54 protein-coding genes and 1 pseudogene (1 of these 55 running past the window's edge) are annotated in these 56,389 nt (G+C 63.4%); 36 read left to right on the top strand and 19 right to left on the bottom strand.

The window, feature by feature from the left end; genetic code table 11:
• Together ACE04A_RS30140 and ACE04A_RS15985 are read right to left on the bottom strand one after the other, a co-directional pair.
• Positions 1-154, bottom strand: a pseudogene (locus tag ACE04A_RS30140) (hypothetical protein); the annotation flags it as partial.
• 406 nt (positions 155-560) lie between these two features.
• Positions 561-1,547 carry a Bug family tripartite tricarboxylate transporter substrate binding protein gene (locus ACE04A_RS15985; protein WP_448718730.1) on the bottom strand — a complete coding sequence of 329 codons (987 nt, stop codon included), beginning with the start codon at positions 1,545-1,547 and terminating at the stop codon, positions 561-563.
• A 556-nt stretch (positions 1,548-2,103) separates the two neighbouring features.
• On the opposite strand from ACE04A_RS15985, the gene ACE04A_RS15990 reads away from it, so the two are divergent.
• From ACE04A_RS15990 to ACE04A_RS16065, 16 genes are all read left to right on the top strand, one after another.
• A complete protein-coding gene (locus ACE04A_RS15990) occupies positions 2,104-5,019 on the top strand; it encodes a monovalent cation/H+ antiporter subunit A (protein ID WP_448718731.1) in 2,916 nt (971 codons plus the stop codon).
• Positions 5,019-5,363 carry a Na+/H+ antiporter subunit C gene (locus tag ACE04A_RS15995; RefSeq protein ID WP_100855948.1) on the top strand — a complete coding sequence of 115 codons (345 nt, stop codon included), beginning with the start codon at positions 5,019-5,021 and terminating at the stop codon, positions 5,361-5,363. Before ACE04A_RS15990 ends, ACE04A_RS15995 begins: the two co-directional genes overlap by 1 nt.
• A complete protein-coding gene (locus ACE04A_RS16000; RefSeq protein WP_259248008.1) occupies positions 5,360-6,991 on the top strand; it encodes a monovalent cation/H+ antiporter subunit D in 1,632 nt (543 codons plus the stop codon). The genes ACE04A_RS15995 and ACE04A_RS16000 overlap by 4 nt, the downstream gene beginning before the upstream one ends.
• The gene (locus ACE04A_RS16005; protein WP_259248006.1) at positions 6,991-7,473 is read left to right on the top strand and encodes a Na+/H+ antiporter subunit E; all 483 of its coding nucleotides are present in this window, start codon (positions 6,991-6,993) and stop codon (positions 7,471-7,473) included. Before ACE04A_RS16000 ends, ACE04A_RS16005 begins: the two co-directional genes overlap by 1 nt.
• 2 nt (positions 7,474-7,475) lie before the next feature.
• Positions 7,476-7,757, top strand: a complete 282-nt coding sequence (locus tag ACE04A_RS16010) for a K+/H+ antiporter subunit F (protein ID WP_100857766.1) — start codon at positions 7,476-7,478, stop codon at positions 7,755-7,757.
• Complete coding sequence (mnhG, locus tag ACE04A_RS16015; protein ID WP_259248004.1) at positions 7,754-8,095, top strand: monovalent cation/H(+) antiporter subunit G; 342 nt, start codon at positions 7,754-7,756, stop codon at positions 8,093-8,095. The genes ACE04A_RS16010 and mnhG overlap by 4 nt, the downstream gene beginning before the upstream one ends.
• 259 nt (positions 8,096-8,354) lie before the next feature.
• Positions 8,355-8,849 (top strand): hypothetical protein, encoded by a 495-nt coding sequence (locus tag ACE04A_RS16020; protein ID WP_438860067.1) that lies wholly within the window; start codon positions 8,355-8,357, stop codon positions 8,847-8,849.
• A gap of 159 nt (positions 8,850-9,008) precedes the next feature.
• Positions 9,009-9,857, top strand: a complete 849-nt coding sequence (locus tag ACE04A_RS16025; RefSeq protein WP_230695035.1) for an HAD family hydrolase — start codon at positions 9,009-9,011, stop codon at positions 9,855-9,857.
• A 10-nt stretch (positions 9,858-9,867) separates the two neighbouring features.
• Positions 9,868-10,359 carry a tRNA adenosine(34) deaminase TadA gene (tadA, locus tag ACE04A_RS16030; protein WP_259249264.1) on the top strand — a complete coding sequence of 164 codons (492 nt, stop codon included), beginning with the start codon at positions 9,868-9,870 and terminating at the stop codon, positions 10,357-10,359.
• The gene (locus ACE04A_RS16035) at positions 10,356-11,492 is read left to right on the top strand and encodes an LD-carboxypeptidase (protein WP_448718732.1); all 1,137 of its coding nucleotides are present in this window, start codon (positions 10,356-10,358) and stop codon (positions 11,490-11,492) included. Before tadA ends, ACE04A_RS16035 begins: the two co-directional genes overlap by 4 nt.
• Before the next feature lie 118 nt (positions 11,493-11,610).
• Complete coding sequence (locus ACE04A_RS16040) at positions 11,611-13,215, top strand: ABC-F family ATPase (RefSeq protein ID WP_167401026.1); 1,605 nt, start codon at positions 11,611-11,613, stop codon at positions 13,213-13,215.
• Positions 13,216-13,437: 222 nt separating this feature from the next.
• Entirely contained in the window at positions 13,438-14,208 is a 771-nt protein-coding gene (locus ACE04A_RS16045) for an ABC transporter ATP-binding protein (protein WP_100855940.1), read from the top strand.
• A gap of 73 nt (positions 14,209-14,281) precedes the next feature.
• Positions 14,282-15,280, top strand: coding sequence for an ABC transporter substrate-binding protein (locus ACE04A_RS16050; protein ID WP_259247977.1), 999 nt, complete (start codon positions 14,282-14,284; stop codon positions 15,278-15,280).
• A complete protein-coding gene (locus tag ACE04A_RS16055; RefSeq protein WP_259247975.1) occupies positions 15,277-16,050 on the top strand; it encodes an ABC transporter permease in 774 nt (257 codons plus the stop codon). The genes ACE04A_RS16050 and ACE04A_RS16055 overlap by 4 nt, the downstream gene beginning before the upstream one ends.
• Positions 16,051-16,054: 4 nt before the next feature.
• Positions 16,055-16,888, top strand: coding sequence for a transporter substrate-binding domain-containing protein (locus ACE04A_RS16060; RefSeq protein WP_448718734.1), 834 nt, complete (start codon positions 16,055-16,057; stop codon positions 16,886-16,888).
• A gap of 34 nt (positions 16,889-16,922) precedes the next feature.
• Positions 16,923-17,510, top strand: coding sequence for an IMPACT family protein (locus tag ACE04A_RS16065; RefSeq protein WP_259247970.1), 588 nt, complete (start codon positions 16,923-16,925; stop codon positions 17,508-17,510).
• A 71-nt stretch (positions 17,511-17,581) separates the two neighbouring features.
• On the opposite strand, the gene trxA is transcribed toward ACE04A_RS16065, so the two are convergent.
• From trxA to movA, 5 genes are all read right to left on the bottom strand, one after another.
• A complete protein-coding gene (gene trxA, locus ACE04A_RS16070) occupies positions 17,582-17,956 on the bottom strand; it encodes a thioredoxin (protein ID WP_050446945.1) in 375 nt (124 codons plus the stop codon).
• Between the two features lie 173 nt (positions 17,957-18,129).
• The gene (locus tag ACE04A_RS16075; RefSeq protein WP_448718735.1) at positions 18,130-19,152 is read right to left on the bottom strand and encodes an LLM class flavin-dependent oxidoreductase; all 1,023 of its coding nucleotides are present in this window, start codon (positions 19,150-19,152) and stop codon (positions 18,130-18,132) included.
• 803 nt (positions 19,153-19,955) lie between these two features.
• On the bottom strand, positions 19,956-20,741 hold the full coding sequence (locus tag ACE04A_RS16080; RefSeq protein WP_448718736.1) for a multinuclear nonheme iron-dependent oxidase: 786 nt from the start codon (positions 20,739-20,741) through the stop codon (positions 19,956-19,958).
• Positions 20,738-21,820, bottom strand: coding sequence for a multinuclear nonheme iron-dependent oxidase (locus ACE04A_RS16085; RefSeq protein ID WP_448718737.1), 1,083 nt, complete (start codon positions 21,818-21,820; stop codon positions 20,738-20,740). The genes ACE04A_RS16080 and ACE04A_RS16085 overlap by 4 nt, the downstream gene beginning before the upstream one ends.
• 67 nt (positions 21,821-21,887) lie before the next feature.
• The gene (gene movA / locus ACE04A_RS16090; protein WP_427971435.1) at positions 21,888-21,956 is read right to left on the bottom strand and encodes a methanobactin-like peptide MovA; all 69 of its coding nucleotides are present in this window, start codon (positions 21,954-21,956) and stop codon (positions 21,888-21,890) included.
• A gap of 258 nt (positions 21,957-22,214) precedes the next feature.
• Here movA and ACE04A_RS16095 point away from each other — a divergent pair, with 258 nt between their 5' ends.
• Entirely contained in the window at positions 22,215-23,474 is a 1,260-nt protein-coding gene (locus ACE04A_RS16095; RefSeq protein WP_448718738.1) for a hypothetical protein, read from the top strand.
• A gap of 54 nt (positions 23,475-23,528) precedes the next feature.
• Here the strand turns inward: ACE04A_RS16095 and ACE04A_RS16100 are convergent, their stop codons facing one another.
• On the bottom strand, positions 23,529-24,821 hold the full coding sequence (locus ACE04A_RS16100; protein WP_268077736.1) for an NCS2 family permease: 1,293 nt from the start codon (positions 24,819-24,821) through the stop codon (positions 23,529-23,531).
• Positions 24,822-24,932: 111 nt separating this feature from the next.
• On the opposite strand from ACE04A_RS16100, the gene tsaD reads away from it, so the two are divergent.
• On the top strand, positions 24,933-25,964 hold the full coding sequence (tsaD, locus tag ACE04A_RS16105) for a tRNA (adenosine(37)-N6)-threonylcarbamoyltransferase complex transferase subunit TsaD (RefSeq protein WP_438858352.1): 1,032 nt from the start codon (positions 24,933-24,935) through the stop codon (positions 25,962-25,964).
• Between the two features lie 40 nt (positions 25,965-26,004).
• On the opposite strand, the gene plsY is transcribed toward tsaD, so the two are convergent.
• Positions 26,005-26,646, bottom strand: coding sequence for a glycerol-3-phosphate 1-O-acyltransferase PlsY (plsY, locus tag ACE04A_RS16110; protein WP_100855935.1), 642 nt, complete (start codon positions 26,644-26,646; stop codon positions 26,005-26,007).
• A gap of 192 nt (positions 26,647-26,838) precedes the next feature.
• Here plsY and surE point away from each other — a divergent pair, with 192 nt between their 5' ends.
• The 10 genes from surE to rlmD all read left to right on the top strand — a co-directional run bounded on the left by surE (position 26,839) and on the right by rlmD (position 36,432).
• A complete protein-coding gene (gene surE, locus ACE04A_RS16115) occupies positions 26,839-27,597 on the top strand; it encodes a 5'/3'-nucleotidase SurE (RefSeq protein ID WP_100855934.1) in 759 nt (252 codons plus the stop codon).
• Positions 27,582-28,406: a protein-L-isoaspartate(D-aspartate) O-methyltransferase gene (locus ACE04A_RS16120; protein ID WP_448718739.1), complete on the top strand. Its 825-nt coding sequence runs from the start codon at positions 27,582-27,584 to the stop codon at positions 28,404-28,406. The genes surE and ACE04A_RS16120 overlap by 16 nt, the downstream gene beginning before the upstream one ends.
• Positions 28,407-28,423: 17 nt before the next feature.
• Positions 28,424-29,278: a peptidoglycan DD-metalloendopeptidase family protein gene (locus ACE04A_RS16125; protein ID WP_485820298.1), complete on the top strand. Its 855-nt coding sequence runs from the start codon at positions 28,424-28,426 to the stop codon at positions 29,276-29,278.
• The gene (locus tag ACE04A_RS16130; RefSeq protein ID WP_259247925.1) at positions 29,275-30,054 is read left to right on the top strand and encodes a 3'-5' exonuclease; all 780 of its coding nucleotides are present in this window, start codon (positions 29,275-29,277) and stop codon (positions 30,052-30,054) included. Before ACE04A_RS16125 ends, ACE04A_RS16130 begins: the two co-directional genes overlap by 4 nt.
• A 176-nt stretch (positions 30,055-30,230) precedes the next feature.
• Complete coding sequence (locus tag ACE04A_RS16135; RefSeq protein ID WP_259247923.1) at positions 30,231-30,854, top strand: hypothetical protein; 624 nt, start codon at positions 30,231-30,233, stop codon at positions 30,852-30,854.
• Between the two features lie 395 nt (positions 30,855-31,249).
• Positions 31,250-32,002 (top strand): TorF family putative porin, encoded by a 753-nt coding sequence (locus tag ACE04A_RS16140; protein WP_391432892.1) that lies wholly within the window; start codon positions 31,250-31,252, stop codon positions 32,000-32,002.
• A gap of 268 nt (positions 32,003-32,270) precedes the next feature.
• Positions 32,271-32,618: an Imm51 family immunity protein gene (locus ACE04A_RS16145; protein WP_230695040.1), complete on the top strand. Its 348-nt coding sequence runs from the start codon at positions 32,271-32,273 to the stop codon at positions 32,616-32,618.
• Positions 32,619-32,628: 10 nt separating this feature from the next.
• Positions 32,629-33,525, top strand: coding sequence for a LysR substrate-binding domain-containing protein (locus ACE04A_RS16150; protein WP_438858358.1), 897 nt, complete (start codon positions 32,629-32,631; stop codon positions 33,523-33,525).
• A 96-nt stretch (positions 33,526-33,621) separates the two neighbouring features.
• A complete protein-coding gene (locus tag ACE04A_RS16155; RefSeq protein WP_448718740.1) occupies positions 33,622-34,803 on the top strand; it encodes an MFS transporter in 1,182 nt (393 codons plus the stop codon).
• 117 nt (positions 34,804-34,920) lie between these two features.
• Positions 34,921-36,432, top strand: coding sequence for a 23S rRNA (uracil(1939)-C(5))-methyltransferase RlmD (gene rlmD, locus ACE04A_RS16160; RefSeq protein ID WP_259247909.1), 1,512 nt, complete (start codon positions 34,921-34,923; stop codon positions 36,430-36,432).
• 67 nt (positions 36,433-36,499) lie between these two features.
• On the opposite strand, the gene cueR is transcribed toward rlmD, so the two are convergent.
• Complete coding sequence (gene cueR / locus ACE04A_RS16165; RefSeq protein ID WP_100855927.1) at positions 36,500-36,892, bottom strand: Cu(I)-responsive transcriptional regulator; 393 nt, start codon at positions 36,890-36,892, stop codon at positions 36,500-36,502.
• A 16-nt stretch (positions 36,893-36,908) separates the two neighbouring features.
• Positions 36,909-39,188, bottom strand: a complete 2,280-nt coding sequence (locus tag ACE04A_RS16170) for a heavy metal translocating P-type ATPase (RefSeq protein ID WP_485820299.1) — start codon at positions 39,186-39,188, stop codon at positions 36,909-36,911.
• 165 nt (positions 39,189-39,353) lie between these two features.
• Between ACE04A_RS16170 and ACE04A_RS16175 the strand changes: the two genes are divergently transcribed.
• From ACE04A_RS16175 to ACE04A_RS16185, 3 genes are all read left to right on the top strand, one after another.
• Positions 39,354-39,554: a heavy-metal-associated domain-containing protein gene (locus tag ACE04A_RS16175; RefSeq protein WP_050446927.1), complete on the top strand. Its 201-nt coding sequence runs from the start codon at positions 39,354-39,356 to the stop codon at positions 39,552-39,554.
• A gap of 175 nt (positions 39,555-39,729) precedes the next feature.
• The gene (locus ACE04A_RS16180; RefSeq protein WP_100855924.1) at positions 39,730-40,458 is read left to right on the top strand and encodes a glutathione peroxidase; all 729 of its coding nucleotides are present in this window, start codon (positions 39,730-39,732) and stop codon (positions 40,456-40,458) included.
• Positions 40,459-40,690: 232 nt separating this feature from the next.
• Positions 40,691-42,127 (top strand): dihydrolipoyl dehydrogenase, encoded by a 1,437-nt coding sequence (locus ACE04A_RS16185; protein ID WP_485820300.1) that lies wholly within the window; start codon positions 40,691-40,693, stop codon positions 42,125-42,127.
• Between the two features lie 138 nt (positions 42,128-42,265).
• Here the strand turns inward: ACE04A_RS16185 and ACE04A_RS16190 are convergent, their stop codons facing one another.
• Together ACE04A_RS16190 and ugpQ are read right to left on the bottom strand one after the other, a co-directional pair.
• Positions 42,266-43,156, bottom strand: coding sequence for a 23S rRNA (adenine(2030)-N(6))-methyltransferase RlmJ (locus ACE04A_RS16190; protein ID WP_100855921.1), 891 nt, complete (start codon positions 43,154-43,156; stop codon positions 42,266-42,268).
• 13 nt (positions 43,157-43,169) lie between these two features.
• Positions 43,170-43,919 carry a glycerophosphodiester phosphodiesterase gene (ugpQ, locus tag ACE04A_RS16195; protein WP_448718744.1) on the bottom strand — a complete coding sequence of 250 codons (750 nt, stop codon included), beginning with the start codon at positions 43,917-43,919 and terminating at the stop codon, positions 43,170-43,172.
• Positions 43,920-44,260: 341 nt separating this feature from the next.
• Between ugpQ and ACE04A_RS16200 the strand changes: the two genes are divergently transcribed.
• The gene (locus ACE04A_RS16200) at positions 44,261-46,225 is read left to right on the top strand and encodes a SurA N-terminal domain-containing protein (RefSeq protein ID WP_448718745.1); all 1,965 of its coding nucleotides are present in this window, start codon (positions 44,261-44,263) and stop codon (positions 46,223-46,225) included.
• Between the two features lie 18 nt (positions 46,226-46,243).
• Here the strand turns inward: ACE04A_RS16200 and ACE04A_RS16205 are convergent, their stop codons facing one another.
• Entirely contained in the window at positions 46,244-46,894 is a 651-nt protein-coding gene (locus ACE04A_RS16205) for an arylesterase (RefSeq protein WP_259247883.1), read from the bottom strand.
• Between ACE04A_RS16205 and ACE04A_RS16210 the strand changes: the two genes are divergently transcribed.
• Positions 46,893-47,570: an ABC transporter ATP-binding protein gene (locus tag ACE04A_RS16210; protein ID WP_485820301.1), complete on the top strand. Its 678-nt coding sequence runs from the start codon at positions 46,893-46,895 to the stop codon at positions 47,568-47,570. The two genes, ACE04A_RS16205 and ACE04A_RS16210, sit on opposite strands and share 2 nt — an antisense overlap.
• Before the next feature lie 33 nt (positions 47,571-47,603).
• Here the strand turns inward: ACE04A_RS16210 and ACE04A_RS16215 are convergent, their stop codons facing one another.
• From ACE04A_RS16215 to ACE04A_RS16225, 3 genes are read right to left on the bottom strand one after another with little or no spacing between them, the layout of a single operon-like run.
• Positions 47,604-48,587 carry an ABC transporter substrate-binding protein gene (locus ACE04A_RS16215; protein WP_279996138.1) on the bottom strand — a complete coding sequence of 328 codons (984 nt, stop codon included), beginning with the start codon at positions 48,585-48,587 and terminating at the stop codon, positions 47,604-47,606.
• A 23-nt stretch (positions 48,588-48,610) separates the two neighbouring features.
• Positions 48,611-50,257 carry an ABC transporter permease gene (locus tag ACE04A_RS16220; RefSeq protein ID WP_448718746.1) on the bottom strand — a complete coding sequence of 549 codons (1,647 nt, stop codon included), beginning with the start codon at positions 50,255-50,257 and terminating at the stop codon, positions 48,611-48,613.
• 13 nt (positions 50,258-50,270) lie between these two features.
• Entirely contained in the window at positions 50,271-51,347 is a 1,077-nt protein-coding gene (locus tag ACE04A_RS16225; protein WP_448718747.1) for an ABC transporter ATP-binding protein, read from the bottom strand.
• 241 nt (positions 51,348-51,588) lie between these two features.
• On the opposite strand from ACE04A_RS16225, the gene ACE04A_RS16230 reads away from it, so the two are divergent.
• Positions 51,589-52,497 (top strand): LysR substrate-binding domain-containing protein, encoded by a 909-nt coding sequence (locus ACE04A_RS16230; protein ID WP_448718748.1) that lies wholly within the window; start codon positions 51,589-51,591, stop codon positions 52,495-52,497.
• Between the two features lie 12 nt (positions 52,498-52,509).
• On the top strand, positions 52,510-53,235 hold the full coding sequence (gene serB, locus ACE04A_RS16235) for a phosphoserine phosphatase SerB (RefSeq protein ID WP_438858975.1): 726 nt from the start codon (positions 52,510-52,512) through the stop codon (positions 53,233-53,235).
• A 594-nt stretch (positions 53,236-53,829) separates the two neighbouring features.
• On the opposite strand, the gene fabV is transcribed toward serB, so the two are convergent.
• On the bottom strand, positions 53,830-55,020 hold the full coding sequence (gene fabV / locus ACE04A_RS16240) for an enoyl-ACP reductase FabV (protein WP_485820302.1): 1,191 nt from the start codon (positions 55,018-55,020) through the stop codon (positions 53,830-53,832).
• A gap of 176 nt (positions 55,021-55,196) precedes the next feature.
• On the bottom strand, positions 55,197-56,156 hold the full coding sequence (locus tag ACE04A_RS16245; RefSeq protein WP_279996144.1) for a DMT family transporter: 960 nt from the start codon (positions 56,154-56,156) through the stop codon (positions 55,197-55,199).
• A 67-nt stretch (positions 56,157-56,223) separates the two neighbouring features.
• Here ACE04A_RS16245 and ACE04A_RS16250 point away from each other — a divergent pair, with 67 nt between their 5' ends.
• Positions 56,224-56,389, top strand: partial view of a LysR family transcriptional regulator gene (locus ACE04A_RS16250; protein ID WP_485820303.1) — the start only. The gene runs 740 nt beyond the window's last position; the window shows 166 of its 906 coding nt (coding positions 1-166); its start codon is at positions 56,224-56,226; the stop codon falls past the right edge of the window.

Raw genomic sequence — 56,389 nt, forward strand, 5'->3', positions numbered from 1 at the left:
CCAGCAGCCAGTTGGCGTCGCCGACGCGGCCGTCGGCGACCAGGGCGTCAAGCACGGCTTGGTAATCCCCCTGGCCGTTGTGGTCGCGGATGAACCATTTGTAGCCGCCCGCGCAGGGGTTCTTGGCTTTGACGAATTTCTTGGTAAGTTGCATGGCGCTGGAATGAAGATCAGTGCGTGGCCAAGCCGCCGGCCATCCGGCAAGCAGCGTAGATTCCAAAGGGGGATCGACGGACGTACCCGGCCACGCGGCAGGGCGTTCGCCAGCCAGGCGCCGCGGACAAGCACGGATGTGCTCAGGCCGCCGGCAGCAGGCCGGAATCAGAAATTGGGGAAGCGGGAAAGCCGGGCGATCAGCCGGGCTTGGAGCGCGCGTAAGCGGAACGCGCGGCGACTTCCTGCGAGCTCAACAAGGTCGAGCGCAGGGCGCAGAGAACGCAAGCAGCGGGGAGGAGGGGAGAAAAATGGGATCGCACGGGGGCAGATGCTAACACCCGGGCATCACTAGTCAAGTCGGCAAGCTGTCCCCGTTTCGGGGACAGCCATGCGCGGCGACGTGATCAGTTCGTCGACACGATATTGCGTTCCTTGGCGATGCGTTGGCGCAGCTCCAGTTCGCGCTTGATCTGTTCGGCGTACTGGGCGGGCGTGTTGCCGTCCACCAGCGAGCCGCCGTCGGCCAGGCGCTGGACAACCTTCGGGTCTTTCAGCGTCTTGACGGCCGCCTCGTACACGCGGTCAATCACCGCTTTCGGCGTGCCGGCCGGGGCCACCAGCCCGTACCAGGCCATGTTGTCCATCTCCGGCAAGCCGGCTTCCTTGAACGTCGGCACATCCGGCAGGGTGGGCAGGCGCTTGGGGGCGGCCACGGCCAGGGCGCGCAGCTTGCCGGCCTGAATGTGCGGCATGGACGACGGCAGGTTGTCGAACTGGGCGTTGACCTGGCCCGCGATCACATCATTGAGCGCCGGGCCCGAGCCACGATAGGGCACGTGCACCATGTCGGTCTTGGTCAGGGACTTGAAGAGTTCGCCGTCCAGGTGGCCGATGCCGCCCGCGCCGGACGAGGCATAGGCGTACTTGCCCGGGTTCGCCTTCAGCAAGGCGATGAATTCCGCCAGGTTCTTGGCCGGCACCGACGGGTTCACGGTCAGCACGTTCGGCACGTTCACCAGGTTGGTGATGGGCACGAAGTCCTTGAGCGGGTCGTAAGGGTTCTTGGGGTTGGTGGCCGGGTTGGTGGCCATGGTGCTGACGGTGGCGACGCCCAGCGTGTAACCGTCGGGGGTGGCGCGCGCAACGGCGTCCGCGCCGATGGACCCGCCGCCGCCGCCCCGGTTTTCCACCACGACGGCTTGGCCCAGCTCGCGGCCCAGCCCTTCGGACACGATGCGGGCAACGATGTCGGTGGTGCCGCCGGCGGCAAACGGAACGATCAGGCGGATGGGTTTGTTGGGGTAGGGGGCGGCGGCCTGGGCCGCGGAACTAAAGCAGACGCCTGCGATGGCGGCGGCCAGAATGGCCTTGGCATGTGACAGCACGGTCAAGAGTCTTCTCCATATTGTTGTTCCGAGCCGACCGGCTTCTTGGGCCGGCGTCGGTAAAGCGCGCTTTGCCTCGGGTACGGGCTTGGTCGCGGCTTCGTGGGCGCAATTCCACACAGGAATCCCCCTAGGGTCAACTCGGGATTTCTCCCTGCTAGTCATGAAAATATTTTTCGGGTGTTGGGTGTTGCGCGAAATTGACGTCAGATAGGCAAAAAACTCATGTATGACAACCACATGAACTTGTCGAGATCGCCTTTCAATGCGCAATCATTGCGCAGTCATCTTGCCGTCATCAGCTCGTTACGCGCATAAATTGCTGCATAACTTACAAGAATCTGATATTTTTCGGATGAGATTCTTGGCCGGTCTTGCAAGACAGCTATTGCGTTTGTTTCAATCTGCGGCGTTCAATGGGGCGGTAGTTACGTCCCCGCGGGGCAACGTGTAGTGCAGCGACGTACCGGGCCAGGGTTCCGTCCGTTATTCAATCCCCGGTCTGTTTCGTCTTTCGCTGCCATGTGCTGGCGGGAGGGGGCCCGGACATTCTCGGAACGCCATGTCGCTGATCCTGATCCTCGCTCTGCCGTTTGCCGGCAGCCTGTGCGCCGCGCTGCTGCCTTCCAACGCCCGCAATGCCGAGGCGTGGTTGGCAGGCCTTATCGCCCTGGTCTGTGTGGCTCTGATCGCCAGCTTGTACCCGGAAGTCGCCAACGGCGGCGTGATTCGGTTCGATATGCCCTGGGCGCCCGCCCTGGGCCTGCAATTCACCCTGCGGATGGACGGCTACGCCTGGCTGTTCGCGCTGATTGTTTCCGGCATGGCTGCGCTGGTTGTCCTGTACGCGCGCTATTACATGTCGCCGGAAGACCCGGTGCCGCGCTTCTTCTCGTTTTTCCTGGCCTTCATGGCCGCCATGCTGGGCGTGGTGCTCTCGGGCAACCTGATCCAACTGGTCATGTTCTGGGAAATGACCAGCCTGGCGTCCTTCATGCTGATCGCCTACTGGCATCACCGCCTGGATGCCCGTCGCGGCGCGCGCATGGCCTTGACGGTAACCGGCGCGGGCGGGCTGTGCCTGCTGGCCGGGGTGCTCATCCTGGGCCACATCGTGGGCAGTTACGACATGGACCGCGTGCTGGCCGCCGGCGATCTGGTCCGCGCCGACCCCTGGTATCCCGCCGTGCTCGTGCTGGTGGCGCTGGGCGCGCTGACCAAGAGCGCCCAGTTCCCGTTCCACTTCTGGTTGCCCAACGCCATGGCGGCGCCCACGCCGGTGTCCGCCTACCTGCATTCGGCCACCATGGTGAAGGCCGGCGTGTTTCTGCTGGCGCGCTTCTGGCCGGTGCTGGCCGGTACTGACCAGTGGTTCTGGATCATCGGCGGGGCAGGGCTGATCACACTGGTGCTGGGCGCCTATGCCGCCATCTTCCAGCAGGACATGAAAGGCGTGCTGGCGTATTCCACCATCAGCCACCTGGGCCTGATCACGCTGCTGCTGGGCCTGAACAGCGAATTGGCGCTGGTGGCCGCTATCTTCCACATGATCAACCACGCCACGTTCAAGGCGTCGTTGTTCATGGCGGCGGGGGTGGTCGACCACGAAACCGGCACGCGCGACCTGAGCCGCTTGTCCGGGCTATATAAAGCCATGCCGATCACCGCCACGCTAGCCATGGTGGCGGCGGCGTCGATGGCGGGCGTGCCGCTGTTGAACGGCTTTTTGTCCAAGGAAATGTTCTTCGCCGAGACCACCTTCGTCAGCGGCGACCGCTACACGCAGATCGGCTTGCCGCTGTTGGCGACCATTGCCGGCGCGTTTAGCGTGGCGTATTCCTTGCGTTTCATCCTGCAGGTGTTCTTTGGTCCCCCGGCTACCGACCTGCCGCGCGCGCCGCATGAGCCGCCGCGCTGGATGCTGTTTCCCAGCGCCTTGCTGGTGTTGATGTGCCTGCTGGTGGGCGTCGCGCCGGGCCTGACGGTCGGCCCGTTCCTGGCGACCGCCGCGCAAAGCATCCTGGGCGACAACATGCCCGAATACAGCCTGGCCGTCTGGCATGGCGTGAATCTGCCCCTGGTGATGAGCATGGTGGCCACCACGGCGGGCGTGCTGCTTTACCTGGTTCTGCGTGCCCACCAGCGCGCCAACCCGGGCCGCGTTCCCTTTATTTACCGCTTGGACGGCCGGCGCACGTTTGAAGCTTTGCTGGACGGCTCCAGCGTGGCGGCGGCCTGGCTGCTGCGTTGGGTGGGGTCGTCGCGGCTGCAAGTGCAGATGCTGCTGATCCTGCTGGGCACCTTGTTCGTGGCCTGGCTGCCCCTGCGCGGGGGCGGTTGGCTGGAAGGCACGGGCCGCATGACCCCGCTGGACCCGGCCTTTGCCCTGTTGTGGCTGGTGGGCGGCGTCTGCGCGGTGGCGGCAGCCTACCAGGCCAAATATCACCGTTTGGCGTCCCTGGCGCTGGCTGGCGGCGCGGGGCTCATCACCTGCCTGACGTTCGTCTGGTTTTCGGCCCCCGATCTGGCGTTGACCCAACTGTCCGTGGAAGTCGTCACCGTGGTGCTGTTGCTGCTGGGCTTGCGCTGGCTGCCGCGCCGTATCGAACAAGACGACGAAGAAACACTGAAAGCAACGTTGCTGGCCCGTGGCCGCCGCTTTCGCGATCTGTTGATGGCCACGGCCGCCGGCACCGGCATGGCGGCGCTGGCCTACGCGGTGCTGATGCGCCCGCAAGGCGACACGATTTCATCCTATTTTGTTGACCGCGCGTTGCCGGACGGCGGCGGCACCAACGTGGTGAACGTCATCCTGGTGGACTTCCGGGGCTTTGATACGTTCGGCGAAATCACGGTGCTGGGCATCGTGGCGCTGACGGTCTACGCGCTGCTGCGCCGCTTCCGTCCCGCCACTGAAAGCGCCGACCTGCCACGTCAGCAAAAAGAACAGGACGGCGGCGTACCCGCCGCGCCCGACATCAAATCACTGGTGCCCAGCGGTTCGATGATGGTGCCGACGGTGCTGGTGCGCCTGATGCTGCCCACCGCCGCGCTGATCTCGGTGTACTTCCTGCTGCGCGGCCACAACCAGCCCGGCGGCGGTTTCGTGGGCGGCCTTATTTTCGCCACCGCCGTCATCCTTCAGTACATGGTGGGCGGTGTTTACTGGGTGGAATCGCGCAGCCGCTTGAACCCGCAGAACTGGATCGGCATCGGTCTGCTGGCGGCGGGCATCGCCGCTGTGTCCGCATGGCTCGCCTATAAGCCCTTGCTGGCCGCGCTGGCCTGGGACGTGGCGTTGCCGCTGATCGGCCATGTGCACCTGTCCAGCGTGCTGCTGTTCGATCTGGGTGTGTACATGCTGGTCGTGGGGTCCACCGTGCTGGTGCTGGTGGCGCTGGCTCACCAATCGCTGCGCGCGCAACGCAAGGCAGCCGCCGACATGCAAGCGGCCGCCGTACAAACAGGGGAAGCCTGATGGAATTGATTTATGCCGTCGCGATTGGCGTGCTGGCGGGCTCCGGCGTCTGGCTGCTGCTGCGGCCTCGCACCTTCCAGTTCATCATGGGCCTGTCGCTGGTGTCCTATGCGGTCAACCTCTTCATCTTCGGCATGGGCCGGCTGACGTCGGGCCGTCCGCCCGTGATAGCCCCGGACATGGCGCACGACCCGTCCTGGTATGCCGACCCGCTGCCGCAGGCGCTGGTGCTGACCGCCATTGTGATCGGCTTCGCCACCACGGCGCTGTTCCTGGTGGTGCTGCTGGCTTCGCGCGGGCTGACGGGTACCGACCACGTTGATGGACGGGAGTCCCAATCTTGAATTTTTGGCTGCAACACCTTCCTGTATTGCCCATCATCGTGCCGCTGCTTGCGGGCGCGGCGATGCTGCTGTTGGCCGATACCAGCCGTTATGCGCGCGGCACCATTTCCGTCATCGCCACGCTGGGCCAACTGGCTGCCGCGGTCGCCTTGCTGGTGGTGGCGGGCGGCGGCGTGCCCGGCGTCTGGCCCCAGGGCGTGGGCGTGTATCTGGTAGGCGACTGGCCCGCGCCCTTCGGCATTGTGCTGGTCGTGGACCGATTGGCCGCCGTCATGCTGACCTTGACCGCCGTGCTGGGCCTGGCCACGCTGACCTATGCGCTGGCCCGCTGGGACCGCGCTGGCGTGCACTTCCATTCACTCTTCCAGTTCCTGCTGATGGGCCTGAACGGCGCCTTCCTGACTGGCGACCTTTTCAATCTGTTCGTGTTTTTTGAAGTGTTGCTGGCGGCGTCCTATGGCCTGCTGCTGCATGGCTCGGGCGTGGCGCGCGTCAGCGCCGGCCTGCAATACATTGCCGTCAACCTGGTCGCCTCGTTCCTGCTGCTGATCAGTATTGCGCTGATCTACGGCGTGACCGGCACCCTGAACATGGCCGACCTGGCCCTGCGCGCGGGTCACCTGACCGGCGCCGAACGCATGCTGTTCGAAGCGGGCGCGGCCATTCTGGGCGTGGCGTTTTTGGTGAAGGCCGGCGCCTGGCCCCTGAATTTCTGGCTGGTCAAGGGTTATGGCTCGGCCGGCGCGCCCATCGCCGCCATGTTCTCCATCATGACCAAAGTGGGCATCTATGCCTTGTTGCGCATTGGCTCGCTGCTGCTGCCCACGGGTGCGCCCGCAGCCTTCAGCCTGGATTGGATGTTCGCGGCCGGGCTTGCCACGCTGCTGTTCGGCGCGTTCGGCCTGTTGGCCACGCAGCAGTTGGAGAAGATAGTCGGCTACTGCGTGATCGTGTCGGCCGGCACCTTGTTGACGGCGCTGGGCATGCCCGGCGTTACGCTGACCGGCCCCGCGCTGTTCTATCTGATCAGCTCGGTGCTGACGACCGGCGCGTTCTTCCTGCTGGCTGAATTGATCGAACGCACCCGCAGCTTCGGCGCCAACGTGTTGGCCGTGACGCTGGACGCGTTTGACCTGGATGATCCGGCGTCGGTGAATCGATCCGACGACGTGGTCGGCGTCGCCATTCCCGCTGCCATGGCCTTTCTGGGCCTGGCCTTTATCTGCTGCGCGTTGCTGGTCACGGGTTTGCCGCCGCTGTCGGGTTTCGTGGCCAAGTTCTCGCTGCTGTCGGCCGCCGTGTCGGCCGCCACCGAGTCCGCGCCGCCCATGGATGCGTGGATTCTGGTGGCCGCCGTGTTGGTGTCCGGCCTGGCTGGCCTGATCGGGCTGGGCCGCACGGGTATCCGCGTGTTCTGGGCCAGCGACGACCGCAGCACGCCGCGCCTGCGTGTAATCGAAGCGGGGCCGGTTGCGGTGCTGCTGCTGCTGTGCGTGGGGCTGGCGGCCGGGGCAGGGCCGGTGTCGGCCTACCTGGACGACGCGGCGCGCTCACTGGACCAGCCCAAGTCCTATATTGAAGCCGTGATGTCCGCGCAGACCGTGCGCGGCGCGAAGGGAGGAAGCTGATGCGCCGCGTTTACTTCCTGTTCCTGCCGGTGTTCCTGTTTGTCTTGTGGCTGGTGCTGAATGAAAGCCTGTCGGCCGGCCAGATTGCGCTGGGCGCGGTCCTGGCGCTGTGGTTCACCTGGGCCGCATCGCGCTTGCGTCCGCTGCACGCGCGGCCGCGGCATCTGTGGAAAGCTGTGCCGCTGTTCCTGCATGTCGCGTTGGACATCTTCAGGTCCAACATCGCGGTGGCCAAGCTGATCCTCAACCCGCGCCGCAATGATTTTTCGCCCGGTTTCATCCACATACCGTTGACCATGCGTGACCCGCACGGCCTGGCGATGCTGGCCTGCATCGTCACGTACACGCCTGGCACCGTCTGGGTGGACCTGACGCCGGAACACAGTTTGAAGCTGCACGTGCTCGACCTCCAGAATGAGCAACACTGGGTCGATCTGGTGCAGCAGCGCTACGAGCGCCCCTTGATGGAGATATTTGAATGACGATGAACACCGCACTGTATTGGGCGGCGTCCTTTGCCATGGTGTGTTTTGCCCTGGGCATGGTGTTTGCCGCCGTCCGCCTGCTGCGCGGCCCCACCGCGCAAGACCGCGTGCTGGCGCTGGACACGCTGTATATCAACGGCATGTTGATGATGCTGGTCTTCGGCATCCGGTCGGGCTCGTCGCTGTACTTCGACATTGCCTTGCTGATCGCGCTGTTCGGCTTTGTGGGGTCCACGGCCATGGCGCGCTTCCTTCTGCGCGGCGAGGTGATCGAGCCATGATGGACGCCACCATTCCGCTTTGGGCTGGTATTCCCGCCTGCATCCTGCTGGTGCTGGGCGGCTTGCTGGCATTGACCGGGTCCGCCGGCCTGCTGCGCTTTCGCAGCTTTTATTCCCGCATCCACGCGCCTACGCTAGGCAACACACTGGGCTGCGCCTGCGTGTTGCTGTCGTCCATCCTGGTGTTTTCGGCGTGGTCGGCGCGGCCGGTGTTTCATGAAGTGATCATCACCTTGCTGTTGGTTATTTCGTCGCCCGTCACCGCCATGCTGCTGATGCGGGCGGCCACGTATCGCAACCGCCTGACCAAGGCAGACGCGGACCTGGACGCACGCTAAGGCTCGTAACAAGCGACACGGCATGTGAACGTAAGCAGCCGTGGCGCAGCGCGGCATTTCACACAGACAGGGGCAACCGCCCCTGTTTTTCCGCCTGCGCGGTGTTCCTCGTACGTTTGGCGCTTGATACGTAACCTTACGAATTCACGTTGCTCGTCATGTGCCTGGCGTCTCATCGTGGGATAGTGGTTACAAGCAGGCGGCGGAACCGCTGTCAGGTCCGCGCCGCCTACGGTTCAATTCTTAAAAGGAGCTGGCCATGAACGTACGACCCATGCATACCAAACGCCTTGCGGCATCCCTCTGCGCCGCGGGCTTGATGCTGGCGGCGGGAGCGGTCCACGCGGCTGATGCGATTGGCCGCGCCGCCATCCAGTCCCAGTACGAACAGGACGTGGCGAATTGCAAGAGCGGCAAGTCCAACCAGGACCGCGCCACTTGCATGCAGGAAGCCGGCGCTGCACGCCAGGAAGCCAACCGTCAGAATTTGAAGGAAGGCTCCCCCGACCAGCACCAGCAGAATATGGTCGACCGCTGCAACCGCCTGCCGGCCACGTCGCGCCAGGATTGCCTGACGCAGATGACCTCGCCCACGAACGTGCGCGGCAGCGTGCAGGGCGGTGGGGTGTTGCGTGAAACGGTGATCCAGGTGCCAGCGGGCACGGTGCCGCCCAGCACCACCATGCCGCCGGCCACGCCGGCCCCGGGCATGGCTCCCCCGCCTGCCACGACTGGCGCCCCGATGCGCCAATAACCGGCCTGGCATAGAAGGGCCAGGACAACGGCGCCGCCGCCCGCGAGGGTTGCGGCGCCGTTTTTGCGACGGGTGACGGCGCAGCGGCCGTCACATTCAGGCAAAATGGCGGCTGTTGCGCGTTTGCGCGCTTGTCACACCACCCATGCACGCATCCCCATGTCCGACGTCATCGCCCTGATTTTCGATTTCGACGACACGCTGGCCTCGGACAGCACGTCCGGTTTCCTGGAAAGCATCGGCGTGGATACGGCCTCGTTCTGGAAAGACGAAGTCGACCCGCTGCTGTCCCAGCAAGACTGGGACCCCGTTCCCGCGTATCTGTACAAGATGATCCAACTGTCGCAGGCGGGCACGAACGGGCTGATCACCCAGCAGCGCCTGAAAGACTGGGGCGCGCGCCTGGAGCTGCATGACGGCGTGCCGACCCTGTTCCAGCGGTTGCGCGCCGCCGTGCGGGCCGAACAGCCGCAAGTCCAGCTTGAGTTCTACCTGATATCCAGCGGCATCGGCGACGTGGTGCGGTCCACCCCCATTGCGCATGAATTCACCGAAATCTGGGCCTCGGAATTTGTGTATGGCGACGACGGCGGCATTGCGTTTCCGCGCCGCATCGTCAGCTTTACCGACAAAACCCGCTATCTGTTCCACATCCAGAAAGGCATCATCGGGCGCGACTTCCGCAACAAGCCCTTCGAGGTCAACCGCAAGGTGCCCGAAGACCGCTTGCGCGTGCCGTTCGACCAGATGGTGTTCGTGGGCGACGGCTACACCGACATCCCGTGTTTTTCCTTGATCCGCCGCGCAGGCGGTTTCGCCTTTGGCGTCTGGGACCCCAAGCACCGCGACAAACGCAGCCGCGCCTGGGGCTTCATCGAAGAAGGGCGGGTGTCGAACCTGAACCAGGCCCGCTACGACGAACAGGCCGAACTGTACCAATGGCTGGAAGAGGCCGTGACCAGCCTGGCCGGCCGTATCGCGCTGAAATCGCGGGTGTACCGTGGTTGAGGCCAGTCCCGTGGCTGCCGTTGCGCCCTGGACCGCCGAAGACGAACGTTACATCGGGTTGGCGCTTGAAGAAGCCCAGGCCGCCTACGCCATTGGCGAGGTGCCGGTGGGCGCGCTGGTCGTTTCCGCGCAGGGCGAGATCCTGGGGCGCGGCTACAACCGCACCATCATCGACCACGACCCCACCGCCCATGCCGAAATCGTCGCCTTGCGCAGCGCGGCGCGGCACCTTGAAAACTATCGCCTGCCCGGCATTACCGTGTACGTCACGCTGGAACCCTGCGTGATGTGCATCGGCGCCATGCTGCACGCGCGGCTGGCCCGCGTGGTGTTCGGCGCCTACGACCCCAAGACCGGTGCCTGTGGCAGCGTGCTGGACGTGGGTTCCGTGCCCAAACTCAATCATCACACTTCAGTCACCGGCGGCGTGCTGGCGGAACCTTGCGGCGATCTGCTGCGCCGGTTCTTCCGTGAACGCCGCACCAAGGAATCCATCGCATGAGCACCCGCAAACCCGCCAAATCCGCCTCCAACAAGGCGGCTCGGCCAGCCAGCAAGGCGGCCCCACCGGCGGCTAATAAAGCGGCTAATAAAGCGGCTAAAAAGGCGGCTAATAAAAAGGCGGCCACTACGGCGGCCGCTACGGCAAGCGCCGCCCACGACCATGATCACGGGCTCGCCTGCGGCGAAGACTGCGGCCACGACCACAGCCACCATCACGCCGAAGGGCAGGTCATGCCGGACGCCCGCGGCATTTATCTGATCTCGCCGTCGTCGGCCGTGCGCGACCCCGCCACCGTTGAACTGGCCCTCGAACGTTTGCAGCAGCAGGGCTTCAAGACCGCCCTGGACCGCACCGCTTTTGCCGAGCACCAACGCTTTGCCGGCACCGACACCCAGCGCGCCGCCAGCCTGGCGCGCGCCATCAAGCAAAAGCTGCCCATCGTCATGGTGACGCGCGGCGGCTATGGCATGGGCCGGCTGCTGGACCAGATCGATTGGAAGGCCATGGCCGACAGCGGCAAGCGCTTCGTGGGCATGAGCGACTTCACCGCGTTCAATCTGGCGCTACTGGCGAAGACGGGCGCGGTCAGCTACACCGGCGCGACCGCCGTGGCGGACTTCGGCGGCAAAAAGGTCGACGACCTGACCGAAGCGCTGTTCGGCGAAGTCATGCGCGGCGAACTTGAAATCCTGAGTTTCGAGACGCAAGACGCCGACCCGGTCGACGCCCGCGGCATCCTGTGGGGCGGCAACCTGGCCATGGTGGCGTCCCTGATCGGCACGCCCTACATGCCCAAGGTGCGCGGCGGCATCCTGTTCCTGGAAGACGTGGCCGAACATCCGTACCGCGTTGAACGCATGCTGATCCAACTGTGGCAGGCCGGCATCCTGGCCAAGCAGAAGGCCATTGTCCTGGGCCGTTTCACCGACTACAAGCTGGCCCCGCACGACAAGGGTTACGACCTGCACGAAGTCGTGGCGTGGTTGCGCAAGACGGTCAAGGTGCCGGTCATCACCGGCTTGCCCTATGGCCATGTGGCAACGAAAGCCACGCTGCCCATCGGGCAAAAAGTGGGCATCGCTACCGAGAAGGGGCTGGCCCACCTGGTGCTGGACGAGCACCACCACTGATCGGGTACGCACGGCGCCTAAGCCTGAGGCGCGTGGAGCGCAGGCGGGAAAAACCCATTTGCTACACTACTGGGTTTCCTCGCATGCGTCTTCGGGCGCCTTCAGACTCAAAAATACCGTGATATCCACAGCCAATCTCACCATCCAGTTCGGTCCCAAGCCCCTTTTCGAGAACGTCAGCGTCAAGTTCGGGGAAGGCAACCGGTACGGGCTGATCGGGGCCAATGGGTCCGGTAAGTCTACGTTCATGAAGATCATCGGCGGCGACCTCGAAGCCTCCGGTGGCAACGTTTCCCTGGAACCGGGCGTGCGCCTGGGCAAGCTGCGCCAGGACCAGTTCGCGTTTGAAGACCTGCGCGTGCTGGACGTCGTCATGATGGGCCACACCGAAATGTGGGCCGCCATGTCCGAACGCGACGCCATCTACGCCAACCCGGAAGCCACCGAAGACGACTACATGCGCGCGGCTGACCTGGAAGCCAAGTTCGCCGAGTACGACGGCTACACCGCCGAAGCGCGCGCCGGCGAACTGCTGCTGGGTCTGGAAATCGCCGTGGACCAGCACAACCTGCCCATGCGCGAAGTGGCCCCGGGCTGGAAGCTGCGCGTGCTGCTGGCGCAGGCGCTGTTCTCGAACCCCGACGTCCTGCTGCTGGACGAGCCCACCAACAACCTGGATATCAACACCATCCGCTGGTTGGAAAACGTGCTCAACAGCTACCAGAGCACGATGATCATCATCAGCCACGATCGCCACTTCCTGAACCAGGTGTGCACGCACATGGCCGACGTGGACTACGGTGAAATCCGCGTCTACGCGGGCAACTACGACGACTACATGCTGGCCTCCACCCAGGCCCGCGAACGCCTGGTGTCCAACAACGCCAAGGCCAAGGAACGCGTTGCCGAACTGCAAGACTTCGTGCGCCGCTTTGCCGCCAACAAGTCGAAGTCGCGCCAAGCCACGTCGCGCCTGAAGCAGATCGACCGCATCAAGGCCGACCAGGTCGTGGTCAAGCCGTCGTCGCGCCAGAACCCGTACATCCGCTTTGAACAGAACAAGGTCATGCACCGCCTGGCGGTCACGGTTGAAAACCTGACCAAGGCTTACGACGCGCCCGTCATCACCAAGTTCTCGGCCATGGTCGATGCCGGCGAAAAGATCGCCATCATCGGCGCCAACGGCGTGGGCAAGACCACCTTGCTGCGCCTGCTGGCCACCGAATTGCAGCCGGATTCGGGCTCGGTGAAATGGTCCGACAACGCCGACCTGGGCTACATGGCCCAGGACGTGTCCGACCAATTCCTGCAAACCGACATCAACCTGCTGGACTGGATGGGCGACCACCGCCAGCCGGGCGATGACGACCAATCGATCCGTTCGGTGCTGGGCCGCCTGCTGTTCTCGGCGGACGACCTGCCCAAGGCGCCCAAGGTGCTGTCGGGCGGTGAAAAGAACCGCATGACCTTCGGCCGCCTGATGCTGGGCCGGCACAACGTCATGCTGCTTGACGAGCCCACCAACCACCTGGATATGGAATCGATCGAGTCGCTTCAGTTCGCCTTGGAAAAGTACGAAGGCACGCTGGTGTTCGTATCGCACGACCGCGAATTCGTGTCCGGCCTGGCCACCCGCGTGATCGAAATCCTGCCGTCTGGCGAGATCATCGACTACCGCGGCGGCTACGAAGACTATCTGGAATCGCGCGGCATCGAAGCCTGACGCTCCATCGGTAGCTAATGGTCAAGCACGGCGCGTCCTTCGGGGCGCGCCGTGTTGCTTTCGGCTTGGCCTACAGCTGACGGGGCAGGGGACGGGGCTTGGGTCTTCCACCGGGTCTTATATAACTGCTGGCTGTAAAGACATTCAATATCGATCGTTTGAATTCATATAACGAATTGTTAGATTTGAGCCTCGTCTTCACGCGCGCCCAAGATTCGTCCTATGAACCTGAACTTCGATCACGTCCACAAGCACTTCGGCGACCTGCCCGTCGTCGATGGTTTCACCAGCGAAATCAAGGCTGGCGAGCTCGTCGCCTTGGTCGGCCCGTCGGGCTGCGGCAAGTCCACGCTGCTGCATTTGGCGGCCGGGCTGGAAATGCCCACCCAAGGCAGCGTCCTGGCCGACGGCAAGCCGGTGGCGGGCCCGCACCCCAGCCGCACGCTGGTGTTTCAGGAACATGCGCTGTACCCCTGGCTGACGCTGGAAGACAACGTGGCGCTGGCGCTGGAATTCCAGAATGTCGCCAAGAAGCGCGCGCGCGAGTCGGCGCGCGAATGGCTGGCGCGTGTCAGCCTGGCCGGCTTTGAACACTACTATCCGCATCAGGTGTCGGGCGGCATGCGGCAACGCGCCGCGCTGGCGCGCGCGTTCATCGCGCAGCCCCAGACGATGCTGATGGACGAGCCCTTCGGCGCGCTCGACGCGCTGACCCGCCTGAGCCTGCAAGACGTGCTGCGCCAACTGATCGCCCAGGAAAAGCCCACGGTGCTGCTCGTGACGCACGATGTGGACGAGGCCCTGTTCCTGGCCGACCGCATCGTCGTCTTCAGCCCGCGTCCGGCACGCGTGCTGCGTGAATTCAACCTGGCGCATCGCGCGAAGACACACGATCTCTCGGATCTGGCCGCTGAAAAGCGCGAGATCCTGCGCCTGTTGGGCATCGCGGTAGACGGCTCGCAAGCCCACGCCGACATGGCCCTGGCCGCCTGACCCGATTTCTCTTATTCGCAATTTGTGGCGGCGTCCGCGCCTTGCCAACCTTGTATCCCCTGGAGTTCCTCTGATGAAATTCAAGCAATGGCTTTCCCTGCCGCTGGCGGCCGCGCTGCTGGCCGCGGCGCCGGCAATGGCCGCCGAAAAGTTCCGCGTGGGCTATCTGCGGGTGATGGACGACGCGCAAGCGATCGTGGCGCAAGAAGGCGGCTATTACCAAAAGGCCGGCCTGGATTCTGAACTTATCGAATTCAAGTCCGGCACCGACCTGATCAAGGCGATTGTCGGCGGTCAGTTGGACATCGGCGTGCTGGGCTTCACCAACGCTGTGGCGTGGGCGTCCAAGGGCGCGGACCTGAAAGTGGTGGGCGGCGCTCAACAGGGCTATCACTCGCTGGTCGTGCGTGACGATTCCGGCATCCAGGACATCGCCGGCCTGAAGGGCAAGACGCTGGCCTCGCAAGCCGAAGGCAGCACCGCGGACGTGGTGTTGAAGGGCGTGGTGCTCAAGCAGGGCAAGCTGACTCCTGACGACGTCAACGTCATGGGCGTGAGCCCGGCCGTTGCCGTGCAGTCACTGGTGGGCAAGCGCGTGGACGCGGCCTTCCTGTTCGAGCCCTATGACCGCATCGCGCAGTTGGTGGCGCCGGTCAAGCAGATCTACGAAGTGGGCCAGGCCTGGCCGTTCCCGTGCATGGTCGTGATCACCTCGGGTGAAACCCTGGCCAAGCGCAAGGACGATGTCTGGAAGGCGCTGGACGCGCAAAACCAGGCCATCACGCTGCTGCAGAAAGAACCCGCGCAGGCATCCAAATTGATCGCCTCCTACTTCATCGCCGAGCCCACCTTGAAGACGCTCAAGCGTGGCGAGCTGCCGCGTGAAACGGTGATTGCCGAAGCCATCAGCACGCAGGTATTCACGCCCAAGCTGACGGAAAAGGACACGGCGCGCATGCAGGAAATTGCTGACATCCTGCAAGCCCAAGGTTCGCTGAAGACCCGCGACGGCAAGCCGTACGACGTGTCCAGCATCGTTGATCTGTCCTGGCAAGAGGCGCGCAAACTTTGAGCTCGTCTACCCGTGTGACCGGCGCCCGCAAGCATCTTGCGGGCGTTTTGGGTGTCCTTTTCATTCTTCTGTTGTGGCAATCGGCGGCGTTCGTTCTGCCTGATTTCCTGATGCCGGGCGTGCCGGCGGTGGTCGAACGCCTGTTCGAAGACCTGGGCAAGCAGTCGTTCCATCAAAGCCTGATGGGTACCTTGGGCCGCTTGGGCGCGGGCTATGGCCTGGCGTTGGTGGCGGGCATCAGCTTCGGGCTGGTGGCGGCGGTGCTGTTCTTCTTTCGCGAAGTGCTGCGCAGCGCCATCGTCATCCTGCAATCGATTCCGTCCATTGCCTGGGTACCGCTGTTCCTGATCGTGATGGGCTTTGGCAATACGCCCATCATCGTCGTGGTGGCGCTGTCGGCGTTCTTCCCGGCCGCGCTCAGCGTCATGAACGCCACCGAATCCGTGCAGCGCGTGCATGTGTCGGCGGCGCGCGTCATGGGCGCCACGCGATGGGGCCTGGTCAAGCGCGTGTACCTGCCCGCTGTCATGCCCGAACTGATCACGGGCGCACAGCTTGCCTTCGGCAACGCCTGGCGCGCGCTGATCTCCGCCGAGATGCTGATCGGCTTCGGCAAAGGGCTGGGCCGGTCGCTGGCGTATTCGGGCGAGATCGCGGACATGACGGGCGTGATGACCAACATCCTCGTCATCGCCGTGCTGGCCGCCTTGATCGACCAGTTCGTGCTTGAAAACCTGAAGCATCGCTTGTTGCGCTACCAGTACGTGTAATCCCATGGCCACGACCCGGCGGTTGTCCCGCATCACTCATCTCTTCGTCGCGACGGCATGCCTGCTGCTTGCCGGCGCGGGCACCGCGCACGCGCAGCAACCCGCGGGCTTTGCCGCCGCGAAGGCGCGCGGCGAATTGGTGGTGGGCGTGCCGTATCTGGCGCCGCTGCCTGTTGCGGGGGCAAAGATTCGTACCCCCCACGGGCTGGACGCCAACATGGCCGAAAAACTCGGTCTGAGCCTGGGCTTGCCGGTGCATTTGCAGCAGGTGCCGGCGGACGAGGCCGGGGCACGCTTGGCAGCGGGTGACGTCGATGTGGTGCTGGCCGATCGCGCCAGCGCTCAGCCGGCCACGGTGGCGGTGGAGCCCACCGGCTACCGTACGCGCCCCAAAGCCGTGATCCGCAGTGACACCCCCCTGCGCAAGCCGGCCGATGTGCGCGGGCGCAGCGTCTGCATGGCAGAGGCCGCAAGCGACACCCGCGCGCTGGCCGAAAGCTGGGGCGCCGTGGTGCGCACCTACCGCGTGCCGTCCGATGCGCTGGTCGCGGTGCGCGAAGGCGCTTGCGATGTCGGCTTGGTAGACGACGCCGTCTGGGAGCCGCTGGTGCGCTTTCCCGAATGGAAGAAGTTCTCCGCAACGCTTGAACCGGACGGCGCGCCGCGCGAGCGCGTATGGCTGTTGCCGGCCGCTGACACCGCCGGCCGCGCGTGGCTGGCAAGCGAAATGAAGGCATGGAAGCAGTCTGGCGCCTGGAAGGCAATGAGCACGAAATGGGCGCGCGACGTGGCCTTCGACGTCTACCTGGACCAGGAAGTGCCCGACTGCCACGGCTAAGGGCGGGTGCAGCCCAGCACTTACAATGCCGGGCATGACGCACACGTTGACCGCTCCTTGCTCGTATCAGGAAGACATCAAGAAAAGCCGCTTTGTCGCGCATGCCGCCCCGGTTGCCACCGTGGAAGAGGCGATGCGATTCTTCGCCGAGCGAGGTGACCCCGAAGCCACCCACAACTGCTGGGCGTACCGCATCGGGCAGGAATACCGATTCAACGACGATGGCGAGCCCGGCGGCACGGCGGGGCGTCCGATCCTGCAAGCGATCGAAGGCCAGGACATGGACCGCGTGGCCGTGCTGGTGGTGCGCTGGTATGGCGGCATCAAATTGGGCGCGGGCGGCTTGGTGCGGGCGTATGGTGGCTGCGCGGCGAATTGCCTGCGGCTGGGCGAGCGCAGCGAAATCGTGGACTTGGCCACCGTCCGCTGCACCTGCGGTTTTGCGGACCTGGCGTTGCTGAAGTCGCGGCTGGCGCAGGCGGGCGCGGTGGTCCAGCAGGAAGACTTCAACGAAGAGGGCGTGGCGCTATGCTTCGTGGCCCCGCGCACCGTGGTGAGTGACCTGGAAGTCACCGTCGCCAACATCACACGCGGACGCTCGGCCTGGGAACTGGTGTCTTAAGACGTCCGCCGTGTAGGCGACCCGCATTGGAAAAGGGCCCGGTTTGAACTGAACCGGGCCCTTTTGTTTGCTTACGCGTTCTGGCTGTCTTGCGCCGCTGCGATTTCCTGGTGGACCTTTTCCATGTCCACTTCCTTGATCTTGGCAAGCAGCTCATTCAACTGCCCGCCCGACAGCGCGCCGGGTTGCGAGAACAGCAGGACCTTCTCACGGAAGACCATCAGCGTGGGAATCGAACGAATTCCCAGCGCGCCGGCCAATTCCTGCTCGACGTCGGTGTTCACCTTGGCAAACGTGACGTCGGTGTGCTCGGTCGCGGCTTGCTCAAAAACGGGAGCAAAGCCACGGCACGGGCCGCACCACGGAGCCCAGAAGTCAACGATCAGGGTACCGTCAGGCGTAATGGCTTCCTGGAAGCTTTCTTTGGTGAGTTCAACAATACTCATTTTGGATCCTTGCCGCGGAGCGCGGCGCAAAAAGGCGGTATCGGGGACCCGGGGTGTGCCAGCCCCGGCCTGATTAGGCGACGCTTCATGTGCCACGCGCTCTGGGGCAATAGTAGAGCGGGCAATGGCCACGTCGCAATGGTTGGCGCTGTGGAGAGCGCAGTCAGCGGTGCTTAGACCGCGGTTTTTGTAGAGACACCCGCGTCGTTCTTCAAGGACGCAACAATCTCAAAAGAGCGCAGGCGATCGGCGATGTCGAAAAAGTCGGACACGATCATGACTTCATCGGCCTCGGTTTCGGCCACCAGGGCTTCCAGCCGCCGCTTCACGGTGTCGGGCCCGCCGACGATCGAAGCGCTCAGTCTTTGATTGACCGCCTCACGCTCCCATTCGTTCCATAAGCCGTCCATGTTGTCGACCGGCGGCTGCAATTGCAGGCGATGACCACGCACCAACGACAGGAATTTCAGTTGCTGGGTAGTCGCCTGACGCTGGGCGGCTTCGTCCGACTCGGCCGCCACCACGGGCACGCCGATCATCGCGTAAGGGCGCGACAGCGTCTCTGACGGCTTGAACAGGTGCCTGTACAGCCGCATCGCGGCCATGCCTTCCGGCGAGAAATGCCCCGCGAAGGAAAACGGCAGGCCCAGTTCCGCAGCCAGACGCGCGCTGAAATCGCTGGACCCTAACAGCCAGATCGGAATGTCCAGCCCCTCGCCGGGGATGGCGCGCACGGGCTGGCCCGGCCGGGAAGGCGCCAGGAAACCACGCAATTCTTCAACCAGCGCCGGAAATTCCAGCCCACTGCGAGGGCCCCGGCGCAGCGCGTGCTGGGTGGCGCCATCGCTGCCAGGCGCACGGCCCAGGCCCAAGTCGATACGGCCGGGGTACAGGGTTTCCAGCGTGCCAAATTGCTCGGCGATGATCAGCGGTGCATGGTTCGGCAACATGATGCCGCCCGATCCAACGCGCAGCGTGCGTGTCTGGCTAGCCACGTGACCAATCAACACGGCGGTGGCGCTGGACGCCACGCCATTGATGTTGTGGTGCTCAGCCAACCAGAAGCGCTTGTAGCCAAGGCGTTCAACATGCTGGGCGACTGCCACGGTATTGCGGAAAGCGTCGGCGGCATCGCGGCCCTGAACAATCGGGGCCAGGTCCAGGACCGAAAACGGGATGCGGGCAAGGGCGCTCATGCGGACATCCCCTCGTTCAGGGCAAGACAGGACGGCAACGCGGGGATAAGGCGAGTAAGGCGCAAGGTGAACTCCATACGGGATACATGGGGAGTGTATCGGCGAATTCAACCGGGGCAGGCAGCAACCTTATGGGCGGGCGGGTTGTAACTCAGCGGGGGCAGCGCCAGACGAGCCCATACAAAGCGTTTGTTCAGCCCTGTTTAGGCAGCGTGGATTAGCGGCAGGAAAAGCCATGGTTATGGAGGCCGTCGAGGTAGGCGACAAGGCCCGCTAGCAGGATTTGTGATTAAAGTAATCTTCCAGCGCTGTAATTTGCGGGAAAGTCGAATGCCACGTTTCGGTCGAAAAATCTAAGTGGTCTTCGAGGTCGCAGTAAAAAACATCTCTTTCTTCGAACGCAACTACAGCCTTCGTTGCTACGAATACTCTGCATGGGGATAGGTGGGTCCAGGCCGCGATGCATAGGTGGAAGGTGCGGTCTGTGAATGTCCATTGCGAAACAGCGTAGGACATAAGCTGATTTATTAGATCTTGAGATGGATTCTTGGTTTCGGATATGTATCTTAATAATGAAATTCCAGTCCTCCAATCCAACTCTGCCTTCCTGCGGAAGCTCCAGGAAATGAAATTGTCGAGCGTAGAGGCGTCGTTCAAATTGCAAAAAAGTGAGGTGAATGGTGCTGCTCTCAGTATGTGATCACGCATCGAATCTTTCACCAATGATACGTACGAGCATGCTGTTCCGGAAAGACTCGAAGATTGACCGCAAGGGTCGACGATGGCGTCGTAGGTTTTTGAAATCATGATATCAAGTTTCGCACACGAGATATTTCGTTCATCCAATTTTCGACTTCAAAGTTGGAATCTCTTTCGACGCATACGGTAATTTCCTCTCGGTTATTCAGAATCTTCTCCGCAAGCCGAATGCTGCGCGGGTCGATGTCGCAGTCGTGAGTGTCAACAAAGAAATGTGGAAGAAACGAAGTCTTGGCGAACCCGGCAATATGGAAGTGCTTTGTGTCAGTGCTGAGTGTTCGCCATGCCAATGCATCCTCGCCGATGTTAATTTCCGCGATCGTTGCGTTTGAAATGTCAAATAGGAGGTTGCATGATGTGCTTCTTTTCAACTGTACAAAAAAATCCGCCTGTTTGTACGGCTGCGCAATGATGGACGGGTAATTTTCGATGAAAATAGTCGATCCCAGTATTGCCTGCCAGTGTGAGAGTTTCTCTGAGCAAAAGGCTAGGTCGGTGGCGTAATTGACTTCTAGCATTTGAGGAAAATAGTGACCGCGGTGAAGGAACTTTCCTAGATGATCTGATATATAGATGGGATTGAGGACAGAACTGAGTTCATTAATTTTGCAGGCAATTGTCATGAGAACTTCCGGATCTTGGTGAAGGAATCTGGAGTTCATAATGTGAAATGCGCATGCTGTTCCGTCTAATACTGACATGATAGAAGCTGCACTGCATGATAGAAAATTGTCGATCATTATTTCGACAAAATCAATCGCGCCATGATGAATTAGTTCTCGTACGCTAGCCAAATCTCGGGTGCTTGTCCAGTTTATTCCGATTTTCATTCTTTGTTCAAAAAATCCGAAAAAGAGTCCAAAAAATACACAGATGATTTCGCAATTTCACTGTCTAGTTCTTCTTTAGAAAGAGATATGCGCTTATCCATTTTTCTTATGTGATTAATCCAGTCGTGAAGCAATTGAGACTCAGGTCTTTCATCTAGTTCTATAATTTCCGGAAAATTCTCAACAGCGCCTTTAAGAATCTTCTTGAGGTAATTTTCCGCGTATTTAAGACTTGCATCGCTGTCTCTCGCAGTGGGGCCGCTACCTCCCGCCAGGATGGCTCTCAAAATATTGAAGTCGTTCTTGTATTTTGAGGGGTGGTCCTTCCACACTTCGTCGCTGTGCTCAATATTTATATAGGCGGTGCGGGGTATGAGGTCACTACGTATCAGACCGCTGAGTAGGTGCCAACTTTGAGCGTGCACTGGCGTTCCATGGCTGTCATGCATGCTTCCATCTTTTCCGATAATAATGCCGGATAAATGTACTTCCACGACCTTATCCCAAGGTATTAGCCCGATTGAAGCCTCGGCGGGAAGTCTTGCATTGTGGGAGTCAATTATTAAGTGACTGATATCTATTATTAGATTGGCGTCGCTCTCTTCAGTTATTCTTGCTATGCTCTTCCATGTTTTGAAAATGTCGTCTGCATCGTTTGAGTAGAAATTCGCATTTTCTATCCAAATTCTCTTCCCCGATTCTCTTCTAGCTAGGTCTATGAATTCGATCGCGCGTCGCTCTGTGGCGGCCGTTGCGGTGTAGTGAGAAGAGAACCCTAACTTTCCAATATTGTCGTGTCGTTCTCCGCAAAGGTGGAAACCAATGCTAATAACTCGATTGTCGCTTTTAAGAGTGGACAGCTTTTCGTTTATGAAGACTTCTTGAAGGCTTCGTTTTTCTGTAATGGGCGAGCGAGATATGTGAACAGACAAATCGTTCCGATAGGTAGATATAAACTCTCGTTCGCGAGAGAACACTCTGCGATATGCGGTTAAGCCCACCTCCATTAGCTCTACGTCATGTTCGATAAAATCGTTGGAGGTAATGAAATTTGGGTTATAGCTGCATGCGACTCTCATTTTTCTCCGTCCAATAATAAGGCGGCCCACGATGTAAACGCGTCGGCCGCCCGTCGTTAGGGACTAATTACTTGTTATAGCTGCCGCAGGTTGCGTCCTTGTCGTTCACTTTAACCACGATTTTTTTCGCTTTCATGAGATTTCCTTATTGAAAATAGGTTGATTGCCGCGGAAAATTCGAATCATGAATCTGTCCTGGCGATTAGAAATTAACTTGCGAAGTATTTGTCCTCAATTCGTGTAAACCCTTTCGTAACAATACGATTTTTTGAGGTTTTTATTTTTTTCTATATCTTCGTGCTAATTTTCTAGAGTATTCACAAGAGGGGCTTTTTGAGGTGAGTTCAAAGCTTGGTGTGACCCTAGGTACTTATCAGTGGCGCAAGGAGCAGAAGTGAACTATTGGGAGGTTATCCGCCAATCCCTGACCATCTCGGGATCCCGATTGGTCGCTCTGTCCATGGTGTCGCTGGATCTGATGATCCTGAACAGGTTTTCTTTAAGCGAGACGGCCGATTTTGCGCTGGCAGCTCAGTTTTCGCAGATCTACATCGTGCTTGCGCTTGGCCTGACGGTGGGCGTAAACATTGCTTATAATTTGCGAAAGCCGCACTCCAAAACCATTACGGGTTCGATCGTTGGCTATGCGCTGCTCGCGGGCGTTTTGCTTTTCCTGATATCGATCGCCATGGCCTTTTTTGTGGAGATGTCGGAAAACGCACGCAATAGTTATTACGCGCTGGCGGTGGGTATCGCCCCCACCACGATCTACATCGCACTATGCGCGATGATCGAAGCGTCGGGAGGGGCGGGCTGGGTGTTCAGGTTGACCGTCGGAGCAGCCGTTGCGAACGCGGTGCTTGACCTGCTTTTGATCAACGTTGGCCTGTTTTCCCCAGCCGTGGCAGTGGCCGTTGCTACAACGGTGGTCAGGCTGCTGCTGTTGGCGTGCGTGCTCTACGGCTGTGTGGCGACCTATCGAATTTCCATTGCCCCGGCTTTCGACCGGATCGAATGGAAGGACCTGTTCAGCTACGGTCGATCCGAGGCGCTGGTGGGGCTGATCTTTACTGGCGGCATGTCGTTTTTGTTTGCGTACGCCAGTGCACGGGGCAACGAGGGCTTGGTGGCGCTGCTCGCTATCGGGATAAATTTCTTGAATATTGCCTCTGTCATCTATATCGGGATGACTCGCGCCGTCGCCAACGTCGCTTCTGCGCTACCGCATCGGATCCTTACTGATTTGAAGGGCCTCGCAATATTTGGACTTTCTTATGTCGTCCTGAGCGGAGCAATCCTGTATGTCGCGTCTCCTCTGCTTTCCTGGCTTTATCTGGGGCAGGTTTCGCGAGAGTTGCTAAGCATCTTCGTTATTGCGATCTGGGTTGTGGCGTTCGACGGATTGGCGATGTTGTTCATTACATTGCTTCGATTGCTGGATTGGAGGGCGGGTCCGCCATTGCTCCGGCTTGCGCTGATTATTGTGGGGGTCCCTATATCGTTAGGCTGGTTTGATCCATCGGCGATTCAGCCCGTATTCAAAGGACTTCTGATCGGCAATGGGGTTGCGGCAGTGCTCGCAGCCGCTGTATTGCTCTACGCCGTGGTGGACCGAACGCGAAAGGAACTGATCGCTGCGCCTGGCGGGAATTGAAAAAGCCGCCACGGCAACGCCGGGCGGCTGACTGAATGCTGACTTCTACCCAGGCTATTCAGGGAAAAATGCGTATCGGATCACGAACAGAACAGCGACCAGCCAGGTGGCCGGATGCACGTCGCGGACCTTGCCGGTGGCGGTTTTCAACACCACGTAGCTGATGAAACCGAAGGCGATGCCGTTGGCGATGGAATACGTGAAGGGCATGACCAGCGCCGTCAGCGCTGCCGGCGTCGCCTCGGTGACTTCGTTCCAGTCGATGTCGATCAGTTCGCGCATCATCAGGCCGGCCACGTAGAGCAGGGCCGGGGCGGTGGCGTAGGCGGGCACGGCGCCGGCCAAGGGCGAGATGAACAGCGCGGCCAGGAACAGCAGCGCCACCACCAGGGCCGTCATGCCGGTACGGCCGCCTGCCTGCACGCCCGAGGCGCTTTCCACGAACGCGGTGGTGCTGCTGGTGCCCAGCGCGGAGCCTGCGACGATGGCCGTGCTGTCGGCGAACAGCGCCCGGCCCAGGCGGTTGGGGCGGCCTTCAGGCACCAGGCCGGCGCGCTTGGCCACGCCGACCAGCGTGCCGGTGGCGTCGAACACTTCAACCAGCACGAACACCAGGATCACATGCACGAAACCGCTGTGCAGCGCGCCCAGGATGTCCAACTTCAGGAAGGTGGGGGCCAGGCTGGGCGGGGCCGAGAAGATGCCCTTGAATTCGTTGTAGCCCAGCGCCATCGACAACACGGTGACGACGATGATGCCGATAAGAATGGCGCCACGAACGCGCAAGGCGTCCAGCGAGGCGATGATGAAGAAACCCAGGATGGCGAACAGCGGGCCATGCGCCGTCAGGTTGCCCAGGGAAACCTTGGTGGCCGGATGGGCAACCACGATGCCCGCGCTGGACAGCGCGATAATCGCCAGGAACAGCCCGATGCCCGCCGCGATGGCGCTGCGCAGAGAATGCGGAATGCCTTTGACGAGCCACACGCGGATGCCCGATATCGTCAATATCAGGAAGATCACGCCCGAGATGAACACGGCGCCCAGCGCCTGCTCCCAGGTGTAGCCCATGGTCTTGACGACGGTGAAGGCGAAGAACGCATTCAGGCCCATGCCGGGCGCCATGCCGATCGGCCAGTTGGCCACCAGCGCCATCACCAGCGAGCCCAGCGCGGCCGCCAGGCAGGTGGCCACGAAGACGGCGTCGCGGTCCATGCCGGTGGACGACAGGATGTCCGGGTTGACGAAGATGATGTATGACATCGTCAGGAACGTCGTCAGGCCAGCCACGATTTCGGTGCGCGCCGTGGTGCCGTGTTCACGCAGCTTGAATAACTTCTCCAGCATTCCAGTCCCCAGTGTGTTTGCAGGCTTGTAGGTTGTTGTAGGCGGTGGCCGATCGGCGCCGCGCGATTTCAAAACAGGCGTATTTTCGCATCAGTTGTAAACTCTGCCGCCATGATTATCCTCGGCTTTGAAAGCTCCTGCGACGAAACCGGTGTCGCAGCCGTCTGTACGGAACGTGGTCTGCTGGCGCACGCGCTGCACACCCAAATCGCCATGCACCAGGAATATGGTGGCGTGGTGCCGGAACTCGCGTCGCGCGACCATATCCGCCGCGTCGTGCCCTTGACCCGCCAGGTGCTGCAAGACGCGGGCCTGCAAATGTCGGACATTGGCGCCGTTGCCTACACGGCGGGGCCGGGTCTGGCGGGCGCCTTGCTGGTGGGCGCCAGCGTCGCGCAGTCGTTTGCGTGGTCGCGCCATCTGCCCGCCATCGGCATCCATCACCTGGAAGGCCATCTGCTGTCGCCGATGCTGGCTGACCCGCGCCCCGACTTTCCCTTCGTGGCGTTGCTGGTGTCAGGTGGCCATACGCAACTGATGCGAGTGGATGGCGTGGGGCGCTATGAACTGCTGGGCGAAACGCTGGATGACGCCGCGGGCGAAGCCTTCGACAAGTCGGCCAAGCTGATGGGGCTGGGTTATCCCGGCGGCCCGGCGCTGGCCAAACTGGCGGGGCAGGGCGACGCGACCCGTTTTGAATTGCCGCGCCCCATGCTGCATAGCGGGGACCTGGATTTCAGCTTCAGCGGCCTGAAGACCGCCGTGCTGACGCGCGTCAAGGCGGCTGAAAAGGAAGGCGGGCTGGACGATCAGACCCGCGCCGACCTGGCGGCGGCCACGCAAGGGGCAATTGTCGATGTGTTGGCGGCCAAGGCCATCAAGGCGCTCAAGCAGACGGGCCTGCGCCGCCTGGTGGTGGCTGGCGGGGTGGGGGCGAACCAGTTGCTGCGCGCCAAGCTGGCCGCGGCGCTCAAGCCCTTGCGCGCGCAAGCTTATTTTCCGCCGTTGGAGCTATGTACCGATAACGGCGCAATGATCGCTTTCGCGGCGGCCGAGCGCGTCAAGGCGGGGCTTGTAACGCTGGACGCGGATGCGCACAGCTTTACGGTGAAACCGCGTTGGGACCTGGCGGATATTGCCTGATCCGTTCCCGCGCCTCTTTCCACCTGCCGGCAAGACGGAATTATTTCTTCTTGCCGCCGCCGATCTTGCTTTCCGTGCCTTGCACCAGGCGCGCGATGTTGGCGCGGTGACGGTAGAACAGCAGCACGCCGATCACTGCCAGGGCCACGCCCAGCGCCGGCTTCGCGTGCCACGCCAGCCCCGAGCCAAAGACGTAGTAGACCGGCGCAAAGAACGCCGCCACCAGCGATGCCAGGGACGAATAGCGGAAAAACACGGCGATGATCAGCCAGGTGGCGGCGGTGGCAACAGCCAGCCAGGGCTGAATCGCCACCAGTACGCCCAGCGCGGTCGCCACGCCCTTGCCGCCCTTGAAGCGCAGGAAAACCGGGTACAGATGGCCGACGAAAGCGGCCAGCGCCACCAGCGCCAAGCCGGCGGGGGCGATGCCTGGGGCCAGTCGTTCGGCCAGCCAGATCGCGAACCATCCCTTGGCGGCGTCGCCCAGCAAGGTCAGCGCGGCGGCAGTCTTGTTGCCGGTGCGCAGCACATTGGTGGCGCCCGGGTTCTTGGACCCGTAGCTGCGAGGGTCCTGCAGCCCCATCAGCTTGCTGACGACCACGGCGAAGGGCACGGAGCCGATCAGGTAGGCCAGCAGGACGAGCGCAGCAGTGAACGCCAGGGAGGGTTCGGTAATCGCCATGGGGTAGGGAGTCCGTTGTTGTCGGTTGTTGTCGTAATGGCTGCGGATTCTACCGCGCCGCGCGAGGCCCCTGGGTACGGGTTATCGAGCGTGGCGTTCCCGCCCCAGCGGCATACGCGGTCATACCGGGTGCGGCGGCGGACGGTACAATCCGACCCGTCCACGCGCGTTTTATTTTCTTTCGGATGCACAATGCGAATTCTGGTTTCGAACGATGATGGTTACTCGGCCCCCGGGCTGGAAGCGCTTGTCGCGGCGCTGCAAGGCTTGGGCGATCTCACCGTCGTCGCGCCCGAGACCAACCACAGCGGCGCCTCCAATTCCCTGACGCTGAACCGCCCCTTGACGGTTCGCACTGCCTCGAATGGCTTCATCGCCGTCAACGGCACCCCCTCCGATTGCGTGCACGTGGCGCTCACGGGCTTGATGGACGCCCGGCCAGACCTCGTCGTGTCCGGCATCAACAACGGCGCCAACATGGGCGACGACACGCTGTATTCGGGCACCGTCGCGGCAGCCAGCGAAGGCTATCTGTTCGGCATCCCGGCCATCGCCTTTTCCTTGGCCGAGAAGGGCTGGGAACACATCGATTCCGCCGCGCGCGCCGCCCGGCTGGTGGTGGAACGCCATCTGGCGCAGCCCCTGGCCGCGCCGGTGCTGTTGAACGTCAACATTCCCAACCGACGCTTTGAAGACCTGCACGGCTTTGCCGTCACGCGGCTGGGCAAGCGGCATCCGTCGCAGCCCGTCGTGCGCACCACCACCCCCTATGGCGATACGGTGTATTGGATTGGCCCGGTCGGTTTGGCCGCCGATGCCACGCCGGGTACGGATTTTCATGCGGTGGAGCAGGGCTCGGTGTCGGTGACGCCCTTGCGGCTGGACCTGACCCAGCACAGTCAACTCGACGAAATCCGAACTTGGGCAGAGCCGTTATGCGCAAACGCGTAAGTCAACCCGATGTGTCGCAGGCGGTGCCCGGGCGCCCCAGCCCGGTCCGCTACGACTCAGGCCGGCTCAGCCCCGGCGTTACCGCCACCAACAGCAACACCCGCATTTCCGCGGCCACCTTGCCTCGCCAGACACAGGCTCCCACCCCGGCCTCGGGCAACAATCTTGGACTGAACTCGGACCGCTTGCGCCAGGCCATGGTGCAGCGGCTGCGGGGGCAGGGCATCAGCGACGAGCGTGTGCTGAACGCCATGGCGGCCGTGCCACGCCACATGTTCGTGGATGAAGCCCTGGCCAGCCGCGCCTACGAAGACGCGGCGCTGCCCATCGGGCATTCGCAAACCATCTCGCAGCCTTGGGTGGTGGCGCGCATGATCGCGGCAGCATGCGAGGACCGCACGCCGACGCGCGTACTGGAAGTGGGAGCGGGCTGCGGCTACCAGGCCGCGGTGCTCGCGCAGTTTGTGCGTGAAGTGCATTCCATCGAACGTATCCGTGGTCTTTACGAGCTGGCGCGCGAGCATCTGCGCGCCTTGCGGCTGACTACGCGCATCCGCCTGATCTATGGCGATGGCACCTTGGGCCTGCCCGGCGTGGCGCCGTTCGATGCTATCGTTGTGGCTGCCGCTGGCCTGGCCATTCCGCAAGCGCTGCTCACGCAGCTTGCGCCTGGCGGACGCCTGATCGCTCCCGAAGGGGGCACCAACCAGCGCCTGGTGTTGATCGAACGCACCGGCGCGGCCAGCTGGAAACGCACTGAATTAGAGGCCGTGCGCTTTGTGCCGCTACGCGCCGGAATACAATCTTGAGCAAACAGGAGAAACGTATGCTCAACGGGCAGTCGCAACTGACCGATATGACTATGGGCGCGTCCATGACGCGCCTGCGCCGCCCGCTCTTTATCGCGGGGGCACTCAGCCTGGCTATTTTGGCCGGCTGCGCATCAAAAGGAACTCGCGCTCCGGTGGTCGACATGACCAACGGACAGCCAGCGTCAACGGGCCAGCCCGGTGGCAGCTATGTGGTCAAGCCGGGCGACACGCTTTACAAAATCGCCCGCGCCAACAACGTGGATATCGAAAGCGTCAAGCGCTGGAACAACCTCAGCGATCCCAACCAGATCTCGGTCGGCCAGGTGCTTAAGATGTCGGGCGGCGCCAGCACGGGCGCGCAACCCGCACCCATCGCCAGCGCCAAGCCGCAACCGCGCCCGCTGGACCAGCCTGAAACCCCCGTCGCCACCAACCCGCCTCCGGACGCCACGCCCGCCCCGGCGCCGGTGGACGTCAAGCCCACGCCGCGCGCGGCGCACGCCAGCGTCATCAATTGGGCATGGCCGGCCAACGGCGCCATCGTGCAGACCTTCAACGCCAGCAGCAAGGGCATCGACATTTCCGGCGCCCTGGGTGACCCGATCACCGCCGCCGCGGATGGCCTGGTCAAGTACAGCGGCAATGGCGTGCGCGGCTTGGGCAACCTGATCATCGTTGAACATCAGAACGGTTTCATCACGGCCTACGCGCACAACCGCTCCTTGCTTGTGAAGACGGGGCAGAACGTCAAGCGCGGCGCCAAGATCGCCGAGCTTGGCCAAAGCGACACGACGTCGCCGCGCCTGCACTTTGAAATTCGCCGCCAGGGTACGCCGGTCGACCCCATGCAGTACCTGCCCGCAAAATGACGCCCACCCTGGTATTCGACCTGGAAACCATCCCCGATGCCGAGGGGCTGCGCAAGCTCAACGGCTGGGGGGCGGATGTTTCGGACCAGGACGTCGTCGAGCGTGCGCTGGCCGCGCGCCGTGAAGCCGTAGGCCATGACTTCCTGCCCCTGCACCTGCACAAGGTCGCGGTGGTGGGCTGCGTGTTCCGCGACGACCAAGGCTTTCGCGTCAAGACGCTGGGGCAACCCGACGACCCCGAAGCCGCGTTGCTGGCGGGCTTCTTCAAGACCATTGAACGCTACACGCCCAAGCTGGTGAGCTGGAACGGATCGGGTTTCGACTTGCCCGTTCTGCATTACCGCAGCCTGATCCTGGGCGTGCCAGCGCCGCGCTATTGGGACATGGGCGAAGAAGACCGCGACTTCAAGTTCAACAACTACATTGCGCGCTATCACACGCGCCATGTGGACCTGATGGACGTGCTGGCCAAGTACAACGGCCGTGCCAACGCGCCGCTGGACGACCTGGCCAAGCTGTGCGGCTTTCCCGGCAAGCTGGGGATGGACGGCAGCAAGGTATGGGAAGCCTGGAATACAGGCCGCGCCGACGAAGTCCGCGCCTATTGTGAAACCGACGTCGTCAACACCTGGCTGGTGTACTGCCGCTTCCGCTTCCTGCGTGGCGAGCTGGACCGCACCGGCTACGACGCCGAAGTATCTCTGGTGCGCGACACGCTGTCGGCCAGCGACGCGCCGCACTGGAAGGAATACATGGCGGCCTGGGACGCCAACTGACGCCTTGCTTCTTGCGGGCGTGGACGCATGCCAGGATACGACGGGGCCCCGCAAGGCCCCGTTTTCACGTCTGGCGCAGGCGCAATCGACTGAAACATGGACCGCGGGCGCGAAACCCGGTTGAAACCAGGCCAACCGCACAATGGCCTCGCTTTCTTCACTTTCAGGAGACACTCATGTCCCGATTCGCACTTCGCTCCAATTTGGCCGCTCTTGCATTTGTCGCCGCGACGGGCGGCTTGATGGCTGGCTCCGCCATGGCCGCGCCTGCGGCTCCCGCCGACGGCGGCCCGGCTTCCATGCAGCACCACGGCCCGCGCGGTGGCGAGTTCCACAAGGGAATGCGCGACGGCCTGTTCATCCCCGGCCTGGGTCCCGTGTCCAAGGCGCAGGTTGATCAACTGAAGCTGGACGAGAAACAGCAGGCGCTGTTCAAGACCGCGCAGGAAGGCCAGCGCGAGCTGCACAAGGCCATGCGCGAAGCTGGTGGCAAGCGCCATGACCTGTTGAAGACCCAACTCGACAGCGGCAAGCTCGACCCGCGCGCGCTGATGGCGCAGTCGGAGCAATCGCGCGATCAGTTCGGCACCGAGGCCAAGCAGGTCCGTGACCAGTGGCTGGCGGTGTGGGATAGCCTGAACGATACGCAACGCGCGCAAGTGACGAAGATCGTCAAGGATCGCGAAGCCAAGATGCAGGAACGCCACGCCAAGATGGAAGCCCGCCACGGCAAGGGCAAGGGCGGCATGCCGCCGCCTGAAGGTGCCGACGCTCCTCCGCCGCCGCCTTTGGCCAACTAAGCCGGCCGCCGTCCGCCGCCATCAAGGGGCGGACGCCTTGTCGATAACCCCGGACGCGTTCCCCGCGTGCCGGGGTTTTTGTTTGCGCAGCTGCCCGCATCAGCCCGCGCGTTGAACCAGTTTGGCGCAGATTCCCCAAGTTGATGCACGACGTGACGCTGGTGTGGCGGGGCGCGCCCGTTTCTGGTGCGTGCCCCCCGGGGTCGTGTTTCGGAATGACTGCTTGTCACTCTGGCATCACCCCGCGCGCCACTCGCTTGTCACCCCGCTGAAACCTGGCACGGACATTGCTTCAGAAAGAATGAACCGGTAACCAACCGCTGCAAAGCCGGTCAGAGGGAGGCGGCATGGGCCGTCCTCCTCCTTCTCGTCAAATCCGATCAGGACTCCGCACCATGAAGAAGACGTTGCTAGCCTTGCCCTTTGCGCTTGCTGCTTGTTTCGCCTCGACGGCCCAGGCCGAACCCACCGACCTGGGAGCCGGTTTTTCGTTAAGCGGTAACGCGGCCATCGTCAGTGACTATCGCTTCCGCGGCTATTCACAAACCGATTTCCGTCCCGCCGTGCAGGTGGGCTTTGACTTGGCCCATAGCTCCGGCTTCTATCTGGGCAACTGGAACTCCAACGTTTCCGACTTCGTATTCACCGACGGCAACCTCGAAATGGATTTCTACGGCGGCTGGAAAGGCGACGTAGGCGGCGGATTCACCCTGGACGCCGGTGTGCTGCATTACTACTACCCGGGCTCCAGCTCTCCCAAGGGCGGCAACTACAACAACACCGACCTGTACCTGGGCGCCTCCTACGCCAACTACTCGTTGAAGTACTCCTACACGCCCAGCGACTTCTTCAGCACCCCGGACAGCAAAGGCACCTGGTACCTGGACGGCACGGCCACGTTCGACCTGGGCGACGGATGGGGCTTGTTGGGCCACCTGGGTTATCAAAAGCTGAAGAACCAATCCAACATGGATGGCGATTCCATCGGGCACTACGTCGATTACAAGGTTGGCGTCACCAAGGACCTGAAGGGCTGGGTGCTGGGGCTGGCCGCGGTGGGCGCCACCAAGGACAACTGGTTGCCCACCAAATACGGCCATCCGTCCGGCCGGATAGGTGCGGTGTTTTCCGTGGCGCGCGCGTTCTGATTTGAAATCCGTGGCGGCGCTGTAAAAGGCGCCGACGTTTGGGGAATTGAAGGAGACTGCCTGATGGGACAGTCCCCTTCAATTCCCCTTTTTTTATCCTGTCATGGGCACCAAAGCCCCCGCGCGACACGGCCTTCAATACGAACCGCGTTGCGCACATCGCAATAATTGCCTCTAATGGGCGCGCACAAGATGCGGCGGGGGACTTTCCGCGCATCAGCCTGGCCGCTACTGTCGGCGGCCGGCGATTCAAGGAGCTTTGAGCGCAGTGACTATCGATTTCGAAGAAACAATCAAGCCGTTTTCCTGGATGGAGTACGAAGGCAACTTCTCGGTAAGCCTCAATGTCGGGGAATACAAGGAAGAGGTTTTTCGCCGCAGAAGGGAAGAGGGGTTTCTGGGCACGGGCTATGACTGGACGTCTTTGGCGCTGGTTTTTCTGAACGAGAAAACGCCCGAACTCGATGAGTTGATCGATTTCGATCCGGAAGCCGATACGTTCTGCGCCTATTCGTCCGATAGCGAAGCGCTCAAGACCTTCGCGCTGGCGTTCAAGGCCGCTTGCGAAGACAGGAAGCTGATTCAAGACCTGTTTTCCCGGGCTGAACTGGACTGATCGCGTTGCAATGATCGAAACCCGGTTGTTGCGCCAGTTTGTCGCCGTGGCGGAAACCCTGCATTTCAATCGCGCGGCGCAGCGCCTGCACATGGCGCAGCCGCCGCTCAGCCAGGCCATCCGGCGGCTTGAAGCCGAAATTGGCGCGCAGTTGTTCGAGCGCACCAATCGCAGCGTGGCCCTGACGGCGGCGGGCGAGGCATTCCTGCAGTCCGCGCGCCGCATCCTGGGTGAACTCGAAGACAGCGTGGCGCATACGCGGCGCGTGGCGCAAGGCATGGACGGCCATCTGACGCTGACGTTCATCAATATCGCGCCTTATGCGCCGCTGCTGCGTGCGTTGCGTGGTTTTCGCGATGCGAATCCGGCGGTCGCTTTCACCTTGCAAGAGGCGACCACGCACGAGCAAGTGCAGGCGCTGGAGGCGGGGCGCGCCGATATCGGTTTCATGCGTACACCCGGCGCCACCACGCCCAGCCTGCAATTCGAACGTCTGTTGCAAGAGCCTATCCAGGTTGCCTTGCCGGCCGGGCATCGCCTGGAAGGCGAAGCGGTGGTGGACTTGGCCGCGTTGAAAGACGAGCCGTTCGTCGGCTCGCCCCGGCGCTTGGGGCAGGGCTTTCACGATCAGCTCACCCAGCTCTGCCAAACGGCGGGCTTTGTGCCCAAAGTGGCGCAAGAGGCCCGCCAGTTGCAGACGGTGGCGGCCTTGGTGGCGGCGGGCTTCGGCGTGGCCTTGCTGCCCGCGTCGCTGGCCCGGGCCGGGGGCGACGACGTCGTGTTCCGCCCCATTGCCGTCGATGCGCCCGAGGCGCTGCGGCATGTGGAATTGCTGATGGCGTGGAACGCAGAGCGGGCCTCGCCCGTGCGGGATCGCTTGATCGACGCCGTTCGGCTGATCAAATAAGACGCTAGAAGTCTTATTTAGCGATAAATAAACTATTTTACGGCGCACTGTGGCGCTTCTAAGCTCGGCGGCTGTCTTTGCTGACCTTTGAACGCCATGCCTATCGCTGTCTATCTTTTCTCCGTCTGCACCTTTGCATTCGGCCTATCCGAATTCGTGGTGGCCGGCCTGGTCTCGGCCATGGCCGATGGCCTGCACGCCAAGATCGAGGCGGTCGGCACGGCAATCGCCGCCTATGCCTTCGGCGCGGCCATCGGCGCGCCCCTGCTGACCGCCTTGGTTGCGCAGTGGCGCGACCGGCGCACCCTGGCGTGGGCCATGGGGGTGCTGGCGGTGGGTAGCGTCCTGATGAGCCTGTCGGGCACGCTGCCGATGCTGCTGGGTCTGCGGTTTGCCGTGGGGCTGGCGCATGGCGTGTTCATGGCGGTGGCGTCCGACGCCGCCACCCGGCTGGTCGACGAGGCGCGCGCCGGACGCGCCGTGGCGGTGGTGTGGATCGGCCTGACCCTGGCGTTGGCGCTGGGCGTACCGCTGGGCACGTTTCTGGGCAGCGTCTGGTCATGGCGCGCGGTGTTCCTGGCGATTGGCGCGTTGGCCGTGCTGGGCTTGGCCGGCTTGCTGTGGTGCATGCCGCGCGACGCGGGCGCCGCTACGGCGGCGCAGGACAGGCCCGGCGCCATGGCCGCGCTGCGTGCCATCGCCCACCCGCAAATGCTGATGACGGCAGGCGTGGGGGCCTTGGTCAGCGTGGCGACCTTCTGCTTTTTGACCTTTATTTCGCCCTATTTGTTGCAGGTGACCGGCGTGGGCGTGCAGCGGCTGAGCACGGCGATGCTGCTGTTTGGGCTGTTTTCCATCGGCGGCAACCTGCTGGGCGGCTATCTGGTCGACAAGATGGACCCCGACCGCGCCGCATTGTTGGCGTTGACGGGGCTCTTTGCGACGCTGCTGGGCCTTTACCAGTGCCGCGCCTCGGGCTGGGCCGTGCTGGCGCTGGCGGGCGTGCTGGGACTGGTGTTCTTCTGCATCGTGACGGTGTTGACGCTGCGCTTGCTGAAACTGGCGCAACGCCACGTGCCGGCCGCCACAGCGGTGGCCGCGGGGCTGAACATTGCCTCGTTCAACCTGGGCACGGCAGTGGGGGGCGGCTTGGGCAGCCTGACGATCGCGTGGCTGGGTTTATCGGCGCTGCCGCTGGTGGGCGCCGCCGCCGCGCTGGCCGCGATGGGGGCGCTGTGCCTGCAATCGTTGCGCTTGCGCCGCAGGCAGGCTGCATAACCTGGGCTTGCCGGCGGGCGGGGAGGCGGGGCGGTCCGGCCCCGTCAAAGACCATTTCCGGGAATGGGCGGAGTCCTTCTACAATCATGGGTTGCGTGTAATTCTGGACTGCGTGAGATGTCAGACGTTTTGAGTATCGAGTCCCTGGATCTGGAAGCCAGGGGAATCGCCCGCCGCGACGGGAAAGTGGTATTCGTGGAAGGCGCCTTGCCGGGCGAACGGGTCACCACCGTCACGCTGCGCCGCAAGCCGTCTTACGAGATTGCGCGCGTGGATGAGGTGCTGCGACCCTCGTCGCAGCGCGTCGTGCCGCGCTGCCCGCACTTTGGCGTCTGTGGGGGCTGTGCCATGCAGCACCTGGAACCCAGCACGCAGGTGGCTATCAAGCAACGTTCGCTGGAAGACACCTTCTGGCACGTCGGCAAGCTGCGTCCGGCGCTGGTGCTGCCGCCGTTGCAGGGCCCGACCTGGGGCTACCGCTACCGCGCCCGCCTGTCGGTGCGTGTGGTGCCGAAGAAGGGCGGGGTGCTGGTGGGCTTTCACGAGCGCAAGAGCAGCTATGTGGCCGACATGCGTGAATGCCACGTGCTGCCGCGCCACGTCAGCGACCTGCTGATGCCGCTGCGCGCCATGATCGGGGCCATGTCGGCGCCCGACCGCATGCCGCAGATTGAAGTGTCGCTGGGCGACGGCGTCACCGCCCTGGTGCTGCGCCATCTGCTGCCCTTGACCGATGGCGACATCGCCATCCTGCGCGCCTTCGCCGCCGAGCACAACGTGCAGTGGTGGTTGCAGTCGAAGGGCCCGGAAACCGTGCATCCGCTAGAGCCCGAGCACGCCGATGCCCTGTCCTACACGATGCCGGAATTCGGGCTGCGCATGCCGTATCGGCCCACCGATTTCACGCAGGTCAACCATGCCATCAACCGTTCGATGGTGTCGCGCGCGCTGAAGCTGCTTGACGTGCAGCCCACCGACCGCGTGGCCGATCTGTTCTGCGGCCTGGGCAATTTCACCTTGCCGCTGGCCACGCAAGGCCGCGAAGCGGTGGGCGTAGAGGGCAGCAAGGCCTTGACCGACCGCGCCTTCGACGCGGCGTCGCGCCATGGTCTGGGCGAACGCACCAGCTTCGCCACGCTGAACCTGTTCGAGGTTGACGCGCATTGGCTGCGCAGCCTGGGTTACTTCGACCGCATGCTGATCGACCCGCCGCGCGAAGGCGCGCATGCGGTGTCGCAAGCGCTGTCTGAACTGACGGTGGAAGAACGGCCGCGCCGCATCGTCTACGTGTCCTGTAACCCGGCAACGCTGGCGCGCGATGCCGCCATCCTGGTGCACGAAGGCGGCTTTGTGCTGAAGAGCGCGGGCGTGATCAACATGTTCCCGCACACGGGCCATGTGGAATCCATCGCCGTGTTTGAATCGCTGGATGCCGCCGGCGTGGCTGAGGTAAAGGAACGGGCTCGCCAGCGCGCAATCCAGGCCGAAGCCGACGCCATCGCGGCGGAAGAAGCCAAAGCCGCCGCCGCCGCTGAAAAGGCGGCCGCCAAGCAGGCCGCCACTGACGCCTACCATGCGCGCGTCGCAGCCGAGGCGGCAGAGGCGGGCGAGGCCGCGGAGACGCCGTAACGTTGTCTTGGCGTGGGCCTGTGCGTGGGCCCTAGCGCGGGCCTCTGCGCGAGCCTTCGCCCAGGCCTCAGTGCGACCGGCCCAGGTTTTCCAAAATCGGGCAGTTGGGCCGGTCATCGCCATGGCAGTGCTGCGCCAGATGCTTGAGCGTCGCGGCCATGTCGCGCAGGGCTTCTGCCTTGCGCTCCAGTTCCTCTACATGCTCCAGCGCAATGCGCTTGACGTCGGCGCTGGCGCGGCTGCGGTCCTTCCACAAGGCCAGCAATTCGTTCATCTGCTCCACCGAAAACCCCAGATCCCGCGCGCGCCGCACGAAGCGCAGCGTGTGCAGGTCCTGGTCGGTGTAGACGCGATAGCCCGAGTCCGTGCGCGTCGCGGGGCCGATCAGGCCGATACTTTCGTAGTAGCGGATCATCTTGGCCGAAATGCCGGAGCTTTTTGCTGCTTCGCCGATATTCATGTTGAGGCTCCTGGAATCAGGCACGGCCGGCATGCGGCCGGAACGCCTTCAAACGCAGCGCATTGCCCAGCACGAAGACGCTGGACAGGGCCATCGCGCCCGCCGCGAAAATGGGCGATAGCGACAGACCAAACGCGGGATACAAGGCGCCGGCCGCCAGCGGTATCAGCGCGGCGTTGTAGGCAAACGCCCAGAACAGGTTCTGGCGGATGTTTGCCAAAGTTGCGCGGCTGAGCGCGATGGCGTTGGGCACGCCGTGCAGGTCGTCGGCCATCAACACCACCGAGGCCGCTTCAATCGCAACGTCCGTGCCGGTACCGATCGCGATGCCGGTGTCGGCGGCGGCAAGCGCGGGCGCGTCGTTGATGCCATCGCCCACAAACGCCACCTTGCGGCCGCCTTCGCGCAGCGTGCTGATGGCTTGCACCTTGCCGTCCGGCAACACTTCCGCGCGCACTTCGTCGATACCCAATTGGCGCGCGACGGCCGCCGCCGTGTAACGGTTATCGCCGGTGATCATGGCCGTCTTCAGGCCCTGCGCATGCAGCGCGGCGATGGCGGAAACGGCGGACGGCTTGATCGGGTCCGTCACCGCCATCATGGCGGCGGCCTGGCCGTCGATCGCCACGTAGATGGGCGTCTTGCCTTCATTGCCCCAGTCCGTGGCACGCGCGCCGAATGCACTGACGTCGACGCCCCGTTCGGCCATCAGCCGCGCGGCCCCCGCCAACACGCTGCGGCCCGCCACGCGGGCTTCGACACCCGCGCCCGTGATGGCGGCAAAGCCCTCGGCCGGCAACAGCGCGAGCTTGCGTTCCTCGGCGGCAGCCACGATGGCCAGCGCAATGGGATGCTCGGAACGCGCTTGTACCGAAGCAACCCATTGCAGCACCTGCGGGCCGTCATGGCCGGCGGCGGGTTCCAGTTCGGTCAGCGTGGGCTTGCCGAGTGTCAGCGTGCCGGTCTTGTCAAACGCCACCACATTGACGTCGCGCAGGGTTTGCAAGGCGTCGCCCTGACGGAACAGCACGCCCATTTCAGCCGCGCGGCCCGTGCCCACCATGATGGACGTGGGCGTGGCCAGCCCCATGGCGCAAGGGCAGGCAATGATCAGCACGGCCACCGCGTTGACCAGCGCGTGCGACAGGGCGGGCGAGGGGCCGAAGAAGAACCAGACTACAAAAGTCAGCAGGGCGGCCGCCATCACGGCGGGCACGAACCAGGCGGTGACCTGGTCCACCAGCGCCTGGATCGGCAGTCGCGCGCCTTGGGCCGATTCCACCATGCGGATGATGCGGGCCAGCATCGTGTCGGCGCCGGTATGAGTGACGCGCAGCGTGAAGCTGCCCGAGGTGTTCAGGGTGCCGCCGGTGGCTTGCATGCCGGGCTGCTTTTCAACCGGCACGGGTTCGCCCGTAAGCATGGACTCGTCGACATACGAACTGCCTTCGATGACGTCGCCGTCCAGCGGGATTTTCTCGCCGGGGCGCACCAGCACGATGTCGCCCGTATTGACCTTTTCGATCTCGACATCCACGGCCTGACCGTCGCGCATGACGCGCGCCGTGCGCGGCTGCAAGCCGATCAGGCGCTTGATGGCCGCGCCGGTCTTGCCCTTGGCGCGTGCTTCCAATGTGCGCCCCAGCAAGATCAAGGTAACGATGACGGCGGCGGCTTCAAAGTAGACGTTGCGCGCGGCCTCGGGCAGCCAGGCGGGTGCAAAGGTGGCCACCACCGAATACCCCCAGGCGGCGCCCGCGCCCAAGGCCACCAGCGAATTCATCTCGGGCGCGCGCCGCCATAGCGCGGTCAGCCCCTTGGTGAAGAATTGGCGGCCGGGCCAGACCAGGACGGCGGTGGTCAGCACGAATTGAAGCAGCCAACTGTTTTGCTGGCCGATGGTGCCCAACACCCAATGGTGCAGGGCCGGAATCAAGTGCGATCCCATTTCCAGCGCAAACACGGGCAAGGTCAGCACCAGCGCCACGGTGAACGCCCGTTGCAGGCGCTGCGCTTCGGCGTCGCGCGCTTGCGACTGGCGTTCAGCGGGGTCGTCTTGCGCGGCGATGGGGCGGGCCTCGTAGCCCATCTTGACCACGGCATCCACCAAGGCCTGGGGTTGGGCGGAATCCGGGTCGTAGGACACCAGCGCGCGCTCGGTGGCCAGGTTGACCTGGGCCTGGGCCACGCCGGGAACATGGGTCAGGGCCTTTTCCACGCGCTTCACGCACGACGCGCACGTCATGCCTTCAATGGCGAGTTCCAATTGGGTGGTTGAGGGGCTGGCAACGCTCATGGCGATTCTCGTGTTTGGGGGTGAGCTTGCAGTTTCATCCTTCCCATCGTGGGAAGGTCAAGGCGCAATTTTACGCTTGACCTTGACATGATGGGAATGTTTAAGCTGCGTGTCATGGCGGGTCAAATTCTGCATCCGCCAACGCTGATCTTGAGGAAAACAACCATGAGCATCGAATTCCAAGTCCCCGACATGACCTGCGGCCACTGCGTCAAGAGCATTACCAGCGCGGTAAACCAGGCCGTTCCCGGCGCCACGGTCGCTGCCGACGTGGCGTCGCACCGCGTCACGGTGACGGGCACGGATCAGGCCGATAAGGTCGAAGCCGCCATCCGCGAAGCGGGTTACGAGCCGGCCCGGGTGTAAGTCACGTCCGAAGATCGGAAGGCGGCTATGATAGATGCCGCTTTCCGAAATCGATTCTTTCATTGTTAAATGCTATCGATCAATTTAGTTTATTAAATTTGTTTTATTGATAGCTGGCGTTTATGATTCTTTCCATGGTGGTTAAACAAACCCCGCTACCCAAGGAGAGATTTGAATGCTGCAAAACCGCGAAGGCCAACGTGTTCCGAACGTAACGTTCCCCGTCCGTGAGGACAACACGTGGAAGAAGGTCACGACCGACGATCTGTTCAAGAACAAGACGGTTGTCGTCTTCTCGCTTCCCGGCGCTTTCACGCCGACCTGCTCGTCCACCCACCTGCCGCGCTACAACGAACTGGCCCCCGCGTTCTTTGCCGCCGGCGTCGACAGCATCGTCTGCGTGTCGGTCAACGACACCTTCGTCATGAACGAATGGGCCAAGGACCAGGAATCGGCCAACATCACCTTGCTGCCCGACGGTAACGGCGCCTTCACGGAAGGCATGGGCATGCTCGTCGACAAGAGCGACCTGGGCTTCGGCAAGCGTAGCTGGCGCTATGCGATGCTGGTGAAGGACGGCGTCGTGCAGAAGATGTTCATCGAACCCGAAAAGGAAGGCGACCCGTTTGAAGTGTCGGACGCCGACACGATGCTGGCGCACATCGCGCCGACGGCCAAGAAGCCTGACCAGGTGGTCGTGTTCTCCAAGCCGGGCTGCCCGTTCTGCGTGGAAGCCAAGGCGCTGCTGGACGAAAAGGGCTATGCCCCGATCGAAATCCCGCTGGAAAACAAGGTCCGTGGCCGTGTGATCGGCGCGGTGTCCGGCAAGGGCACCGCTCCCCAGGTGTTCATCAATGGCGCGCTGATCGGCGGCCTGGAAGACCTGAAGGCGCATTTCGCCTAAAGGCTGGCGGCCGGGCAGGGGCAAGCCCCGCGCCCGGCCGGTGAAGTCAGGCGGTTGCAAGTTGACCGCCTGGTTTTTTCCGGCACGAGCTTCCCTTTTTACGCACCCTTAATGCATGCCTTATGCGGCCCTTTACCGGTGTCGCCGGACGGTGTTCGTCCCGAGGATGCGCAACAAGGCGGAACTCGCCTTTGAATTCTTCTTGCTACCCGCAACAGGGGAACCCACAGTCATGAAAACTCTGCATACCGATATCGCTGTCATCGGCGCCGGCACGGCCGGTCTGGCCGCTTATCGCGCCGCGAAAGCCGCGGGCAAGCGCGCGCTGATTATTGAAGGCGGCCCCTATGGCACCACTTGCGCTCGTGTCGGCTGCATGCCGTCCAAGCTGCTGATCGCCGCCGCCGAAGCCGCCCATAACGCGGCGCATACCGAAGCCTTTGGCGTACACGTCGGCGGCGAGATCACGGTGGATGGCGTCGAGGTGATGGACCGCGTCAAGCGCGAACGCGACCGCTTCGTGGGCTTCGTGCTTGAAGGCGTCGAGAACATTCCCGCTGAAGACAAGCTGCGCGGCTATGCGCGCTTTATCTCCGACACAGTGTTGCGAGTGGACGAGCACACGGAAGTGCATGCCTCGCGCGTGGTCATCGCAACCGGTTCACGGCCCTCGGTGCCGCCGCCGTTTCGTACGCTGGGCGATCGCCTGGTGGTGAACGACGACGTTTTCGCCTGGGACGATCTGCCCCGCCGCGTGGCGGTGTTCGGACCTGGGGTGATCGGGTTGGAACTGGGCCAGGCGTTGGCGCGTTTGGGCGTCGAGGTGCGCGTCTTCGGCGTCAGCGGCAGCCTGGGTGGCATCAGTGACCCTCAAGTGCGGCATAGCGCCCGCAAGATCTTCCAGCGCGACTTCTACCTGGACCCGGACGCTCGCGTGCTGGAAACCACGCGGGTGGGTGACGAGGTGGAAGTGCGCTATATCACGCTGGACAACAGCGAGCGCATCGAACGCTTCGACTACGCGCTGGGCGCGACCGGCCGCCGCGCCAACGTGGACGGCCTGGGCCTGGAAAACACGTCGCTGGAACTGAACGTGCACGGCGTGCCGGTGTTCGATCGCGAAACGATGCAAGCCGGCGATTCCGCCATCTTCATCGCCGGAGACGCCAACGCCGACGCACCCTTGCTGCACGAGGCCGCGGACGAAGGCCGCATCGCCGGCGAAAACGCCGCGCGCTTTCCGGAACTTCGCAAGGGCCTGCGCCGCGCGCCGTTGGCCGTGGTGTTCTCCGATCCGCAGATTGCCTTGGCGGGCCAGGGCTACGGCCGCCTGATCCCCGGCACCTTCGTGGTGGGCGAAGTGGACTTCAGCGACCAGGGCCGTTCGCGGGTCATGCTGAAGAACAAGGGCATGCTGCACGTGTACGCCGACATTGCCTCGGGCCGCTTCCTGGGCGCCGAAATGGTCGGCCCCAGCGCCGAGCACATCGGCCACTTGCTGGCCTGGGCCGTACAGCAGGAGCTGACCGTGGCGCGCATGCTGGAAATGCCGTTCTACCACCCCGTCATCGAAGAGGGGCTGCGCACGGCGCTGCGCGACGCAGCCGCGAAACTCGCCGCCGCTCGCGAATCGCTGCGCAACGAGACGTCGGAACAAGAGACGGTTTAACGTGGGCAAGGGGGGGCGCTGGCCCCCCGCACCCAGGCGGGACTTCCGCAGTTTCGACCGCAGAGGCGGTTGCGCCGCCCCGATAAAAAATGGCCCGATCCATCAGGATCGGGCCATTGTCTTTGATGCGTGGCGCCCTTAGTCGTCCGACTGCTTCTTCGGCACCGGGAATGGGTTTTCGCGGTATTGCAGGGTGAAGCCGGCGCGTTCGTCCTCGCCCAGCTCGCGGGCGAGGTAGGGCATGGCCTGCTTCAAGCCTTCGTGCAGGGTCCACGGCGGGTTGATCAGGAACATGCCGCTGCCGTGCAGGCCGTAGCCGTCGATGGTGGCCTTCTTGACGGTCAGCGTGGCGTGCAGCCAGCTCTTGACCTTCAAGTTTTCAAAATGGCGCGCCATTTCGCTGGCCTCGCGGCGTTGCACCAGCGGGTACCAGATGGCGATGGTGCCGGTGGCGAAGCGCTTCACGCATTCCTTGACGGTAATCAGCGTGCGGCGGTAGTCGTGCTTGTCTTCGTACGACGGGTCGATCAGTACCATGCCCCGGCGCGTGGGCGGCGGCAGCAGGGCCTTCACGCCCTCGAAGCCGTCATCGCCGTAGATGGTGGTCTGGCGCTGCGCCGTGCGGCCCTGGTGTTCCAGGTTGACGACCAGGGTGTCGATCTCGGTCGGGTGCATTTCGAACAGGCGCAGACGGTCGGACGGGCGCATCACGTCCAGCGCCAGCCACGGCGAACCGGGATAGCGCTTCAGGCGGCCATTGGTGTTGTAGTCGCGGATGCGTGCAACGTAGTCGGCCAACAGCGGGGGCAGGTCCTTGGCGTCCCAGAGGCGGCCGATGCCGCCCTCGAATTCGGACGTCTTGTTTGCCCAGTCGCTCTCCAGGTTGTAGAGGCCGGCGCCGGCGTGGGTGTCCACGACCCAATAGGGCGCGTCTTTTTTGTTGAAGTAGTCCAGGGTGTGGACCAGGATGGCGTGCTTGAGCACGTCGGCGTGATTGCCGGCGTGGAAGGCGTGGCGGTAACTGAACACGGGGCGTTCTGCCTCAGGCGGCGGGCCGGATCGCGGCCAGCTCGTCGGTGAAAATGCCGTCGATGCCCCAGTCCAGCAGCAAGCGGGCGCGTTCGGGGTCATTGACGGTCCAGGCCGCGATCCGATAGCCGGCGGCATGCACGGCGTCGATCAGTTCGCGGGTTGCGTCTTGTTGGTTGATGTTTAGCGCCACGCACTTGTACTTGGCAAGGCGTTCGCACCAGTCGGCGGGTACCTTTTCCACCAGCAGGGCGCGCGGCAATTCGGGGGCGGCTTCCAACGCCGCTTGCAGGGCGTCTTCGGCAAATGACGACAGCAGCGGGGGCGTGCCGGCGTCTTGCCACAGTTGCTTGCAGGCCAGCGCCACGGCCGCGCCCGTTTCGGCTTCGCGGCCGGGGCAGGGCTTGATTTCGACGTTGCTGGCGATGTGGTTGGCAACCGTGTAACGGGCCACGGCGGCCAGGGTGGGCAGCGGTTCGCCCGCGTAGGCAGCCGAATGCCAGGCCCCGAAGTCCAGTTGCGCCAGTTCCGCGTAGGGCTTGGCAGCCGCCGGGCCCGTGCCGTTGGAGGTGCGGTCGACGTTGTCGTCGTGCATCAGCACCAGCACGTTGTCGCGGCTGAGCTTCACGTCGTATTCGAACATCGTGAACCCGTGCGCGGCGCCCACGCGCATGGCGGCCAAGGTGTTTTCCGGCGCCAGACGGCCGCCGCCACGGTGCGCGATGTAGCGGGAATAGGGCCAGGAGGGCAATTCTGCGGTCATTTTGGTGTTGCTTGGGGTTCTTGGGGACAGGGTTGCAAGGATACTCCTTCTTGGCAGGCGATTCCCGGGGCGCCTGGCCCCACAGCGTGGCAATCGGCAGGCTGACGGCGCGGTGGACGGCGCGGTGGACGGCGGATAGGCCCGGGGGAGGGCAAGCGCGTCTGCCCGCCCGGAATAATCTGAAGAGAATCTAAAGGCCCCATGCGAGTGAGAAATGCTAAAATCCGCCCGCTGATCCGGTATTGACCGGTATGGGAATGGGGCGAATCCAGTTCGCCCTTTTTTTTGCGTTTTCGTGCGGCTTCGGGTGGACACCCCCGGAGCGCGGCAACAGGGATTCCATGTTCGAATTAATTCGCAGCCATCGGCGCTGGATGCAGCTCATCCTGCTGCTTCTGATTGTGCCGTCCTTCTTCCTCGTCGGAATTCAAGGCTATGACAGCTTCATGCGCCAGGAGCCTGAGTTGGCGACGGTCGCCGGCCAGCCGATTTCGCGCGCCGAGTTTGATCAGGCGCATCGCGACCAACTGGCGCAGATACAGCAACGCCAGGGCGCCCGCTTCGACCCCGCCGTCGTTGACACGCCCGCCTTGCGCGAAAACCTGCTGAACCAGCTGATCAACCAACGGCTGCTGGCCAACGTTGCCGTCGACAACCGCTTCACGGTGTCCGACGAAACGCTGCGCAACACCATCGCTGCCATTCCCCAGTTCCAGGACAACGGCCGCTTCTCGCCCGAACGCTATCGCCAGGTGCTGGTGGCGCAAGGCATGTCGCCGACGTCGTTTGAAGCCGGCCTGCGCCGTGACCTGGCCGTTGGCCGCGTGCTGGATCCCGTGGGTGGGTCCGCCGGCGCGCCCGCCGAAGTCGTGGCCTCGCTGGAAACGGCATTGACGCAGCAGCGCACCGTGCAACTGCGCCGCTTTGCCGCTGAAGACTATCGCTCGCAAGTGACCGTGTCGCCCGCCGACATCCAGGCCTGGTATGACGCCAACAAGCAGCAACTGCAGATTCCCGAACAGGTTCAGGTGCAATACCTGGTGCTGGACGAAGCTGCCGCCACGCAGGGCATCCAGGTCAAGGACGAAGACCTGGCGTCCTACTACGAGCAGAACAAGAACCGCTTTGGTCAACCCGAGCGCCGCCGTGCCAGCCACATCATGATTGAATTGCCCTCGGGCGCGTCGGAAGAGGCCCGCAAGGCCGCGCGCGCCAAGGCCGAGGATCTGGCCAAGCAGGCGGCTGCCGACCCGGCCAAGTTTGCCGAACTGGCCACCAAGAATTCGCAAGACGCGGGTTCGGCCGCCAAGGGCGGTGATCTGGGCTGGCTGGCGCCGGGCATGTTGACCGGCCCGCTGGAAAAGGCCATCTTCAGCCAAGCCAAGGACCAGGTGTCGGGTGTTGTGGAAAGCCCGTTGGGCCTGCACATCATCAAGGTCACCGAGATCCAGCCCGCTGCCATCAAGCCGCTGGCCGAGGTCAAGGACCAGATCACCGGCGAAGTGCGCAAGCAGCTTGCCGCCGTGCATTTCTCGGAAATGGCCAGCCAGTTGAACAAGCAGGTCTATGACCAGCGCGACAGCCTGCAACCCGCCGCGGACGCCGTGGGCCTGAAGCTGCGTACCGCCTCGGGCGTGACCCGCGAAGGCCTCTTGCCCGCCGACAAGGCAGGCCCGGGTTCCGCCGCTGACAGCCCCGACGCCGAACTGCTGGACAACCCGCGCGTGCGCCAGATTCTGTTCTCGCCCGACGTGCTGCGCGAAAAGCAGAACTCCGGCGTCATCGAACTGTCGCCCGCCGTCATGCTGGCCGTGCGCGTCGCCAATCTGGAACCGGCCCACGTGCCGCCCCTGGACAAGGTCAGCGATTCGATTCGTTCCCGCTTGATCCAGGAGCGTTCCGCCGAAGCCGCCAAGAAGGCCGGCGAAGCGGCGCTGGCTGCCGACAAGGCCAACCCGTCCTCCGCGCCGGAAGGCTTCGCGCCTGCCGTGGTCATCTCGCGCCAGGATCCCAAGGACCTGCCGCAACCCGTCGTGGACGCCGCGATGCGCCTGCCGTCGACGCCGTTGCCGGGCTATGCCGGTGTTCAGTCGGGCGACGACTACACGCTGGTTCGCCTGGAAAAGGTTGAAGCCGGTACGGTTGACGAGGCTGCCAAGGCCCGCCTGGCGCAGCAGTTGTCGGGCGGCCTGGGTCAGGCCGAAATCGAAGCAATGCTGAAGATGCTGCGTGAACAGTACAAGGTGCAAGTACTGCCCAGCGCCGCTGAGGTCATTCGCGGCGATCAGCCGCAGGCAGAGGGCTGATCCGCCCGTAGATCCGCCCTAGTTCAGCAATGGCCGCAACGTCGGCCATACGTTGTCCAGCAGTTGGGGCTGGGCATCCTCGTTAGGATGGATGCCGTCAGCCTGGAACATTGCCCGGTTCGTTGCAATACCTTCCATCAGGAAGGGCACGAGCCGGGCTTTTTCGTCTTTGGCCACCGTGGAAAACAGTTGGGCGAAGCGCTGGGCGTAATCGCGGCCGTAGTTGGGCGGAATCTGCATGCCCACGATCAGCACTTGCGCCTTGGCCTGCTTGGCGGCCTGCGTCATGGCGCGCAGGTTTTGCTCGGTCATCGACAATGGCAAGCCGCGCAACGCATCATTGGCGCCCAGTTCCAACACCACCACGGCGGGGGCGTGCTGGCGCAGCAGCGCCGGCAGGCGCGCCATGCCGCCGCTGGTGGTGTCGCCGCTGATGCTGGCATTGACGACCTGGTACTTGGGGTATTGTTCGGAAACCCGCGCCGACAGCAAGGGCACCCAACCCGTGCCGCGCTTGATGCCGTATTCGGCGGACAGGCTGTCGCCCACCACCAGCAAGGTGCGCGATGCGGAACCCTCGGCCGCCGGGGCGGTCTGAGCGTGGGCGGGAAGGGCCATGACGGCAATCGCCAAGGCGGACGTTAGATGCAGAAGGGAAAATAGGCGCATGGATAGCAAGAATTCGATCGAGGTGAAAGGGCTGGGCAAGCGGGTAGCCGATGCCGGCGGGACGCTGTCTATCCTGGAAGGAATTGATTTTACGGTGCAGGCCGGCAGCGCCGTCGCCATCACCGGAAGCTCCGGTTCGGGCAAGTCCACGTTGTTGGGACTATTGGCCGGGCTGGATGTTCCCAGCGTGGGCAGCGTGCATCTGGCCGGGCACGACCTGTTCGCCCTGGATGAAGACGGCCGCGCGCGCTTGCGTGCCAATCATGTGGGCTTCGTGTTCCAGTCGTTCCAGTTGCTGCCCAACCTGACGGCGCTGGAAAACGTGATGCTGCCGCTGGAACTGGCCGGGCAGTCCGCGCGCGAGGCCGCGCAGGCCATGCTTGAGCGCGTGGGACTGGGTGCGCGTCTGCATCATTACCCCCGCACCTTGTCGGGCGGCGAGCAGCAGCGGGTGTCGCTGGCGCGCGCCTTTGTTGTGCAGCCTGACCTGTTGTTCGCCGATGAGCCCACCGGCAGCCTGGCCGCCGCCACGGGCGTCACCGTCATCGACCTGATGTTCGACCTGCACCGCGAGCACGGCACCACGCTGGTGCTGGTAACGCACGACCCGCAGTTGGCCGCCCGATGCGGCCGTCAGCTTGTGCTGGCCGCGGGCCGGATGGTGCAGGGCGACTGATACGCCCCGGCCCGGCCGGCCCCGGCCCCGGTATTACTTCGCCTTGGCCACCGCCTGGTTCCACGCCGCGACCACCGTTTCATAGTCGGTGGCGGCCGCTTCCTGGCTGACGGGGAAGATCTTGATGGTCTTCAGGTCGGGCAGGGTGGTCAGGCTGGCCACGGCCACGTCTGTGCGCGTGGGGCGGCGAAAGTTCTTCACCAACTGCGCTTCCTGTGATTCCTTGCTCAAGAGCCCGTCGTAAAGGGCTTTCGCTGCGTCCAGGTTCTTGGCGCCCTTGATGATGAACATGCCTTCCGGCGCCAAGTAGCTGCCTTCGCTCGGATAGACGAGCTTGATCTCCTTTTGCCCGCCCGCCACGTATTCCTGCGCGGCGTATTCCAGCGTCATGCCCACCGCGTACTCGCCCGCGGCCACGCCCTTGTAGGTGGTGCCGGACGACGCGGTGACCACGGCGTTGGCCGCGATCTTGTCCAGGCCGGGCTGGCCGAACTGCTTGTACAGCCCGTACACCAGCATGTACGCGGTGCCGCTCTTGGACGGGTCGGTAATGGCGAACTTGTTCTTCCATTGGGGCTGCATCAGGTCCGACCAGGTGGCTGGCGCGGGCAGGCCCTTCAACTGGCGTTCGTTGACCATCATCACCATCACGTGCACGTTCGTGCCCACCCACAGGTCATCGGGGCCACGGAACTCGGCGGGAATCTTGTCCAGGTCGGCGGGGCGGTACGGCTGCAATTGCTGGCGGTAGGCGCCCAGTGTGCCAAAGCCGCCGCTCCAGAAAAGATCACCGCGCGGATTCTGCGATTCGGCCTCGATGCGCTTCATCATCGTGCCAGTGCCACCCGTGACGGGCTGCACGTTCAGCTTGGGGCTCGTCTTCTTCACGGCCTCTAGCGCGGTCTCGATGGTTTCCGTGTTGTTCGACGAATAGAGCACGACGTTTTGCGCGTGCGCGGCGCCGGCGGCCAGGGAGGCGGCCAAAACGCTGGTCTGGATCAAGTGCTTGAGTTGCATGGAGAGCCTTTGGGTCGAGGGGGTTATTTGCCGGAGAACAGCTTGATGCGGAACGTCTTGACCGACACGATGATGGGCAGCACGATCACCGTGACCAGCGCCGCGCCATAGGCCGACGCCATGCCCAGCCTGCCGCCGTCAACCTGGCGGAAGATGGCGATGGGCATGGTTTCCAGGCCGCCGCTGTAGGCCACGATGGAGGCCGACAGCTCGGATATCGTCGTCAGCCACATCAGGATCGCGGCCGATATGATCGACGCCTTCATGGCGGGCAGGATCACCTTGAAAAACGTCATCAGTGGCGACACGCCCAGGCTGATCGACGCTTCCTCGATCGAGTCCGGAATGTTGAATAGCACCGACGACGCATTGCGCACCGCGAATGGCAGCCGGCGCACCGTGTAGCACAGCACCATGATCCCGGACGTCCCCGCCAGCACCAGCCAGCCCGTGTTGAAGGTCTGCACCAGCGCAATGCCCAGCACCGTGCCGGAAATGGTCAGCGGCAGCACGACGATGTAGTCCAGCACCTGCGTGAACGCGTTGCGCTTCTTGATCGTCAGATAGCTGACCAGCACCGCGAAGGCCACGCCCAGCACGGTGGCCAGCGAGGCGAACTTCAGCGAATTCAAAATGGGTTCTGGCGCGCCATGCACGGCGCGTTGCATGCTGGCCAGCGACCACTCACCCCATTGCATGACGGGCCCGCTGGTCTTGGTGAAGGCGGCGATGAAGACGATGATGAGCGGCAGCATCGACACCAGGATCACCATGCCCACGCCACCCGCATACAGCACGGCTGTCCATGACCGCACGCGCACCGCCGCCGGGGCGCGGCCTTGCGTCATGGTGTAGACCTTGCGTTCGACGACGCGCTTCTGAATGAACAGCACGATGGCGACAATGGCGATGGACACCACCGACATGGCGCTTTGCAGCGTGGGGCTGCCGCCCATTTCGCTGACGAAGGTGTTGTACGTCATCACCGACAGCAGCGGCACGCGGCTGCCCAGCAGCATCGCCAATGCAAAGTTGCCGACCACCAGCGTGAACACCACCAGCGCGTTTACCAGCACCGCTGGCAGCAGCACCGGCACCAGCACGCGCAAGCGAGTCAGCAAGGGCGGCGTGCCCAGGCTGAGGCCGGCTTCTTCCAGCTGACCATCAAAGCCGCGCAGCGCGGCCAGCACGCCAAGATAAATGTAGGTGTAGTAGACGAGCGTCATGGAAAACACCATGCCCGTCCAGCCGTAGAAGGACGGCAGCGAGATACCCACGTCGCCCAGCAGATTGGTCAGCAGGCCGTTGTTGCCCAAGAGCAGCAGCCAGGACTGGCCCACGATGATCTCGGGAATCACGATGGTCAGCACAGGCAGGATCGCCACCAGGTTCTTCAAGGGAAAGTCGTAGCGCGCGACCAGATACGCGAACGGCACGCCCACCAGCACGGTGCAGGTGGTGACCGCCAGGCCCAGGATGAGCGTGTTGCCGAACGCCTCCAGGTATTGGGAATCGGCCAGCAATGCCTTGAAGCCTTCCAGCGAAAAACCGCCGTCCTGGCCGGTGATGCTGTTACCGAACAGCACGCCTAGCGGATACAGCACGAAGAACAGCAACAGGATCAGGCAGATTGCGGTCAGGATGCCCCAGGGCCACCATTTGATTTTCATGGCGGGCGCGTCCTCAGGCGTTCACGACGCGGCTGTCGGCGGGGATCAGCACCTGCACGGCTTGCCCGGGCTGGAACTGCGCCACCATGTTGCCCGCGTGCAGTTCGACGCGGATCTCTGAACCGTTGTCCAACGCGATGCGGTAGGCGGTCTTGAAGCCCAGGTACTGGCGCCGCAGCACCGTGCCGGGCAGAGTGTTGGGGACGTAGGGCGCGGGCGCCATCAGCGCGAGTTCTTCCGGGCGGGCAATCAGCACGCCGCTGGCGTCCAGCTGCGCGCTGCCCTGCACACCATCAAAGCGCAGGCCACACAATTCATAGCGCACGTGTCCTTCCGGCGCGCCCGCCAGGCCGGTCTGTGCCGGCACCGGGATCACGTTGGCTGAACCGATGAAGTCCGCCACGTAGGCGTTGACCGGCGTGCCATAGAGTTCCTCGGGCGTGCCCAGTTGCGCGATATTGCCGTGGTCCATGATCGCGATGCGGTCGGACATCGCCAGGGCTTCTTCCTGGTCGTGCGTGACGAACACGGTCGTGATGCCGGCCTCGCGCACCAGATCCAGAATGACGTCGCGCATCTGCAAGCGCATCTTGGCGTCCAGATTCGACAGCGGTTCATCCATCAGCAACACGCGCGGCCGGATCACCAACGCGCGCGCCAGGGCGACACGCTGGCGTTGGCCGCCGCTCATCTGGGCGGGGTAGCGGTCGGCCAATGAGAGCAGCCCAACCTTGTCCAGCGCTTCGTTGGCGCGCCGCGTGGTTTCTGCGCGAGCCACGCCGCGCGCACGCAGGCCGTAGGCCACGTTGTCGAACGCGCTCTTGTCGGGGAACAGCGCGTAGTCCTGGAACACCATGCCGATGTCGCGGCGGTGCGCCGATACATGGGTGACGTCGTCCTGGTCGAACAAGAGGCGACCGCCGTCCGGCGCGTAAAAGCCTGCTATGCAGCGCAGCAAGGTGGTCTTGCCGCAGCCGCTGGGACCCAGCAGCGTGTAGAACGCGCCGTCGGGAATGTGCAGCGACAAATTGCGCAACACCTGCTGTCCGCCAAAAGTCTTGGCGATGCCGTCTACCGTGATCGATGCCATAGTCCGTTCCTGCTTGGGTTCACGGCATCATAGGAACGCGCCCGGCTGGCGACCAGCAGTGTTTTTTAAGGCATGGCGTTAGATTTTCTAAGAGGTCGCCGTCGCCGCTATCCCCTAGAATGCGGCAGAACAGCGCAGGCGTGGCATGGCCGCGCCGCCAATAATTAGACGACAAGGGTAAACGTGGGAAAGAGCAGCACAGACTTGCGCCTGGCCGGCGCCTGGGCGGGCGACCGCTGAAATGGCCGGGCAGACCCTGCCGCCGTTGAAAGCCCTGCGCGTGTTCGAAGCCGCGGCGCGCTTGCGCAGCTTCACGGCCGCCGCCGACGAACTCAGCATCACGCACAGCGCGGTCAGCCAGCAAATACGCATTCTTGAAGAGTATGTGGGGCAGCCGCTGTTTGCGCGCGAGGCACGCGGCGTGGCGTTGCTGCCCTGCGCGCAGGCGTATTTTCCCGAAGTGCAGGCCAGCCTGGAACGCATCGCCGTCGCCACGGCCAAGCTGAAATCACCCGCCCACGGCGGTGTGCTGCGCGTGTGCGCCACGCCCTCGCTGACGATGAAGTGGCTGATCCCGCGCCTGTCGACCTTCCAGGTGCTGCATCCCGGTGTCGACGTGCAACTGAGCACGCAGGCGCGCCCCTTCCTGGATCGTGGCGGTGACCCCGGCAGCGATGTGCTGATCCGGCATGGCTTCATGGCGCATTCCGACCTGGCTTGCGTGCATTGCCTGGACGACTTCCACGTGCCCGTCGCGTCGCCGCGCTTCATCGACCGCAACCGGCTGAACACGCCGGCCGACTGCCTGGGCCATCCGCTGTTGAAGATCTCGGGCGGCATGGATCATTGGCCGCGCTGGTTCGCGCTGGCCAAGGTGGACGTGCCGGCGCAATTGCCGGGGCCGGTGTTTGACCACCAGTTCTTGTGCATGCAGGCGGCCATGAACGACCTGGGCATCGCGCTGGCGCCTTGGTGCCTGTTGGAAGACGACATCCGCGCCGACCGCCTGCGCCCCTTGTTCCCGCACCCGCACCTGCCCAACGCCGGCATCCATGCGATGTATCGGCAGGACGGTCCGGCCTCGGCATCCGCCCAATTGTTCATCAGCTGGCTGTGCGCCCAGCGTTCCAGCTTGCCCATTCCCGCCTAGACAAGGATTTCCATGCTTTATTCGTCCACCGTTCCTGGCTTGCACTGGCGCGGCATCACGCCACCGTTGGCCTTGTCGGACTACAAGGTCATTGCGTTCGATATGGATTCCACGCTGATTTCGATCGAGACGCTGGATGAAATGGCCGATCTGATGGGCAAGAAAACCGAAGTGGCGGCGCTGACGGAAGCCGCCATGCGCGGTGACATCACCGACTACAAGCAAAGCCTGCGCGACCGCGTGGCGTTATTGGCCGGCATGCCCGAAACCTTGCTGGACAAGGTCTATGACGAACGTGTGCGCATCAATCCCGGCGCAGAAACCCTGATTGCCGCTTGCAAGGCGGCGGGTCTGACCTGCCTGTTGGTGACGGGCGGCTTTACCTGCTTCACGGACCGCCTGCGTCAGCGTTTGGGGCTGGACGACGTGCGCGCCAATGTGCTGGAGGTGCTTGATGGGCGCCTCACCGGCAAGCTTGTGCCGCAGCCTTGGGGTGACATTTGCGACGGCGAGGAAAAGCGACGCAAATTGGCCGAGGTGTGCGCGCAGCGCGGGGTGGGGCTGGATCGGGCGATTGCCGTGGGCGACGGCGCGAACGACTTGCCGATGATGCGCGCCGCTGGCTTGTCGGTCGGCTACCGAGCCAAGTCCGTCGTACGACAAACCGTCAATGTGGTGATCGATGAAGGGGGGCTGGATAGGCTTTTGGAATTGATCTTGACGAAAAACCCGAAGTAAGCGGCGTTTTTAGACTTAATGCAGATTGATACGATAAATGCTTCAGAGTAGTCTGATTAGCAACCGAGACATGGAATTCGCCACGGCGCCTGCCTAGCAGCGCTTTGACGCCGGCCTGATGCCACGGCGATGTCGAGGGAATGCAGTTTGGCGGGCAAGCGTGCGCGCCAGACGTTGCCTCGCTCTGGAGCCGCCATGACTGTTTGTCGTTCAGCGCTTGTCCTGTCTCTAGCTGCCTTGCTGACCCCGATGACGGTCAGTGCCGCGGGCGGCATCATCCGGTTTTCCGGCTCGATTGTGGAACCCACCCGATGTCAGGCGAGCCGCGTGCCCGCAGCCGGGCAGGGCGCGCATCGGGTCAGTTGCATGCCTGCCCCGGGCAGACAGCCGGTGACGAGTGAAAGTGTCGTCAAGGTCAGTACGAAGGCGCTTCGGCCCTTGCCCGGCGGACCTGGCGGCGTGGCCGTACCGCATCGTTTGGTGACGCTGGATTATCTGTGACGGGCTGTGCGCGGCCGGGCAAGCCCGGCGCGCAGGCCACAGAATGTGATCAACCCGCGATCAACCCGCGATCAACCCGCGATCAACCCGCGATCAAACGAGGCCGCGAATTTCCACGGCCGGATCCACATCGGCGTCGTAATTCACTCCATCGATCTCGAACCCGAACAAGCGCAGGAATTCCTGCTTGTAGCCCGCGAAGTCGGTCAGTTGGTAGATGTTGTCGCTGGTGACCTGGGTCCATAGCGCCTGCACCTGTGCCTGCACCTTCGGGTCCAGTTCCTTGTAGTCGGCGCGCAGGCGGCCTTGCTCATCCAGGATGGGCGTGTCGCTGCACAGGCTGTCTTTGTACAGTCCGTACACCTGCTCGATGCAGCCTTCGTGCGAGCCTTCCGCCTTCATGATCTTGAACAGCAGCGACAGGTACAGCGGCATCATCGGAATGGCCGAGCTGGCCTGGGTGACCACGGCTTTCAGCACTGACACGCGGGCGTCACCGCCGCGCGCGGCCAGCTTGGCGCGAATGTCCAGCACCTTCTCGTCCAGGTCCTTCTTGGCCGCGCCGATCGACCCGTTCCAATAGATGTCGTGCGTGATCTTTTCGCCCAGGTAGGTGAAGGCCGTCGTCGTGGCGCCTTCAGCCAGCACGCCGGCATCCAGCAACGCGTCGATCCACATCTGCCAGTCTTCACCGCCCATGACGGCCACGGTGGCGTCAATCTCGGCTTGCGTGGCCGGCTCCAGCACGGACTCCTTGACCACTTCACGGTCGGTGTCCAGCCCGCGCAGGTTGACCGCGTTGCCGATGGGCTTGAGCGTGGAGTTGAACACCTGGCCCGTCTTGGGGTGGGTGCGGCGCGGGGCGGCCAGGCTGTAGATGACCTGGTCCACCTGGCCCATGCCCGCCTTGATGGCGGCAATGGTCTTTTGCTTGATCTCGTCCGAGAAGGCGTCGCCGTTGATGCTGGTGGCGGTCAGGCCTTGGGCTTGGGCCGCCTTGTGGAAGGCGGCGGTGTTGTACCAGCCCGGCGTGCCGGCCTTGGCGGCGTCGGCGGGGCGTTCGAAAAACACGCCCAAGGTTTCCGCGCCACAGCCGAAGGCCGCGCTGATGCGGGCGGCCAGGCCGTAGCCGGTTGACGCGCCCAGCACCAACACGCGCTTCGGGCCCCCGGCGATGGGGCCTTGTGCCCGAACGTAGTCGATCTGCTTGTTGACGTTGGCTTCACAGCCAACGGGATGGGTGGTGACGCAGATAAAGCCGCGCACACGGGGCTTGATGACCATGAAGACCTCGCTCGGGGAAATGCCGGATGCTGGGAGCCTAAGCGCGAAAGCGCAAAAAGCGACGAGCATTGTACGGGAGCGGTCGCACGCGCGCCGCCCTCGGCCCCGTCATGCGTTGCGCCGTGGGCCTGACCTTGGGTTTGGCCGTGGGTCCGGCTGTGGGTCTAGCCCCAAGCCTAGCGAACAGTGGCCCTGGCGGCTGCCGCGCTGGTGGCAACACTGCGGCGCCATTCGATCAACCCGATGCCGATGCCGCTGGCGCAGATGATGGCGATGCCCAGCCAGGTCAGTGGGTCCGGGAAATGGCCATAGACCAGCCAGCCCACGGACGTGGCGCTGATGATCTGCAAATAAATGAAAGGCGCCAGCGTGGACGCCGGGGCTCGGCGGTAAGCGGCGATCTGGAACAGATGGCCCACCCCGCCAGTCAGGCCGGTCGAGATCAGCAAGAACCAATCGAAGCCGGAAAGCCCCTGCAAGACCGGCAGTGCCGCCGGCAGCACGAAGGGCAGGGTCACGGTCAGGCAAACGGTACCCACCGCGCCGCTCCAGATCAGCGAGGTAAAGGGATCATCGCCCGCGACCCGCCGCGTGGCGATGAACTGCGCGGCGAAGCAGCAGGCTGTCAGCAGACCGAAAATGGTGCCGACCGGGTGCAAGCCGCCGCCGGGTCGGATCACGATGATGACGCCGATAAACGCAATGCCCGCCGCCACGAAGCGCGACATGCGGGCGGGCTCTTTCAGGACCCAGGGCGCCACCGACAGCACCAGCAAGGGCGCCAGGAAGTTGATGGCCGTGGCCTCGGCCTGGGGGATGTAGCTGAGCGTCGTGAAGAACATCAGCGTGGCCAGGAACATGGAGCCACCGCGGATCAGTTGTTCGCGCGGCTTGTTGCTGCGCAGCACCCGAAGCCCGCGCGTCGGCAACACCAGCGCCAGCACCAGGATCAGGTGCACGACATAACGGAACCACGACAGCACCAGCAGCGGCACCCCCGCATTCATGACCCATTTGCCGCTGGCGTCCAGACAGGAAAGCGTCCACATCGAAAGCACCAGCAGCAAGATGCCGACGAGCGGGCCGCGCGAAGCGGGCGCGGGGGCTTGTGGGCGACCTGGATCGGCCGGGGACATGGACGGGCTCCTGATGGGGAAATGGGCGGCTGCCATGATACGCTCATCGCGCCGGGGGAACAGGCCAATGATCGAACTACGTAACGTCGAAACTTTTTTTTGGGTCGCCACGCTGGGCAGCTTCCGCGCTGCCTCAGACAAGCTAAACACCACGCAGCCCGCCGTGTCGCAGCGCATCGCCTCGCTTGAGGCGGACCTGGGCGTGCGGCTCTTCGAGCGCGACGCGCGCGGCG

The organism is Achromobacter colocynthidis (assembly GCF_057334535.1).

Bases quoted from the DNA above. Each gene is read 5' to 3' on its own strand.
- ACE04A_RS15990 (WP_448718731.1), top strand. From the start codon at position 2,104: ATGTCGCTGATCCTGATCCTCGCTCTGCCGTTTGCCGGCAGCCTGTGC.
- ACE04A_RS15995 (WP_100855948.1), top strand. From the start codon at position 5,019: ATGGAATTGATTTATGCCGTCGCGATTGGCGTGCTGGCGGGCTCCGGC.
- ACE04A_RS16005 (WP_259248006.1), top strand. From the start codon at position 6,991: ATGCGCCGCGTTTACTTCCTGTTCCTGCCGGTGTTCCTGTTTGTCTTG.
- ACE04A_RS16010 (WP_100857766.1), top strand. From the start codon at position 7,476: ATGAACACCGCACTGTATTGGGCGGCGTCCTTTGCCATGGTGTGTTTT.
- mnhG (WP_259248004.1), top strand. From the start codon at position 7,754: ATGATGGACGCCACCATTCCGCTTTGGGCTGGTATTCCCGCCTGCATC.
- ACE04A_RS16020 (WP_438860067.1), top strand. From the start codon at position 8,355: ATGAACGTACGACCCATGCATACCAAACGCCTTGCGGCATCCCTCTGC.
- ACE04A_RS16025 (WP_230695035.1), top strand. From the start codon at position 9,009: ATGTCCGACGTCATCGCCCTGATTTTCGATTTCGACGACACGCTGGCC.
- ACE04A_RS16035 (WP_448718732.1), top strand. From the start codon at position 10,356: ATGAGCACCCGCAAACCCGCCAAATCCGCCTCCAACAAGGCGGCTCGG.
- ACE04A_RS16045 (WP_100855940.1), top strand. From the start codon at position 13,438: ATGAACCTGAACTTCGATCACGTCCACAAGCACTTCGGCGACCTGCCC.
- ACE04A_RS16050 (WP_259247977.1), top strand. From the start codon at position 14,282: ATGAAATTCAAGCAATGGCTTTCCCTGCCGCTGGCGGCCGCGCTGCTG.
- ACE04A_RS16060 (WP_448718734.1), top strand. From the start codon at position 16,055: ATGGCCACGACCCGGCGGTTGTCCCGCATCACTCATCTCTTCGTCGCG.
- ACE04A_RS16065 (WP_259247970.1), top strand. From the start codon at position 16,923: ATGACGCACACGTTGACCGCTCCTTGCTCGTATCAGGAAGACATCAAG.
- trxA (WP_050446945.1), bottom strand. From the start codon at position 17,956: ATGAGTATTGTTGAACTCACCAAAGAAAGCTTCCAGGAAGCCATTACG.
- ACE04A_RS16075 (WP_448718735.1), bottom strand. From the start codon at position 19,152: ATGAGCGCCCTTGCCCGCATCCCGTTTTCGGTCCTGGACCTGGCCCCG.
- ACE04A_RS16080 (WP_448718736.1), bottom strand. From the start codon at position 20,741: ATGAAAATCGGAATAAACTGGACAAGCACCCGAGATTTGGCTAGCGTA.
- ACE04A_RS16085 (WP_448718737.1), bottom strand. From the start codon at position 21,820: ATGAGAGTCGCATGCAGCTATAACCCAAATTTCATTACCTCCAACGAT.
- ACE04A_RS16100 (WP_268077736.1), bottom strand. From the start codon at position 24,821: ATGCTGGAGAAGTTATTCAAGCTGCGTGAACACGGCACCACGGCGCGC.
- tsaD (WP_438858352.1), top strand. From the start codon at position 24,933: ATGATTATCCTCGGCTTTGAAAGCTCCTGCGACGAAACCGGTGTCGCA.
- plsY (WP_100855935.1), bottom strand. From the start codon at position 26,646: ATGGCGATTACCGAACCCTCCCTGGCGTTCACTGCTGCGCTCGTCCTG.
- surE (WP_100855934.1), top strand. From the start codon at position 26,839: ATGCGAATTCTGGTTTCGAACGATGATGGTTACTCGGCCCCCGGGCTG.
- ACE04A_RS16120 (WP_448718739.1), top strand. From the start codon at position 27,582: ATGCGCAAACGCGTAAGTCAACCCGATGTGTCGCAGGCGGTGCCCGGG.
- ACE04A_RS16125 (WP_485820298.1), top strand. From the start codon at position 28,424: ATGCTCAACGGGCAGTCGCAACTGACCGATATGACTATGGGCGCGTCC.
- ACE04A_RS16130 (WP_259247925.1), top strand. From the start codon at position 29,275: ATGACGCCCACCCTGGTATTCGACCTGGAAACCATCCCCGATGCCGAG.
- ACE04A_RS16135 (WP_259247923.1), top strand. From the start codon at position 30,231: ATGTCCCGATTCGCACTTCGCTCCAATTTGGCCGCTCTTGCATTTGTC.
- ACE04A_RS16140 (WP_391432892.1), top strand. From the start codon at position 31,250: ATGAAGAAGACGTTGCTAGCCTTGCCCTTTGCGCTTGCTGCTTGTTTC.
- ACE04A_RS16150 (WP_438858358.1), top strand. From the start codon at position 32,629: ATGATCGAAACCCGGTTGTTGCGCCAGTTTGTCGCCGTGGCGGAAACC.
- ACE04A_RS16155 (WP_448718740.1), top strand. From the start codon at position 33,622: ATGCCTATCGCTGTCTATCTTTTCTCCGTCTGCACCTTTGCATTCGGC.
- rlmD (WP_259247909.1), top strand. From the start codon at position 34,921: ATGTCAGACGTTTTGAGTATCGAGTCCCTGGATCTGGAAGCCAGGGGA.
- cueR (WP_100855927.1), bottom strand. From the start codon at position 36,892: ATGAATATCGGCGAAGCAGCAAAAAGCTCCGGCATTTCGGCCAAGATG.
- ACE04A_RS16170 (WP_485820299.1), bottom strand. From the start codon at position 39,188: ATGAGCGTTGCCAGCCCCTCAACCACCCAATTGGAACTCGCCATTGAA.
- ACE04A_RS16175 (WP_050446927.1), top strand. From the start codon at position 39,354: ATGAGCATCGAATTCCAAGTCCCCGACATGACCTGCGGCCACTGCGTC.
- ACE04A_RS16180 (WP_100855924.1), top strand. From the start codon at position 39,730: ATGCTGCAAAACCGCGAAGGCCAACGTGTTCCGAACGTAACGTTCCCC.
- ACE04A_RS16185 (WP_485820300.1), top strand. From the start codon at position 40,691: ATGAAAACTCTGCATACCGATATCGCTGTCATCGGCGCCGGCACGGCC.
- ugpQ (WP_448718744.1), bottom strand. From the start codon at position 43,919: ATGACCGCAGAATTGCCCTCCTGGCCCTATTCCCGCTACATCGCGCAC.
- ACE04A_RS16200 (WP_448718745.1), top strand. From the start codon at position 44,261: ATGTTCGAATTAATTCGCAGCCATCGGCGCTGGATGCAGCTCATCCTG.
- ACE04A_RS16210 (WP_485820301.1), top strand. From the start codon at position 46,893: ATGGATAGCAAGAATTCGATCGAGGTGAAAGGGCTGGGCAAGCGGGTA.
- ACE04A_RS16205 (WP_259247883.1), bottom strand. From the start codon at position 46,894: ATGCGCCTATTTTCCCTTCTGCATCTAACGTCCGCCTTGGCGATTGCC.
- ACE04A_RS16215 (WP_279996138.1), bottom strand. From the start codon at position 48,587: ATGCAACTCAAGCACTTGATCCAGACCAGCGTTTTGGCCGCCTCCCTG.
- ACE04A_RS16220 (WP_448718746.1), bottom strand. From the start codon at position 50,257: ATGAAAATCAAATGGTGGCCCTGGGGCATCCTGACCGCAATCTGCCTG.
- ACE04A_RS16225 (WP_448718747.1), bottom strand. From the start codon at position 51,347: ATGGCATCGATCACGGTAGACGGCATCGCCAAGACTTTTGGCGGACAG.
- ACE04A_RS16230 (WP_448718748.1), top strand. From the start codon at position 51,589: ATGGCCGGGCAGACCCTGCCGCCGTTGAAAGCCCTGCGCGTGTTCGAA.
- serB (WP_438858975.1), top strand. From the start codon at position 52,510: ATGCTTTATTCGTCCACCGTTCCTGGCTTGCACTGGCGCGGCATCACG.
- fabV (WP_485820302.1), bottom strand. From the start codon at position 55,020: ATGGTCATCAAGCCCCGTGTGCGCGGCTTTATCTGCGTCACCACCCAT.
- ACE04A_RS16245 (WP_279996144.1), bottom strand. From the start codon at position 56,156: ATGTCCCCGGCCGATCCAGGTCGCCCACAAGCCCCCGCGCCCGCTTCG.